The organism is Pedobacter sp. GR22-6, assembly GCF_037402555.1.
GTDB lineage: Bacteria > Bacteroidota > Bacteroidia > Sphingobacteriales > Sphingobacteriaceae > Pedobacter.
In genome coordinates this window covers 230,687-288,357 of the sequence record NZ_JBBEUC010000006.1, presented here as the reverse complement: position 1 = coordinate 288,357, position 57,671 = coordinate 230,687, and the positions used below count along the sequence as shown (strand labels likewise).

Annotated in this window: 59 protein-coding genes (2 of these 59 running past the window's edge); 15 read left to right on the top strand and 44 right to left on the bottom strand. The window is 40.3% G+C overall.

Annotated features, from left to right (window positions below; translation table 11 throughout):
- The 3 genes from WAE59_RS23785 to WAE59_RS23775 all read right to left on the bottom strand — a co-directional run.
- Window positions 1–44: the 5' portion of a hypothetical protein gene (locus tag WAE59_RS23785; RefSeq protein WP_337858498.1), read on the bottom strand. Its footprint begins 754 nt before the window's first position; only the first 44 of its 798 coding nucleotides appear in the window; the start codon lies at window positions 42–44; its stop codon lies off the left edge, out of view.
- 50 nt (window positions 45–94) lie between these two features.
- Window positions 95–427, bottom strand: coding sequence for an SDR family oxidoreductase (locus WAE59_RS23780; RefSeq protein ID WP_337858497.1), 333 nt, complete (start codon window positions 425–427; stop codon window positions 95–97).
- A gap of 193 nt (window positions 428–620) precedes the next feature.
- Entirely contained in the window at window positions 621–710 is a 90-nt protein-coding gene (locus WAE59_RS23775) for a hypothetical protein (protein WP_337858537.1), read from the bottom strand.
- Between the two features lie 485 nt (window positions 711–1,195).
- On the opposite strand from WAE59_RS23775, the gene WAE59_RS23770 reads away from it, so the two are divergent.
- From WAE59_RS23770 to WAE59_RS23760, 3 genes are all read left to right on the top strand, one after another.
- On the top strand, window positions 1,196–1,543 hold the full coding sequence (locus WAE59_RS23770) for a TlpA family protein disulfide reductase (protein WP_337858496.1): 348 nt from the start codon (window positions 1,196–1,198) through the stop codon (window positions 1,541–1,543).
- A 23-nt stretch (window positions 1,544–1,566) separates the two neighbouring features.
- Entirely contained in the window at window positions 1,567–2,253 is a 687-nt protein-coding gene (locus WAE59_RS23765; RefSeq protein ID WP_337858495.1) for a hypothetical protein, read from the top strand.
- Between the two features lie 72 nt (window positions 2,254–2,325).
- Complete coding sequence (locus WAE59_RS23760; protein ID WP_337858494.1) at window positions 2,326–3,507, top strand: GAF domain-containing sensor histidine kinase; 1,182 nt, start codon at window positions 2,326–2,328, stop codon at window positions 3,505–3,507.
- A 61-nt stretch (window positions 3,508–3,568) separates the two neighbouring features.
- On the opposite strand, the gene WAE59_RS23755 is transcribed toward WAE59_RS23760, so the two are convergent.
- The 3 genes from WAE59_RS23755 to WAE59_RS23745 form a co-directional block, all read right to left on the bottom strand.
- Window positions 3,569–3,904 carry a hypothetical protein gene (locus tag WAE59_RS23755; protein WP_337858493.1) on the bottom strand — a complete coding sequence of 112 codons (336 nt, stop codon included), beginning with the start codon at window positions 3,902–3,904 and terminating at the stop codon, window positions 3,569–3,571.
- 254 nt (window positions 3,905–4,158) lie between these two features.
- Window positions 4,159–4,563: a DoxX family protein gene (locus WAE59_RS23750; RefSeq protein WP_337858492.1), complete on the bottom strand. Its 405-nt coding sequence runs from the start codon at window positions 4,561–4,563 to the stop codon at window positions 4,159–4,161.
- Window positions 4,523–5,527 (bottom strand): hypothetical protein, encoded by a 1,005-nt coding sequence (locus tag WAE59_RS23745; RefSeq protein WP_337858491.1) that lies wholly within the window; start codon window positions 5,525–5,527, stop codon window positions 4,523–4,525. Before WAE59_RS23745 ends, WAE59_RS23750 begins: the two co-directional genes overlap by 41 nt.
- Window positions 5,528–5,645: 118 nt before the next feature.
- Between WAE59_RS23745 and WAE59_RS23740 the strand changes: the two genes are divergently transcribed.
- Window positions 5,646–6,731, top strand: a complete 1,086-nt coding sequence (locus WAE59_RS23740) for a hypothetical protein (RefSeq protein ID WP_337858490.1) — start codon at window positions 5,646–5,648, stop codon at window positions 6,729–6,731.
- Here WAE59_RS23740 and WAE59_RS23735 read toward each other — a convergent pair.
- Both WAE59_RS23735 and WAE59_RS23730 read right to left on the bottom strand, forming a co-directional pair.
- Entirely contained in the window at window positions 6,728–7,867 is a 1,140-nt protein-coding gene (locus WAE59_RS23735; RefSeq protein WP_337858489.1) for a PepSY-associated TM helix domain-containing protein, read from the bottom strand. The two genes, WAE59_RS23740 and WAE59_RS23735, sit on opposite strands and share 4 nt — an antisense overlap.
- A gap of 2 nt (window positions 7,868–7,869) precedes the next feature.
- Window positions 7,870–10,269, bottom strand: coding sequence for a TonB-dependent receptor (locus tag WAE59_RS23730; RefSeq protein WP_337858488.1), 2,400 nt, complete (start codon window positions 10,267–10,269; stop codon window positions 7,870–7,872).
- Between the two features lie 169 nt (window positions 10,270–10,438).
- Between WAE59_RS23730 and WAE59_RS23725 the strand changes: the two genes are divergently transcribed.
- Window positions 10,439–11,047 (top strand): DUF4142 domain-containing protein, encoded by a 609-nt coding sequence (locus tag WAE59_RS23725; protein ID WP_337858487.1) that lies wholly within the window; start codon window positions 10,439–10,441, stop codon window positions 11,045–11,047.
- A gap of 88 nt (window positions 11,048–11,135) precedes the next feature.
- Here WAE59_RS23725 and WAE59_RS23720 read toward each other — a convergent pair whose 3' ends face one another.
- Both WAE59_RS23720 and WAE59_RS23715 read right to left on the bottom strand, forming a co-directional pair.
- Window positions 11,136–11,459 carry a nuclear transport factor 2 family protein gene (locus WAE59_RS23720; protein ID WP_337858486.1) on the bottom strand — a complete coding sequence of 108 codons (324 nt, stop codon included), beginning with the start codon at window positions 11,457–11,459 and terminating at the stop codon, window positions 11,136–11,138.
- A 20-nt stretch (window positions 11,460–11,479) separates the two neighbouring features.
- A complete protein-coding gene (locus WAE59_RS23715) occupies window positions 11,480–12,271 on the bottom strand; it encodes an SDR family oxidoreductase (protein ID WP_337858485.1) in 792 nt (263 codons plus the stop codon).
- Window positions 12,272–12,399: 128 nt separating this feature from the next.
- Here WAE59_RS23715 and WAE59_RS23710 point away from each other — a divergent pair, with 128 nt between their 5' ends.
- The gene (locus WAE59_RS23710) at window positions 12,400–12,768 is read left to right on the top strand and encodes a winged helix-turn-helix transcriptional regulator (RefSeq protein WP_337858484.1); all 369 of its coding nucleotides are present in this window, start codon (window positions 12,400–12,402) and stop codon (window positions 12,766–12,768) included.
- 147 nt (window positions 12,769–12,915) lie between these two features.
- Here the strand turns inward: WAE59_RS23710 and WAE59_RS23705 are convergent, their stop codons facing one another.
- The 4 genes from WAE59_RS23705 to WAE59_RS23690 form a co-directional block, all read right to left on the bottom strand.
- Entirely contained in the window at window positions 12,916–13,284 is a 369-nt protein-coding gene (locus tag WAE59_RS23705) for a hypothetical protein (RefSeq protein ID WP_337858483.1), read from the bottom strand.
- Between the two features lie 126 nt (window positions 13,285–13,410).
- Window positions 13,411–14,832 carry a S41 family peptidase gene (locus tag WAE59_RS23700; RefSeq protein ID WP_337858482.1) on the bottom strand — a complete coding sequence of 474 codons (1,422 nt, stop codon included), beginning with the start codon at window positions 14,830–14,832 and terminating at the stop codon, window positions 13,411–13,413.
- A gap of 188 nt (window positions 14,833–15,020) precedes the next feature.
- Window positions 15,021–17,216 carry a S41 family peptidase gene (locus WAE59_RS23695; protein WP_337858481.1) on the bottom strand — a complete coding sequence of 732 codons (2,196 nt, stop codon included), beginning with the start codon at window positions 17,214–17,216 and terminating at the stop codon, window positions 15,021–15,023.
- A gap of 156 nt (window positions 17,217–17,372) precedes the next feature.
- Window positions 17,373–18,086, bottom strand: coding sequence for a DUF3891 family protein (locus WAE59_RS23690; protein ID WP_337858480.1), 714 nt, complete (start codon window positions 18,084–18,086; stop codon window positions 17,373–17,375).
- 216 nt (window positions 18,087–18,302) lie between these two features.
- Here WAE59_RS23690 and WAE59_RS23685 point away from each other — a divergent pair, with 216 nt between their 5' ends.
- From WAE59_RS23685 to WAE59_RS23675, 3 genes are all read left to right on the top strand, one after another.
- On the top strand, window positions 18,303–18,491 hold the full coding sequence (locus tag WAE59_RS23685; protein ID WP_337858479.1) for a hypothetical protein: 189 nt from the start codon (window positions 18,303–18,305) through the stop codon (window positions 18,489–18,491).
- 112 nt (window positions 18,492–18,603) lie between these two features.
- Window positions 18,604–19,170 (top strand): PRC-barrel domain-containing protein, encoded by a 567-nt coding sequence (locus WAE59_RS23680; RefSeq protein ID WP_337858478.1) that lies wholly within the window; start codon window positions 18,604–18,606, stop codon window positions 19,168–19,170.
- Window positions 19,171–19,445: 275 nt separating this feature from the next.
- Window positions 19,446–19,637, top strand: coding sequence for a hypothetical protein (locus WAE59_RS23675; protein WP_337858477.1), 192 nt, complete (start codon window positions 19,446–19,448; stop codon window positions 19,635–19,637).
- Window positions 19,638–19,675: 38 nt separating this feature from the next.
- Here WAE59_RS23675 and WAE59_RS23670 read toward each other — a convergent pair whose 3' ends face one another.
- From WAE59_RS23670 to WAE59_RS23650, 5 genes are all read right to left on the bottom strand, one after another.
- Window positions 19,676–20,167 carry a hypothetical protein gene (locus WAE59_RS23670; protein ID WP_337858476.1) on the bottom strand — a complete coding sequence of 164 codons (492 nt, stop codon included), beginning with the start codon at window positions 20,165–20,167 and terminating at the stop codon, window positions 19,676–19,678.
- Window positions 20,168–20,270: 103 nt separating this feature from the next.
- On the bottom strand, window positions 20,271–21,356 hold the full coding sequence (locus WAE59_RS23665; RefSeq protein ID WP_337858475.1) for a Gfo/Idh/MocA family oxidoreductase: 1,086 nt from the start codon (window positions 21,354–21,356) through the stop codon (window positions 20,271–20,273).
- Between the two features lie 7 nt (window positions 21,357–21,363).
- Window positions 21,364–22,803 carry a Gfo/Idh/MocA family protein gene (locus tag WAE59_RS23660; protein WP_337858474.1) on the bottom strand — a complete coding sequence of 480 codons (1,440 nt, stop codon included), beginning with the start codon at window positions 22,801–22,803 and terminating at the stop codon, window positions 21,364–21,366.
- A gap of 28 nt (window positions 22,804–22,831) precedes the next feature.
- Window positions 22,832–26,290 carry a DUF1080 domain-containing protein gene (locus tag WAE59_RS23655; protein WP_337858473.1) on the bottom strand — a complete coding sequence of 1,153 codons (3,459 nt, stop codon included), beginning with the start codon at window positions 26,288–26,290 and terminating at the stop codon, window positions 22,832–22,834.
- Window positions 26,291–26,312: 22 nt separating this feature from the next.
- Window positions 26,313–27,587: a Gfo/Idh/MocA family oxidoreductase gene (locus WAE59_RS23650; RefSeq protein WP_337858472.1), complete on the bottom strand. Its 1,275-nt coding sequence runs from the start codon at window positions 27,585–27,587 to the stop codon at window positions 26,313–26,315.
- Between the two features lie 201 nt (window positions 27,588–27,788).
- Between WAE59_RS23650 and WAE59_RS23645 the strand changes: the two genes are divergently transcribed.
- A complete protein-coding gene (locus tag WAE59_RS23645) occupies window positions 27,789–29,042 on the top strand; it encodes an ROK family protein (protein ID WP_337858471.1) in 1,254 nt (417 codons plus the stop codon).
- A gap of 21 nt (window positions 29,043–29,063) precedes the next feature.
- Here the strand turns inward: WAE59_RS23645 and WAE59_RS23640 are convergent, their stop codons facing one another.
- Window positions 29,064–30,020, bottom strand: a complete 957-nt coding sequence (locus tag WAE59_RS23640) for an Rpn family recombination-promoting nuclease/putative transposase (RefSeq protein WP_337858470.1) — start codon at window positions 30,018–30,020, stop codon at window positions 29,064–29,066.
- A 278-nt stretch (window positions 30,021–30,298) separates the two neighbouring features.
- Here WAE59_RS23640 and WAE59_RS23635 point away from each other — a divergent pair, with 278 nt between their 5' ends.
- Window positions 30,299–30,991, top strand: coding sequence for a peroxiredoxin family protein (locus tag WAE59_RS23635; RefSeq protein WP_337858469.1), 693 nt, complete (start codon window positions 30,299–30,301; stop codon window positions 30,989–30,991).
- Window positions 30,992–31,271: 280 nt separating this feature from the next.
- Here WAE59_RS23635 and WAE59_RS23630 read toward each other — a convergent pair whose 3' ends face one another.
- The 5 genes from WAE59_RS23630 to WAE59_RS23610 form a co-directional block, all read right to left on the bottom strand.
- Entirely contained in the window at window positions 31,272–31,793 is a 522-nt protein-coding gene (locus tag WAE59_RS23630; RefSeq protein ID WP_337858468.1) for a hypothetical protein, read from the bottom strand.
- 61 nt (window positions 31,794–31,854) lie between these two features.
- Window positions 31,855–32,286 (bottom strand): hypothetical protein, encoded by a 432-nt coding sequence (locus WAE59_RS23625; protein ID WP_337858467.1) that lies wholly within the window; start codon window positions 32,284–32,286, stop codon window positions 31,855–31,857.
- Between the two features lie 494 nt (window positions 32,287–32,780).
- Window positions 32,781–33,413: a DUF6266 family protein gene (locus WAE59_RS23620; RefSeq protein ID WP_337858466.1), complete on the bottom strand. Its 633-nt coding sequence runs from the start codon at window positions 33,411–33,413 to the stop codon at window positions 32,781–32,783.
- A 2-nt stretch (window positions 33,414–33,415) separates the two neighbouring features.
- Window positions 33,416–34,045, bottom strand: a complete 630-nt coding sequence (locus tag WAE59_RS23615; protein WP_337858465.1) for a DUF6266 family protein — start codon at window positions 34,043–34,045, stop codon at window positions 33,416–33,418.
- A gap of 68 nt (window positions 34,046–34,113) precedes the next feature.
- Window positions 34,114–34,749, bottom strand: a complete 636-nt coding sequence (locus WAE59_RS23610; protein ID WP_337858464.1) for a DUF6266 family protein — start codon at window positions 34,747–34,749, stop codon at window positions 34,114–34,116.
- Between the two features lie 1,128 nt (window positions 34,750–35,877).
- Here WAE59_RS23610 and WAE59_RS23605 point away from each other — a divergent pair.
- Entirely contained in the window at window positions 35,878–36,549 is a 672-nt protein-coding gene (locus tag WAE59_RS23605; RefSeq protein ID WP_337858463.1) for a hypothetical protein, read from the top strand.
- Between the two features lie 612 nt (window positions 36,550–37,161).
- On the opposite strand, the gene WAE59_RS23600 is transcribed toward WAE59_RS23605, so the two are convergent.
- From WAE59_RS23600 to WAE59_RS23590, 3 genes are all read right to left on the bottom strand, one after another.
- On the bottom strand, window positions 37,162–37,713 hold the full coding sequence (locus WAE59_RS23600; RefSeq protein ID WP_337858462.1) for a hypothetical protein: 552 nt from the start codon (window positions 37,711–37,713) through the stop codon (window positions 37,162–37,164).
- 806 nt (window positions 37,714–38,519) lie between these two features.
- Window positions 38,520–38,726 (bottom strand): hypothetical protein, encoded by a 207-nt coding sequence (locus tag WAE59_RS23595; RefSeq protein WP_337858461.1) that lies wholly within the window; start codon window positions 38,724–38,726, stop codon window positions 38,520–38,522.
- Window positions 38,727–38,775: 49 nt separating this feature from the next.
- Entirely contained in the window at window positions 38,776–38,943 is a 168-nt protein-coding gene (locus WAE59_RS23590; protein ID WP_337858460.1) for a hypothetical protein, read from the bottom strand.
- A 171-nt stretch (window positions 38,944–39,114) separates the two neighbouring features.
- On the opposite strand from WAE59_RS23590, the gene WAE59_RS23585 reads away from it, so the two are divergent.
- The gene (locus WAE59_RS23585) at window positions 39,115–39,894 is read left to right on the top strand and encodes a hypothetical protein (protein WP_337858459.1); all 780 of its coding nucleotides are present in this window, start codon (window positions 39,115–39,117) and stop codon (window positions 39,892–39,894) included.
- 138 nt (window positions 39,895–40,032) lie between these two features.
- Window positions 40,033–40,659 carry a hypothetical protein gene (locus tag WAE59_RS23580; protein WP_337858458.1) on the top strand — a complete coding sequence of 209 codons (627 nt, stop codon included), beginning with the start codon at window positions 40,033–40,035 and terminating at the stop codon, window positions 40,657–40,659.
- A 29-nt stretch (window positions 40,660–40,688) separates the two neighbouring features.
- Here WAE59_RS23580 and WAE59_RS23575 read toward each other — a convergent pair whose 3' ends face one another.
- From WAE59_RS23575 to WAE59_RS23560, 4 genes are all read right to left on the bottom strand, one after another.
- Window positions 40,689–42,278, bottom strand: a complete 1,590-nt coding sequence (locus WAE59_RS23575) for a HEPN domain-containing protein (protein ID WP_337858457.1) — start codon at window positions 42,276–42,278, stop codon at window positions 40,689–40,691.
- Between the two features lie 9 nt (window positions 42,279–42,287).
- Complete coding sequence (locus WAE59_RS23570; RefSeq protein ID WP_337858456.1) at window positions 42,288–42,941, bottom strand: hypothetical protein; 654 nt, start codon at window positions 42,939–42,941, stop codon at window positions 42,288–42,290.
- A 531-nt stretch (window positions 42,942–43,472) separates the two neighbouring features.
- Window positions 43,473–44,108, bottom strand: coding sequence for a DUF6266 family protein (locus WAE59_RS23565; RefSeq protein ID WP_337858455.1), 636 nt, complete (start codon window positions 44,106–44,108; stop codon window positions 43,473–43,475).
- A 2-nt stretch (window positions 44,109–44,110) separates the two neighbouring features.
- Complete coding sequence (locus WAE59_RS23560; RefSeq protein WP_337858454.1) at window positions 44,111–44,377, bottom strand: hypothetical protein; 267 nt, start codon at window positions 44,375–44,377, stop codon at window positions 44,111–44,113.
- Between the two features lie 88 nt (window positions 44,378–44,465).
- Between WAE59_RS23560 and WAE59_RS23555 the strand changes: the two genes are divergently transcribed.
- A complete protein-coding gene (locus WAE59_RS23555; protein ID WP_337858453.1) occupies window positions 44,466–44,897 on the top strand; it encodes a hypothetical protein in 432 nt (143 codons plus the stop codon).
- Between the two features lie 372 nt (window positions 44,898–45,269).
- Here the strand turns inward: WAE59_RS23555 and WAE59_RS23550 are convergent, their stop codons facing one another.
- The 12 genes from WAE59_RS23550 to WAE59_RS23500 form a co-directional block, all read right to left on the bottom strand.
- Window positions 45,270–46,133, bottom strand: a complete 864-nt coding sequence (locus tag WAE59_RS23550) for a DUF4435 domain-containing protein (protein WP_337858452.1) — start codon at window positions 46,131–46,133, stop codon at window positions 45,270–45,272.
- 1 nt (window position 46,134) lies between these two features.
- Window positions 46,135–47,517, bottom strand: coding sequence for an AAA family ATPase (locus tag WAE59_RS23545; RefSeq protein ID WP_337858451.1), 1,383 nt, complete (start codon window positions 47,515–47,517; stop codon window positions 46,135–46,137).
- 270 nt (window positions 47,518–47,787) lie between these two features.
- Entirely contained in the window at window positions 47,788–49,983 is a 2,196-nt protein-coding gene (locus tag WAE59_RS23540) for a DNA/RNA helicase domain-containing protein (RefSeq protein ID WP_337858450.1), read from the bottom strand.
- The gene (locus WAE59_RS23535; RefSeq protein WP_337858536.1) at window positions 49,980–50,309 is read right to left on the bottom strand and encodes a nucleotide pyrophosphohydrolase; all 330 of its coding nucleotides are present in this window, start codon (window positions 50,307–50,309) and stop codon (window positions 49,980–49,982) included. The genes WAE59_RS23540 and WAE59_RS23535 overlap by 4 nt, the downstream gene beginning before the upstream one ends.
- A gap of 205 nt (window positions 50,310–50,514) precedes the next feature.
- The gene (locus tag WAE59_RS25900; RefSeq protein ID WP_443147269.1) at window positions 50,515–51,129 is read right to left on the bottom strand and encodes an SLATT domain-containing protein; all 615 of its coding nucleotides are present in this window, start codon (window positions 51,127–51,129) and stop codon (window positions 50,515–50,517) included.
- Window positions 51,130–51,252: 123 nt separating this feature from the next.
- Window positions 51,253–52,353: a reverse transcriptase domain-containing protein gene (locus WAE59_RS23530; RefSeq protein ID WP_337858449.1), complete on the bottom strand. Its 1,101-nt coding sequence runs from the start codon at window positions 52,351–52,353 to the stop codon at window positions 51,253–51,255.
- Between the two features lie 15 nt (window positions 52,354–52,368).
- The gene (locus WAE59_RS23525) at window positions 52,369–52,641 is read right to left on the bottom strand and encodes a hypothetical protein (RefSeq protein ID WP_337858448.1); all 273 of its coding nucleotides are present in this window, start codon (window positions 52,639–52,641) and stop codon (window positions 52,369–52,371) included.
- A gap of 245 nt (window positions 52,642–52,886) precedes the next feature.
- Window positions 52,887–53,873 (bottom strand): FRG domain-containing protein, encoded by a 987-nt coding sequence (locus tag WAE59_RS23520; RefSeq protein WP_337858447.1) that lies wholly within the window; start codon window positions 53,871–53,873, stop codon window positions 52,887–52,889.
- 115 nt (window positions 53,874–53,988) lie between these two features.
- A complete protein-coding gene (gene hxsC / locus WAE59_RS23515) occupies window positions 53,989–55,149 on the bottom strand; it encodes a His-Xaa-Ser system radical SAM maturase HxsC (RefSeq protein WP_337858446.1) in 1,161 nt (386 codons plus the stop codon).
- Between the two features lies 1 nt (window position 55,150).
- On the bottom strand, window positions 55,151–56,650 hold the full coding sequence (hxsB, locus tag WAE59_RS23510; RefSeq protein WP_337858445.1) for a His-Xaa-Ser system radical SAM maturase HxsB: 1,500 nt from the start codon (window positions 56,648–56,650) through the stop codon (window positions 55,151–55,153).
- Window positions 56,647–57,015, bottom strand: coding sequence for a His-Xaa-Ser system protein HxsD (hxsD, locus tag WAE59_RS23505; RefSeq protein ID WP_337858444.1), 369 nt, complete (start codon window positions 57,013–57,015; stop codon window positions 56,647–56,649). Before hxsD ends, hxsB begins: the two co-directional genes overlap by 4 nt.
- On the bottom strand, window positions 57,005–57,671 hold the 3' portion of the coding sequence (locus WAE59_RS23500) for a peptidoglycan-binding domain-containing protein (RefSeq protein ID WP_337858443.1). Its footprint extends 71 nt past the window's final position; 667 of the gene's 738 nt are visible here — the last part of the coding sequence; its start codon lies beyond the right edge, outside the window — the gene reads right to left on this strand; the stop codon is at window positions 57,005–57,007. The genes hxsD and WAE59_RS23500 overlap by 11 nt, the downstream gene beginning before the upstream one ends.

Sequence of the window (57,671 nt, the reverse complement as noted above, 5' to 3'; positions counted from 1 at the left end):
CAATGCATAAAAAGACAAGTTAGGGTGATCGCGTTTTTAAACATATAGAAATCATTTTTTATCTAAACTACAATTTAAATACGAGATCTGTGAATCACAATGAATTTACCAAAAGGCCACCATCAATAACCTGTTCAGTTCCGTTTATAAATGAACTTTCATCTGACAAGAGGAAACGTACCAGGTTGGCTACTTCTCCTGGTTCTGCAAATCTGTTCAGTAAGATTTTTTTGCTCAATACATTAGTCAATCCGGCAAGTGCCTCATTATCCATACCAAGTTTACCATATAACGGTGTTCTGACTGGTCCCGGGGAAACCGCATTTACCCTAATTTTTCTTGGCGCCAATTCTGCTGCAAGTATTCTATTGAAAGTAAGAAGAGCTCCTTTTGTCATTCCATAAACACTTGAACCGGAGACTGCCAACGTAGCATTTATTCTTTCTCGTCAAAGCTATCTATAGAATTGAACGAAGCTATACCTGCATTAGCAAAGATGCCATCGATTTCCCAAAATGCTTGCCTACATGTGCTGTTAGGTTAGTTATATCGGCGAGCTTAGCTTGATCTGAAATGATTGCAATAACTCCGATTTCGGAAGACGCTTTATCTAGTGCTTCTTAGTTGCGACCGGTAATGATCACTTCTGCACCATGTTCAATTAATTGCTTAGCAGTTTCATAACCAACACCACTAGCTCCTCCTGTTATCCAATTATCTGATTATTAATTGCATGATAAAGTGTAAGTTATATGTCATTACTATATTCCGTCATTTGCGAAATATGACAAGTCTTTTAGTTACGTAAATGGATTGGGAATAAATGGACATTGTAAATATTTTGAAGGTTAAACGCTGATTGCTTTCATTGAAAATTAATCACGTGATTGAAATCCAGGATAAAATAATTCATATTTTTATTATATTGAGCTGAATGGCTCTTCCGGGCGCTCCATTTAACTCTGACTTGTATGACAAAAACACTAACGCTTTTCTTCCTAATTGGCCTTTTGCCCTTTTTATCTTGCAGCCAATTTAATGAAACGACATTCAAAGACCCTGTTATAAAAGCAGGCAAAGCCAGGATCACAGGAACAATTATTACTCCCGGTGAAACCAACAGGGCCGGAATCGAAGTGACTATTAGCGGCTCCTATCCCATGCCTATTGGAAAAATGGTGAAATCGCAAAGATCTTGTTTCGAAAAAACCAAGAAGTTGCTGAACAAGACAAGTTCATATCACCTGTTGTCTTCAACGACATCTCCCGCGTCGCCGCCGATAAAGTCATCGAAACAATCCTCACTAAACACAAAGGCAAAGTTGTCTTTATCGACTTTTGGGCCACATGGTGTGCATCTTGCCTGGATGCGATGAAGGAATTTAGCCCACTAAAGCAGGAGTTACATGCAAAAGATATAGCTTTTGTTTACCTCAGCAACGAGTCCTCCCCTAAAAAGCTTTGGGAAGAGAAAATCAAAGGAATAGGAAGTGAGCATTACTACCTGAAAGGCCATCAATGGGTAATCCCCAGTCTATTGTAAAACCCGATCAAGAATTTTGTACTATGAAAAAACTTATCCCTATTTTAATTATCGGTTTTGCATTGCAGTCTTGCAAAAACAAAACAACAAAGACAAGCCCGGCAGAAACTCCTGCAAAGGATACTTTGGCACGTACTGCCGACGTAGAACAGCGTATCATTTATCCAAAAACAGGTCGCAAAGCGATTGATTTCCTGCCGAATGCTTACGAAATTCAGTACGAGGCTGAGGGTGACCTGAACGGAGATAGCCTCCCCGATATTGCTGTTGTGCTTAAACACAAAAACTTGAAAACCAGACAGAGACCCGTATTGGTATTGCTGCAAAACGAAGATCAATCCTTTCGCCTTGACAAAGTTTCCGATATAGCAATGCCAATAGAATACAACGAATTCGACTTTAAACTATACGATACGGAAAATATCAGTATTGAAAATGGCGCCTTGAACATCAAGCTATATGGTAAAGATAATGCTTTCGGTACCTTCAGGTATTTTGGAAATGATTTGCTACTTACCGTTATAGAGGTTTACTATAGAGGCGCTGGTGAGCAGGAAGGAATTAAGTATGATTTGGTGACAGGGGAGCGATCCACAACACGAACGGAATTTTTGTCGGGTGAAGACGACCCCAAAGTTACCGAAAGCACCGATCAGGTAAAAAAGGAACGCCGCCTATTTGAAAACACCTCAATTACCGGTTTCTTTTAGAACCTTTTCTGTTGGTGTGACAGCTTTTATTTTATCAACATAAAATCGCATCTTTGACAGATATTTGTTGCCTTGAATAATCTTCCTCCAAACATCATCAGCGACATCCAGGCGATACAGGCCATAGATGTCATTCCAACGGTACTGGATGTCATCTGCCGGACTACAGGTATGGGCTTCGCCGCTGTTGCCAGGGTTACAGAAGACCACTGGGTCACCTGTGCTGTGCTGGATCATATTGATTTCGGACTCGTTCCCGGTTCTGAACTTGAGCTCAAGACTACCATCTGTGATGAAATCAGCCAATCTAAAAAGGCCGTTGTGATTGACCATGTTGCCCAGGATCCGGCATTCCGCGAACACCACACACCTTTGATGTATGGCTTTCAAAGCTATATCTCTATGCCTATTGTTAAAAGAGATGGAACGTTTTTCGGTACACTTTGCGCAATTGACCCAAAGCCTGCAAAACTCAGGAACCCTGCTGTTATAGGTATGTTTGAGTTATATGCAGACCTCATTTCGCTTCATCTCGACCAGCTGGAAGTTTTTGATGAAACGAAAAAGCGCCTCGAAGAGCAAGAACGCATTGCAATACTCAGGGAGCAATTTATCGCGATCTTAGGACATGATTTACGTAATCCAGTAGGAGCAATTAGAAACGTTGCCCAACTGCTGCAGCGTGGTAGAGTGGATCAGGATAGCGTTGAGCGCTTTGCTGGAGTGTTATTGAACTCATCTCATCGAATGAATGGACTGATCGAAAATATTATGGACTTTGCGAGGGGCCGTCTGGGATCAGGAATCGTGATACATAAACAGGAAGAAGAGATTCACTCCATTCTCAATCATGTGGTGGCTGAGCTGAGTATGATCTGGCCAGATAGAAAAATCCACACCAACTTTAATCTGCCTCAAAAATTGCATTGCGATGGAAACCGGATCGCACAGCTGTTTTCCAACCTCCTTAGTAATGCATTAAGTCATGGAGATGAAAAAGAGCCGGTAATCGTCGAGGCTACCCTAGCAAATAACTTTACCCTAAGCATTCAAAATAGCGGAACACCAATACCGCAATCAATGATCGATAACTTATTTGAACCTTTTGCCCGCGGCACCACTGATCAAAATACCGAAGGGCTGGGGCTTGGGCTCTACATATCCTCAGAGATTGCACGTTCCCACAGTGGAAGCATTGTTGTCAACTCGGATCATATCGCTACAGAGTTTAAATTTATTATGCCCGTTTATTAGTTAGATCCCTAGGTCATTTTATCCTTGCCAGCCAAGGCATCATAACCGTCTTTGACGCTCTCTATCCTAGTGCTGCTAGTTTTTCCCGGGCATCTGCGATGGATTCCGAAAGGTAAAACTGCAGGTCATTAAATGTGAGTTGTTTCCCCTCTACTGTACACACCGACTGCATCAGCGCCAGGTGATCACTGATTTCACCCAGGCCGATGTCAAATAAATTATCATACGCCAATGGGTGTAACACATTGAGCCGGCTCAACAGCGAGCGGTAGTCAGACAGAATTCCGATAATCCGATCTGTGTTGAGCAGGCTGTAGTTTTTAAGATCTATTACCTCAATTTGTAGCTGCCCGAGCGCTATGCTTATATCCCTGTTTTCCATACTCCATGAAGCCATATAAGCGACGGCTAAATGTACTGAATATCAAATCATTTGACGAATATATTTGCTGATCTGGTCATTGGTACAGGTTATTGGGCCATTAGCCGGATTTTATCTCGCCAACCAGCTTGGATACAATGCACTCTGGTTTTGCGTTGCAATTTTACTCGTTCTTAGTGCGTATGGATTTAGTCGACTGGGAACACGATCAGGCTGAGAAATTTATGGTAAAAATCCGAGATGACGGAAATTGCCAATTTAGGACAGCGCTATGCTTTCAGCGTAGCACTCGTCAGCTTTTCTCTGGCTATATAGGAAACCACTAGTAACCCCAGCAGGAAGATCGGTGCCAATTGGTTGAACATCGCGTCCCCCTTAAAGTAGTGGGCCAGGAATGCTGAAAAAAAGTTCACGAAAAAACATGCATAAGCCCATTCCTTCACTCTGGCAGGAACGGCTGGGATTGCCAGCGCCAACGCGCCGAGCAATTTGGCAATGCCCAACTCTACGCGGAACCAATCAGGAAAGCCAATGTGCGCATAGCCCGCTACCATCACCGGATTAAAGAGATAATTGAAAAAGGATAATACCATACCCACCGCTACTAAGCCCGTTGATATCCAGTAAATAAAATTACAATTGATTATTTCTTTTATAGTTCTCAGAAAAAACACCACTTAGCACTTGCTCCGAATATTTCCTCACCCATTCTTTATAATAGTATTCAGCATGTAAAGTCTTATTTTTGAGTGTAAATTTTGCAAATGGCTTACCAAGCTGCGGTGTCTCTTTTATTCCGAATGTTTCTTTTGTTCCGTTATCGAATTTGCAGTCCATATCCCTTGCCCATATCATTTCAAATTCGGTATTGCTTATTTTTTTAAGGGGATAAAAATACACACATTGGCCGTGGTATTCAAAGGCCAGCGTGGTTACGCCAATATTGAGCACGACCATTTCATTCCCCCATTTGCCTGTAAGACCCTTTCCCTCTTCAATTTTGCGTTCAAAACTATTATAGTCAAAACCCTCCATATAGTTTATTTTCCATTGCTTGCCCTCTTTAAGGGCTTTGATGTTGTATGGTGTTCCACCACTGCCATCGGCCCAGTTGTAAAACAGACCTCCATTATCTGCCTGCAGGTGCATGATATACAATTTGCTCAAAAAATCATCTCGCTGATCCTGGCAGTTACACCAGGGGTTTGCACCATTGCCAAAAGGAGGCATTTCGCCAATATTCCATTTTAGGCTGCCATCTCTCATCCCGTTATCAATCAGCAAGGCAATTTTATTATAATTTTTAATAAAGCCTTCCGTAAATAAGCCGCTACTCCTCATTTCCCCGAGCTTTTGCTTGTGAAAGTTCATGTCAAGACCGGCATAAACTGTATCAGTTTCAGTCCTTTGTAATGGACTGAAAAAATCATCGTTGTTATCGGTTTCGTTCCATTCATAAAGCTTTTTGGTAAGCTGTAGCAAAGCAATGCTGTCTTGTTCGGTATAGGGCAGAGATTTTTTCAATGCAATTATAGTATCCAGCTGATCCCCCGCTGGGCGCTTAGTTTTATCTTGTTCATTGCAGCTAAAAAGCGTAATGAATACTATGGGAGCTAACCAGTAAAATTTCAATTTCATTTTATGAAAATTAACAATATTTATCGAGTTACATAAGAATTAGTTAAATTATGCCGACTTAGATCATAACAAGTCGATACAAATATTTTATTACATTCGGTTATAAAACGCAGCTCTTATGAATAACGCTCTTCTACCAAAAACAATCCTCAGCTTATTGATCCTCTGCATACCTGGACTAGTACAATCCGTGGCACAAGGAAAAGCCGACCAGCAGCACCTGAGCAACAAAGTCTTTGAACTGCTCAAACTGAAGCATAAGTACGATGCCTTAATGGATACAAAACGTACAAATTCTGAACAAGAACGTAAAGCTGTAGCGCAGTTAGAATTATTTAACAGTGATTATGGTAAGGCAGTTAAAGAAATCAAAACGGATAGCCTGAAATATATTCCCTACCTCGATCAGACGATCAGCAGAGGAGCCGATAGACTTGTCAAGGCCACAGTCAATTATTACATTCAGCCGTTAGTTTCATCCGATATGCCAGATCGCTATGTGATCAGTAAACTCGACTATCTGAAGGCGGTAAGATATAGCCTGTTTGACCGTAAAGCAGACAAGTTGTTACATTTGTATCAGATTCCAGGTATCAAGACGAAGTATCCAATGCCCAAAGCTTACCTTGAGTCCTTAAACGCAATAGATACCTCATGGCTAATCAAAAGGACTATCTCCGATGCGGAATACGAACTGTCGTTCCAAGAAGGCAGGAATAAAATCAATTTGAACTTAAACATTCCTAAAGGCTTCCATGAGGTAGGATATTCCTGGATAAATCAAAGCAAATTTTTACATGTATCGCGAAACCCATTTCGGCATACCATTCAGGATTTCAATAAGTTTCTGGTCAATTCGGATTCCTCAATTCTAATAGGTTTAAAGACTACGCATACCAATCAATTCGATGTTCTAAAAAACTCCATAATCGGTTTTAAATTTTACGTAGATAGCGTTGGAAGCACTTATCATTATTTAGATAAAGATTGGTTGAAGCAATTCAATACGGATTTTGGCGTAGAATATTCGGCTAGAAAAGCTTTGCCTTTCATGGATAGATTTCCAAATCACCGTATCATAAATATTGCAGGTAAAGATTTTGAAACCGTGGTTACGTATTTTTATACGGATAAAATGAAACCAACCATCAAGCAATTCATTAAGGACAATGCCGATATCTTTGAACCAATCAGGAGCAATTAATTGCTCTTCTTCGCCGGTTTGTTATACCACATCAGAAATCCCGTAATAGGCATGGCCGCGCAGACCAGCGAAATCAAAAATGCCAGTATTTTGGTAGGAATCCCGGCGAAAGCCCCGGTGTGAAGGTCATAGTTCATGCTTCTGAATTGTTCCCCTCCTCCAACAGTCCTATCATTGTAATGCATCAGAAGCTTGCCAGTATTACGGTCGTAATAATACCATTCAAAAAGATGAGTACGGTTTCGGGCAAGCCTAACCTGTACATCCAGTGGATCAGTATCTTTTTCCCGGAAACGAATCGAAAAAACATCCGCATCAGCATGTTTGAGCAGCAAAGCTTTAACTACGGCATTGGTAGTGGCAGGTGGATAACTTTCACTTGGACTGGACTTCGGAATGATGCGTTTCTTAACCACTTTTGCCCCATTTGCCAGATATTGCACCGAGTCATCTGCCCAGGTATAGGCAAACACGAGTCCGGTAATGGTGATCAGCAGCGCAGGAATCAGCACATACAGCCCCGAAATATTATGCAGGTCATAGTTGAGCCGCTTCCATCCGGTTCCACGTTTAAATACCAGTCCTCTTCTAAAACCTTTTTTTGTCCATTTCCTCGGAAACCACAGCACGAGCCCAGTCAGCAGCAATATGAAAAAACATGATACAGAAATACCAGTTATCATTGTACCCACCGGATCACCCAGCAGCAAGTTCATGTGCAGATTCAGCACCAGCTGAAAGAACTCATTTTTGGTATCTTCCACATGAACTACCTTCCCGCTGTAGGGATCCACATAGACCCGGTAATAATATTGGTAATAATTCCAGTGTCCTATCGCTCCCTTATTGGTTTTAGAAGCACGGAACACCCAGGTTCGCCCCTTTTGAGGATAAATCTCGCTCCTGGAGATCTTCAGTCCCTGGCCAAGTGCCTTCTGCGCATTCTCCCGTAGTTCGGTGAATTCCAGTATCCTGGCACCGGGAAGAGCTTCTGAATAATATCGGTCATGATAAAAATAGGTCTTAAGTTCGTCCGAAAAAACGTTTATACAGCCAGTCACACTAACCACCAAAACAACCAGACCTGTGATCAGGCCCAGCCATTTATGTAGCCAAAAGAATACCTTACGCAACATCCTTAAAAGTTATAAGATACATTCAAACTCATCGTTGCGCCGTTGCCGCGAACGTATTCCGCATCAATTGCACGGTATTGGCTCACTACAGGAAAATAAGAATTGTTTAGCAGATTCTCTACACCAAGACCAGCCGACCATTTGGTGTTAAAGCGGTAGCCAGCGGAAAGGTTAAACAGACTAACGGCTTTGACATCGCCCTCACTGTTTGCAAACAGCCCATTCGCACGCACATCGAAGCGGTCGCGGCTTCCGGTATAAATCCAGAATAATTTCAGGTCCAAAGCATTTACCGGACGGTAACCCAGATAGGCTGTGGCTTTAGGTGGGGCTATACGTAGCCCATTCATATACACTTTGGTCCCACTAGCCTGTTCAGCTTTACCCTCTACATAAGAATAACTTCCACCCAACGTCCATTGCGGGTTTAGTGTCACATCCGCTGCAATCTCATAGCCCTTTATTTTTTCAGGTTCACGTTGGGCTACCAAAAATCCACCCACATCTACCAGATTTGCACCCAGCTTGGAGGTACTGATATAATAAGATGCCGTCAGGTTCAGTACACCAATTCTGCTACTGAATCCGGCTTCGTAGTTGTTGGTGATGATGGGGTCAGTAGCAATACTTTCCAGGGTGCTGCTTGTTGCTGTTCTTAAGATACGTCCCAGCTCATTGATTGCAAAGCCCTGAGAAAAGCTCACAAAAGGATTGAATATTTCATATTTATTGTACCTCAAACCCGCATTGTAGGTGGTCGACTTGTAAGGAATTTCGCCTCCCGTTACTGCAATACTGCCCTGACCATTCGGCCCCCTGGCGATCGTATTGAAATCCTTGACTTTAACATTCGCGTTTTCGTACCGTATCCCTGCTTTCAGGATGAAGTTGGTCAGTATGTCAAATTTCATTTGCGCATACGGCGCTACGTTGAGCATGTTCATATCAGGTATATATACCCGCCCGTCGGTCAGCACCTGGTTGGTGCGGTCATGCAACAGGTCAAGTCCATAGGTCAGTTCACCATTTCCCAATTCCCCTACTTTCCAGGGTGTATTTAAAGTCAGTCTTACCCCCTTTTTGAAAGACTGGATCTTCGTCTGACCGGGACCATACCAGGCTGTGCCCTGGGCTACATACCTGTTCATGGAAACGAAGCTGTTATAATATGCAGAAACGTCCAGGGAACTGGCCAGTGGAAGCGCCTCGTTATGATATGAGAGGAGTGCATTGTGGTTATATGGCGTACCGGCAGCCTCACCCGGATCATCGCCTTTCTCCCCAACGGAGGGCGTTACGCCATATTTACCTACCACATTTACATAATCACTGCTCTGCACACTTCTAAACAAATTATAAGAGCCAATAAGCTCACTATGCGCGTTTGGCCTATAAGCCAGCTTCACAAAAGTATTGTACAATGAATTTTCACCGAGTCCATCGGGCTGGGCATTCACTTTGCCCTTGGCATCCCTCAGTACTCCAGTATAATTATAAGTGCCATTAACCACGTAAGACAACTTGTTCAAAGTACCGGACAAGGTTTGAGAAACCCGATATCCTTCAGTACCCGATGGCCGGGCCAGATTGCCGTTCAGGCCCATAGTAGTAGTGCCGCTAATGGTTTTGTCGCCGCTTGCTTTTTTTGTAATGAAGTTGATGATACCGCCTGCAGAACCGTTGCCGTAAATGGACGTTGCACCTTTGATTACCTCTACCCTTTCAATTGCAGATGGGTCAAGTGTGCGGATATCACGACTCCCGTTCATTAAGGGGGTCGACTGTGGAATTCCGTCTATCAATACCAATACCTGACGTCCGCGCAGGGTCTGTCCGGCATTGGTTGCCTTATTATTAGAAGTTCCAAGGCCAGGTACGCTATTTCCAAGTATGGCAGCAATAGAGGGATTGACATTTAATTGCTCTTTTACATCACGGGAGTTCAGGATCGTCACTGAAGAGGGAACTTCTTTTAAACTCTCCGGTTTTCTACCGGCGGTTACCACCACTTCAGACAGGTCGTTTCCGCTAAGCAAGATAAAGGATACCTCGGTATCGGAATCAGCAGAGATCACCACGTCTTTAACCAGCGTCTGGTAACCAACGAGACTGGCAGAAACACGATAAGTACCTCCGGCAACACCAGAAATCATAAACTTGCCCAGATTATCCGTGGCACTGCTTTTTCCCCCACTTATAGAAACCGTAGCGTATTTTAGCGGCTGTCCATCGGCATCTAGGACTGTGCCGGATAAGGAACTCTTTAAACTCATTTTGCTTTGCGCAAATGTGACAGTCGGACTTGCGATAATTACCGCTGCCAACACCATAAGGTATATGTTAATGATCAGGTATGAAGAAATTGATTTAGGATGAATTTGTTTTGGTCGATAATGAGTCATCGTTTCTCTTTTATGAATTGTTAGCTATTTGCGCCAAAGTTATCCTTATTTAGATTCATTACAAACATTTCTTCAATCATAATTCCACGATCTCAAATACCTGACTCATTATTCAAATTCGAAACAAAGCCGAGCGATGGATGTTAAAGCATCAATCAAAACTATAGCTATGAAAACACATCAGTACGCTTATCTCGCCATGATCGCAGCCAGCTTAGTAGCTTGCCAGGGCGGGGAAGACAGCAGCAGATCTTTAAAAGATTCCACAAGGCTTGACGAACAGGCGGATTCAGCCAGACGTGATCAAGGAAACGTAGCCCCGAACAATGCAACCAGTGAAAGTGCTGTTGGTGATGACGCCGCTGCATTTATGAAGCAAGCAGCCCTCGGCGGGATGATGGAAGTCGAGCTTGGGAAATTAGCTCAGGAAAAAGCAGCAAATGCACAAGTCAAGGCATTTGCAGCAAAGATGGTCACAGATCACGAAAAGGCAAATGCGGAGTTGAAAACCTTAGCATCGGGTGCTGGTATCATTTTGCCATCAGAATATCCAGTAGAAGTCAAAAGCCATATGGAAGAAATGAAGAAATTAAAAGGTGCAGCTTTCGATCAACATTATATGGATATGATGGTCAATGGCCATGTTAAAACACTGGAGTTGTTTAAGTCGGCGACCACAATCACGGAACGACCTGTTAAAGAATTTGCAGGACGTACGCTTCCTATTCTGGAATCACACCATAAGATGGCGCAGGAAATACAGGCTTCATTAAAATAGGCAACCGAAATGCAACCGCACTAAATGGCCTGAGTAAATGCCTCAGGCCATATCATTGCTTTTCCTGTCTTATTCAACGGCCTCCTACTTATCCTGTAATTTTCAATGAGTTTATCAAGTCATCGGCAATTTCTAAATGATAACTCAATGCAATAGGACTTCCATCAAAATTTCCTGAAATTTCTGCTTTTAAGATGCTTTCCGTTTCTTTTTCTTCAAAGCTTAGGGGCTTCATGGTAGCTTTATATCGTTCATTGGCATCCGCAATCCAATGTTCTATTTCCGTTTTTCCAATGTGCGTTTTACCCTCATCAAAGACTACGGCTGTTTCGGAAAAGCAATTTGCGTAAGCAATGCTATCAAAGCTGTTTTGAGTCTGCACTAGGTCTGCGACTATTTTCGGTAAGTTCATTGTTATTATTTTTAAGGTGATTAAATAGTAGGTACAGTTCCACCGTCTATGACGAATTCCGTTCCTGTTAAATATTTAGCTCTTGGAGAAACTAAGAAGCCTACCAATTCTGCAACTTCTTCGGGCTCTGCCGGTCTTCCGAAAGGTATTCCACCCAGCGCGTCCATCACGCTTTGCTGGGCCTGCTCAACGGAAATATTTGAACCCTTAGCGATTCTGTCCAAAAATCCATTAACCGCTTCCGTTCTGATCCACCCTGGGGAGACAGTGAGCACACGAACACCCTTCGGCGTAACTTCTTTTGATAGACTTTTGCTGTAATTTATCAGTCCTGCTTTTGCAGCCGCATAAGGTAAAGTCGAATCATACAGGGGAAGTTTGCCTTGAATAGAAGCGATGTGAATGATAACGCCACTTTTTTGATCAATCATCAGCGGCAAAAATGCCCTATCCAATCGAACAGGAGCAAGCAAATTGGCCTGCAGGGTCGACTCCCAATCTTCATCACTCAATACAGCAAAACCACCAGCGGGTGTTTCTGAAGAACCAAGGTTATTCACCAAAATATCCAACCTCCCATAGGTTAACAGTACTTCACTGACTACCTTTTGCGTACCTTCCGCTTTACTTAAATCAGCAGGAATGAAATGTAACTTGCTGTTTTCTTTTTCAGCTGGATTTCTTGCGGAGATAATCACCGTTGCACCAGCTTGTAATAGTCTATCTGCAATTGCCCTACCAGCTCCTTTTGTACCGCCTGTTACTAAGGCAATCTTGCCCGATAACTCATTGTTAAAATTAAATTGTTCCATTTTTTAAATTTGTCTTTAGGACAAAATTGGTAGGTAAAAACAGTTTGCACAAGTACGGCATTACGATTCATATAGGGATAAATTTTTCCCCTATTGCGCGATTTGGAACATTGATGTAACTTTATAAAATGTACGAAAGAAAGATCCAGCCGAACCTGAATTGTGGTCTTGACCTGATTGGCGAGGTAATTTATGGCAAATGGAAAATCCGTTTGCTATGGTTCATCAATGAAGGGCACAAGCGTCCTAGCGAATTGCAGCGCAAAATCCCCGATGCCTCACGGCGGGTTTTGAATATTCAGTTGAATGAATTAGAAAAACACGACCTGGTCACAAGAAAAATCTATCCCGTTGTACCACCAAAAGTAGAATACAGCCTTACTGAATTCGGTAAAACGTTAATCCCGGTGATTGCTGTATTAGGGCAATGGGGCGATGAGCACGAAGACCATTTGCGGGATGTGATTTTGAAACAAGTTGTAAGTTCAGATTTGTAAGAAACACATCAGTAATGAAGACTTCCCAACTACGATAAGAATCTATGAAGATGGAACCTTTGCATTTAGTATATTCCTATTGGAAATAATCGAGACATAAGTGACCTGCCCATATACGCTATTCAATGCGATGAATCTCAGCGGATATTAGTAACTTGTTGATGAAAACTTTATAAGAAAAGGCTCCAGCCTGTCAAACTCTTCTTTAGCTAGCTTATCCTCCACATGCATAATCACCACCCCATTCGCGGCTCGGGAACCATAAATGGTGGCGGCTCTTATCTCCTTTTCAACCGCAATCGATTTAATTGTTTTTGGATTTACCAAACTGTCCACTAAGCGACTTTCGATGACGTAATATTTGTGTTTAAAAACCAGTAAGCACAATGGTCCGGGGGGAATTATTTGGGCTTGGCTTGGAATCATTCCCCTACGAACAGTATCCTTCTGCGCGAAAACTGCGGTGCTGCACAACGAGACAAGGAGCAAAATATAAATAATCCTAAAAGACTTCATAAACATTAATATTTCCTAAATCGTAAATATAGTTTATCTGCATCCATCACACCACTCGTATCGCCACAATTCATGTTTTCTTAACACTAAGATAATGTTGCCGGCTGTCGTCAAAGGCTTGCTGAATTATAACTGTTTACCTAACTTGTTTTTCTCAATATCCTTCATCACCCAATCCATTTCCAAATCCTTACCAGCCAGATAATCTTCAATCTGGTAATTAATCAGCACATCTGGCATAACGCCCCTGCCGTCGATATTTGTGATGTCACCAAAATAAGCGGGGATATTCCCATACTTCAGCAGCAACTGACTATGAGGTAGGGTTACGCTTTTATGTACACCTGCTGTCCATATGTTTTTACTGCCGCCAGTCTCTTCCCCTACCAGGGTTACGTTTTTCTGTCCTTTCAAATTCGATGCAAGCAAGCCGCTGGCCGAAAAAGAGCCCCCGTCGATCAATAGATATACTTTGCCTTTGAATGTGAAGGAATAAGGATAGACCATCTGGTATTCTGACATTGATATTTTGTCGATCCAGGCTTTTATTTTCGGGTTGTCGTACAGCCTTTTCTGGTGTTTGATCTCGTCGGGCAGTCTGAATATATACTTTGGAGTATCGAATAGGTGACTCAGTATCCTTGCTGCCCAAAATATTTCCCCGCCGGTATTTCCCCTGAGATCAATGATGAGTGTTTTTAAGTGACGCCTTTCTATATCATCAAAGATGTACTGATAGCCCACAAAATTGGGCGGATTATAAAAAGTGCGGAGTTTGAGATAGGCAATATTACTGTCAGCAGTTAACTTTTTATATTCTGTAGTAGGCGGTGGCGTTCCACCAATGCTGTCAAAGCCCTTTTCAAGACGGGGCTCTAATTTAATTTCCCTGAGACTACCAGATGACTGGAGCGAAATGTTCAGTGGTACTTTTTCCGGAAACAAAAATCGGTAACGCTCTGCGAACAGGCCGGCATTATTCATCAAAAATCTCTTGTAGGTAGTATTGTAGCCATCACCGGTGATATAACTATTCAAGGTATCTATCAACTTCGCGATAGGCACGTTGTTGATGCTCAGGATCTCGCTGCCTCTTCCAATTGTGGAGTCGGCAGATAAATTCTTCGTAATGAAGAGCCGTTTTCCATTAACATAGTAGCCGAACTGATAAATGGGGTGCTGCAATGATGGTTTTTTCAAAAAGACAATGTCCTGCGGAGTAAATTTGGAATAATCTATCTCTACTGTCAGGTGCCCATCCCCTATACTGCTGATCACCCGTTGTAATTTGATATACAGCGCAATCGGGGTTATCGGCTTGTCTAATGTTTTTCTTAAACTGTCAAATTTAAAGTCAAGTGTTTTTTTTGAGATGTAGAGATATAAATTCGGATGTTCTTTTTCCAGTGTGCTTTGTACGAGATCAATGTCTTTTTTAAGATCAGATGGCTGATACAGTTGTTTCGACATATGATCCAGATACTGCGCGTTTAAACCGGTTGTGGCACCAAAAAATAGTGCAAGAAATACCAGAGCTGAAAATTTCATATCGCCAAGATAAATCAAACAGATGCAATTTTAAAACTGTAGTAAATATATTGCATGCCAACCGAACTATTTCGCTAATTTTAACTAACATTAAACTGCTCCAGCTCACGTAATGTATTTCTGCCAGTTAAAGCCTGCGGTCAATGACTACCTCCAATTCTGGCGATTTCGAAAGTATAAAGCTTGTATCAATTCTGCCCAGCCAGTCTAATAGCCTCTTCCAGGATTTCATCTTTACCTTTCTGTATGCCCAGAATGGTATTATTGACCAGCACATCAGGTACTACACCATTTAGATGATGTTTACTTCCATCAGGATTTTTGACTAGCATACCAGAATAAAAAAAACGATATCCGCCAGGCATGGATACTAAATTGATATTTCCATTGCTACCTGAGCTTGGCTGACCGACAATAGTCGCCACCTTAAATTGTTTATAGGCAGATAAGAAGCTTTCTGCAGCACTTTGAGCAGTAGCATCAGATAGGACAAATATTTTTGCTTTTACACGAGGCAGAGCGGGCACGATAGTATAAGAGCCGGTAGTATAGGATACATCTTTATAATCTGGATATAAAATTTGAGGTGTAAACATCCCGCTATTTGCATTCAGCTTTTTATACGTCAAATGCGACAAGAATGTTTCCGCATCTTCGTTCAAATAACCACGCAGATCAACAATTACCGATCTTGCTTTCAAAATTTCAGCCATGTGGGCCTCAGTGGTCGTTTTGTTTAAATTGATGTAGAAGATATCATCTGAAATCCAATCACTCATGCTTCTGTTATTTCTATCGGAACCAGAAATATACTCATTGTAAGCATAGGTGCGAGGAATACTCAGGGAATAATTCTGGCCTCCACTTTTTAAAGTCAAAGGACAAACTTCCCCTCGCTTACCCCTAGTGAGGCTTAAAATGCTCTTTGCCCGTTTCCATTGAACCGAACCAGAATAAAGCGAATCATTGGATCTTAACACGTCAAAGGGGTTTTTGTGCGCTATTTGAATGACTTCGTCTCCTGCTTTAACGGTTTTAGTCAAGCCAGAGTCAAGTACTTTTTTCACGACTACTTTTCCTTCTGCAATATCAAAAAGCAATGGCAAAGAAGCGATATCTTCATCAGTGTCACCGTGTAAATCCACGAACATGTGACCATCATTGAGGGAATTCGCAATCCACTTCAACGTTCTTAAAAAATCTTGATCTGTTTTGTCAGAGAATACCCTATGAATTCCTGCATTCCAAATTTCATCTGCGTTCATTGAAGCATCTCCCCAATAGGGATAAGAATGTTTCAGTGCATTATATAAAATTACAAAATCGGCTAATCTAATAGACAAATCTGAGCCACTGATGCTGAATTCTCCATGTTCATCTTTTGGCCACGATTCGTAAGCAAGGTTTATGAGTTTAGCAACGTTACCTTCTCCTACCTCAGGATACGTATGCTTTTCATCTCCATACAAAACTAAAGGAACCATGCATTGTATTCCCGGGACTAAGCTTTGCAGTACATAATCACCAATCTTAAGTTCCCTGTCGAAAATCTTTTCATTGCCTTGATGTTTAAAAAAACGAATTATCCTACTGTCCACCTTCGAATCTAATTGACTCAGTGAAACCATATTTTCAACTAAGGGAACAAGGGTTTCTCTTCCATTATCAATGAGCCGTAGCTCGATTTTATTAACATCCAGGGATCCAGCAGCGCCTAAATTGGGTTCTATGGCAAACGTAAATAAGTCCAGCTTAGGATCAAAAACACCATTGAAAACATACTTTTTTTCGTTCTCTGAAACGGAGGATTCTTCTACAAAATTGAGTTTATCTAAATACGGCTTTGAAACTAAATCCTTAATGTTTGATTTTACATGAATACTTAAGCTAAATTTTTTGCCTTTATGTAGGCTAACATCAATTGGTGATGTTAAAGCAAATGCACTTTGCTTGATTCTCGTCTCAGATATAGGAGTAATTCTGTTTATTCGAACGCTGCTGTAAATATTGTCGAAATAGGGCAGTTTTAAACCTACGTGCCGCCAATAAACAGGTACGTACCCAATCAAGCTCTGAGGCCTTATATCGGAAAGGTCAAACTTTAGATTTTTACTCGTAGAAATTTTGATTGTTGGTGCAACAGGAAGAAATAGCTCATTTAAAGTGGATACTAGTTCATGATCATCCTTAACCTGAAGCATTTTTTGACTTCCATAGACAGCAAAACTTTGCCATTCAAGTTTCGATGCCTCATCTGAAGGATGGAAATACTGGACATACCCGTATAATTTGCTGAATGCGCTCAAATTGCGTATTTGCTGTCGAGTTTGCGTGAATCCAGTTAAGGAAGCAATGATTAGGCATAGCGTAAATAATAACCTCATTTGCGGATGATTTATTAAGCAGTTAAATATAAATATTGATTGCGTATAAAATCCGGTTTTAACCAACATTAACATCTCTATTTACAAATGGATTAATGTCCCGAAGCGATACGGTCAGAGCCGACATCACCAATGTACCAAATGGCAAGCATATAGCTAAGATTTTGAAATGGTCAAATACTGGGTCATGGCGTTAGCCTTCTGAAATTCCTTTTTGAATTCGTCCGAACTGTTGAAGCTCAATTGTGTAATGAGCCTGACTTCATAACTAACCGGAAAAGAGGCGACCTCGAATGGCCAGGGTGCTACGATCAGCTTATCCCCGGAAGCAAACATTTCATATGGCTCGCCTTCAGGCCCATTACTGATCTGGATCTTACGCTGCTCTGGCTGTATCAGTTGCTGGCAGATGAGCAATGAAAATGCATCGCAGAATTCCAGCAGCTCGTAGGCTTTACTGATTTCGCCTTTAGTCGTATTCGCAATCTGGAGCCAATCCTTCTCCCTATTTGCCAGTTTGACAAAAAATGGTTTGGCTTTGGGCTCCGAACCATGAACAAATTGGATATGCCGAGAAATTAGTAGCGCAATAAAAGCACTTTTCGTTTCTGCCATCGCGATGAGTGCTTCGCTCCTCTTTGCTTCAAATTCCGTTTGCTTAAAGTTTACCGGACCGCCATTTTCATTGATCAACTCCTCATTTTCCAGCTCATTATATACGTCATCGTGTTCCGCAGTAGCGATCAGTGTATCCATCCACCTACCCGGCTGTTTATCCTTCTTCCACCGGGCGCAAATTTGAGCAGCAAGCAGTCCATGCGAACGCTGGGTAATGACCTGCCAACCATTTTCTGTATAATTTACGATCATAACGTTTTTTCAGGCTAAAACCTTTCGGTAGTTATTTCAAATGATTCCATATCAACAACAACCTGGTCCGGCATAGGTTTTAAGTGTTCCAAGTTATAAGTTGAGCGCTTTTTGGCGAACATGGAGCTTTGACTTGACCATTTGCGGAAAACAAATCCAGTTAGCGACTGTTCAGTTTACGGTTTATAAGAGCCAATTCAATTAAACGAGAAAACAATGGCACATTTAGAAGTACAACCAAAGCCTTCAAGACCCTGGTGGGTTTGGCTGCTGATCGTCTTGCTGGTAATTTTGCTGGCAGGAATCCTGCTCAGGAAATTCAGTTCAGAAGAAAAAACAAGTACAGTTCTTTCCAGAGCTGCCAATTCCAGTGGAATGCTGCTGGCAAAAACAGTCCCGGACTAAAATAGTCGCCTCTAATGACACAAAATCCAGAAGACAGCAAAACCGCAATGTGTCCATTGTTGTCTTTCTGAAACAATAACCAGCATTTTTTGAACAATTAAATGAGATCCTCATGGAACAAAATACATACAGATACCTGCGAGAACTGACTGGAAGTAATTTCCAGATTGTAGACGACGAGCCCAACATTATTGGCTGGGAGGTAAAAAACGAAAATGGAACCTATATCGGTGAAGTGGAAGAATTGTTATTTGACCCTAACACAAATGCGGTTCGTTACCTTATCGTAGACTTGGATGATAATGGAATGAACCTGGATAACAAGTCTGTCATGATCCCATTGGGCATTGCTCATTTGCATACAAGTGACGATGAGGTCGTCCTACCTGGCCTGCACGCTGACCAGTACAATGCGCTCCCTGCATATGAAAAGGATCAGATTGGTCCCGAACTCGAGGTGCAGATCCGAGCAATTATCGGAAGCCCCGCCGCCTTAAGGATGGAGGAAACAATTGTGGAGTTTGATCAAAACCATTTTTACAACCACCATCATTTTGACAAAGGCAGGTTTTATCAGCGAGGGGGGCTTCAGGAAAACCATATGACCGGAAAGTCTCCCGATGAGCAGGAAACCATCCATGAACTGGTCGAAAAATCCAAATATCGGCGGGAGCCTTAATGCCTTAGGATATATCCCTTTTAAGTGTCATATGCCGGCATCACTACCATCTAAGAAAACAATGGGCCGCTCCTATCGCGGCCCATGGCTTCCATGATATCTCTCGCTCATCCAAGTTATTAAACAGAACTGAGGTACTAAAAGCGCGTAAATCGCGCTGCACCTGCAGGAATTACCTGAATTTCAACTTCTCTGGCTGTTCTCTTATGGTGACTATGTTTAAAACCCTTTAAAACCATTCGTACTTCCGGATGTTTATCGTTAAAACATTCATTATGGAAAATCGAGACGCAGAACAACTGAAAAATCAGGAGGATGTTACTCCTTCCGAAGCATTGGAAAAATTAGTAATTGAAAAGGACACTGAACATGCGCCTAAAACTACTGGCACCGGTGCAAACAATCCGGTACAGAGATCAGAAAGTTTAATTATCAAAAAAGAAGAGGATCAAGAGGACAGCGAATAGCTATTTCTTCTAAGCCTTCTTAGCCAGATTCTGCTGCTTTAATTTATATTTGGCCCATTCAATTTATTTTGAAGGCTTTTTAAAACTGCATTATTCCCGAGGTCCGCTGACTCATTTTCCAATTTGTACAACATACGAGCTGGCGTAACCATGTCTTTGGAAGCCTCCTTATAAATCTGTACATTAAATGTCAAATGATTGCTATCTGACTTATAATGCAAAATGAATTTCTCAGGGTCGGTCATTAGCGTATCGCTATCATAAACATACCCATCTTTTATCAGTTGAGAAGAAATATGTGTCGTTAGAACCTTGCTCAATCCTTCATCGATTCCAAATTTCTGTTGTGGACGATTATAAATTCTCACGAGGCACAATAGACCACCAAGGCCGATCACGACCAATATAAAGATGTAATATATGGAAGGGAAAAATAGACTGTACAGTGTGGGTCTTTTCTCTACTGTTGATGAACCAGTTGCTTTCAGCTTTTTATTTGGGAGGCTATATGTGGAGCGTTGATTTGTCATATTCTAATATAAGCAAAATAAGTCGCATTCAAAACATTGCCATCCTCTAAGCTCCAAGATTAACCCATTTAAAAACTCATTTGAGTAGCTAAGCCTATAAACATTAACTCAACGTCACTGTTTCGCCAGTTTTTACGGATTCATCACATGCAAAAGCAATCCTTAGACTATTTACAGCATCTAGTGTAGCATCGCTTAAATCAATATCTTCGGTAATCGCTTTTAGGAAATAACGTTGCTCACGATTACAAAGTTCCTGATGATCGGGCTCATCGGTAAGATCTATCCATTCATCTGCTTTACTAAACTCATCGTCGATATTTAAATCTGCATAGTGCACTTTTATCGATTCCGTTTTCGTATGCGCATCTATGTTATCAGAATTACCGGCTGCCCCGGCTTTTTTTGCCATGATGGATACCGAACCCTTTGGACCAAAAACATCTTTAATGAAAAAGGCATTATCACTTACCATAGGGCCCCAACCAGCTTCATACCAACCGATCGAACCATCTTCAAAACGGATTTGTAACTGTCCGTAATTGTAATTCCATTCTGGGATTTCCTCAGTAAGCTTTGCGCCAATGGCACTCACTTTTAAGGGCTTTGACCGTGTCATTTGACACATGATATCTATATAATGTACCGCACAATCTACAATTGGACTTAAACTTTTCATCAAATTACGATGTACTGTCCATTTCGGCCCATGGCTTTGCTGATTGAGGTTCATGCGCATAACCAAAGGTTTTCCCATTTGCTGTGCCAATTCGGTAAATTTTTCCCAGGAGGGATGGTACCGAAGAATGTAGCCGACCAATAATTTTTTATTGGCTTTTTTAGCTGCTTCTGCTACTTTTATGGCACCTTCTACACTATCCGCCAATGGTTTTTCTATAAACACATGGCAGCCGCTTTCGAAAGCTTTTATGGCGTAAGCCTCATGCGTATCCGGATAAGTGGAAATGCAAACGGCATCCGGTTTGGTGATGGAAAGTGCTTCGTAAAAATCGCTGTACAGCTCATATTGCCCACCCAACTTTTTATTGAGAACTTCCTTGCTTTTTCCAGTGGAAACCAATCCACATATCTCAAAACCTGGTAAGGTGTGATAAGCTGTGGCATGGGAAGCTCCCATATTGCCGCATCCTACTACCAATACCCTTAAATTCTTATTTTCTGTCAACATATAATATTTAGACGCCTAAAGTCCAGCCTTTGCGATATTCGCGTTTCACAAATTGATTTACTTCATCAAAATTGGTAACCCTCATGTTTACCTTATCCCAGAGCATTTTAATATCTCTACCTGGGTAACTGATTTTACCATTTGCATCCTTGCGCTGTACATCTATCCCTCTGATCGCTAAATTGGCAATCAACAGCGTTTCTGTCAATGGTCCGGCAGTCTCAAATGGAGAACTCAGTGCGATCTTACCATACCCTGCAATGGCAGCTTCAGCAAATTGGGTATAATGTCCTTCTTCCTGGTTCAGCACACGTGGAATAGTGATTTTAGTTTTGTCTGATTCGTTGCGGGACAAGGGCAGTAGCTTTGGATTTGCACCATAGGTTTCGCAAATCATTTTGCCTTTTGTACCAATAAAGAGCACACCATTATCACCAAATCTTTCATTTGGGCCTAATTCTTCCGGACGTTCCGGTTTAATGCCACCATCCATCCAGTGCAATTGAACCTCTCCCCTGGTTTTCTCCGTTTTTGCAAAAGTTAAAATAACGTGACTTGATGGCGGACAGCTTTCTGGTGAATAAGCACGTCTAAACTCATCTACATAAACGCTACCTACGCTACACTCTACACTGATAGGTGTATCTAAACCTAAAATCCTAAATGGCGGTTCTACCAGGTGACAGCCCATATCGCCAATGGCACCTGTACCATAATCCCACCATCCCCTCCAGTTAAAGGGCACCAATTTACTGATGTAATCTTTGTATGGAGCACTGCCTAACCACAAATCCCAATCGAGTTCTTTTGGTATTTCGTCTTTTCTTGTTGGCCAGGAAATTCCCTGAGGCCATACTGGTCTGTCGGTCCAACAATACACAGTATGTACCTTACCAATCTTACCTGCATCATACCATTCCTGTAACCTTCTCACACCATCGCCAGATGCACCTTGATTGCCCATTTGCGTGACTACTTTATAACGGCTTGCGGCTTCGCTGAGCATCCTGGCCTCGTAGATATCGTGTGTTAAAGGTTTTTGTACATAGACATGTTTACCCAATTGCATGGCTGCCATGGCAATCTGTGCATGGGTATGGTCTGGCGTAGAAACCGTTACGGCATCAATATTTTTGCCTTCCTTATCTAATAATTCGCGATAATCTTTATAATATTTTGCCTTCGGAAACTTTTTTAGGGAATTAGTAGCTCTTCTATCGTCTACATCACATAAAAAAGCAACATCTGTCTTACCACCTCTAACGATACTTGCAATATCGCTTTCTCCCTTGCCGCCCGCACCTATTCCTGCCAATTGTAACCTATCGCTTGGCGCCAGAAATCCTGGCCCACCCAACACATGGCGGGGTACAATCATAAATCCAGCTGCCGCAAGAGCTGCTGTTTTAATAAAGTCTCTTCTCAAATTTGCCTTATCTTCCTTCATTTTTTTGAATTTAGCATACCAATTTAAATTATTTATTTTTACCTGTAGCTTTCCTCTCTGTATCTTTTTTGCTTAAATCTTTAATCCTGATGTTTCTGAACTGAACAGGAGAACCGTGGCCAAGGAAACCAATATGTCCGCTTTCGCGAGATAATCCTGGGTGTTCCTGGTGATCTGGAGTGCCGTTTTTCCTAAACGGCTCAATATCTCCATCTAAAATTACGGTTCCATTTAAGATCACCTTAATCTTTGTTCCTTTAACAATCACTTCTTCATAGTTCCATTCCCCAACTGGCTTTAAAAACCCTCTTTTTGCAGGGATTGTACCATAAACAGAGCCATGGTATTGGTATGCTTTCAGGTCCTTATAGATTGGTGCGTCATTATCCAGGATCTGCAACTCCATGCCTACATAGGCAGCATCTCCTTCCAATGGTGCCCTTATTCCCAAACCATTATTTGCACCAGGCGTTAACTGAAATTCGAAACGGTAAATAAAATCGCTAAATTCCTCTTTGGTAAATAAGTTACCACCAGATCCTTTACCTGGTTTTGGCCTAATGGCAATGTTTCCATCCTCAATCACGTAATCGGTAGTGTTACCTGTCCAATGATGCATATTGGTTCCATCAAACAATATCTTATAACCCTCTTTTTTCTCTTCTGCACTGAGCTCAAATGGTTTTGGACGAGGGATTTCTTTAATATAGATATCACGATAAGCCACTGGCGATCCATGTGCTTGCAATTCAATTTGCTCTTCTGCAAAAATTGGCAGGCCTCTGTCCCAATAGTTTTCTAAAATTACATTGTCAGTAACCAGTTGCCCATTCAAATACACGGTTACACGGTCACCTTTCATTAGTATCCTGAATGTGTTCCACTCATCTAGTTTATTATCGGCTACCTTAAGCGGCTTGCTTTCATTGATCTGGTTGTTATACAAACCGCCTGATCCTACTTGAGCGCCTACCTTGGTACGGGAAAGATCCCAGATTTGTACTTGTGGCGTTCCACGTAGATAGATCCCGGCATCACCCTCTCCTTTTTTATCGTCGATGATTTTCCAATCTACCAACATTTCAAAATCGCCATATTTTTTAACGGTAGCCAGGTTATTCCCATGACCTTGAAACTGAAGTTCGCCATTGATCACTTTCCAGCTTTGTTGCGCCTCGGTATCTGCTTTTGCCTGTGCAGCTGCCAGGGTTTTTTCGTCCATTTTCGATCTCTTGATTGGATCAGCTACTAAGCCCTTCCAACCCTTTAGGTCTTTGCCATTAAACACTTGCACAAAACCTTCACCCGCTTTCATTTCCGAAATATATTTACGCATAGCCTCTTTCTGATAGCTTGCATCGCCCCCGGTAATTACAGCAATTGTTTTATTCAAAAGGCCCTTTACAATATTGCCATCGTAAGTCCCGGCCAGGGTAATGTTCATTACTGCATTTGCAGCTGCCTGTTGTAAGTTTACATTGTCTAAATACTGACCAGCAAATACAATTGCATTAAAACACTTGGCTTGCTCTGTATCTTTAAGGATTTGTTGTTGCTGTTTTGAAGTTTTAGCAATGGCCATCGCATTGCGCAATAACAATAAACGCTGATCAGCAGGATATTTTGCACTTCTTACCAGGCTCAGAAAGCCTTCAATCGCCTGGTCCAAAAGATCTGAATTGGTAGTGGAGCGGGCAATACCCATTAACACTTCGACTGAGCCTGCATCAGACCAGGAAGAAAGCGCTTCAATGGCAGTCTTCTTAGTCGCATCATCTCCGCTTGCATAAGCATCTGCTACAGCTTCTAACGATTTCAGACCACCTAAAGCCGCCAAAACTTTGTAAAATAGAGATTTCTTTTCTGCCGCAGCGCTGTTCATCTGCTGAAGAACAGCATCAATTTGCGGCTCATTATCTGCCGTTCCTTTCAATGAAGCAATAAGGGCATCTTGTACAGCTGTAAGTTCGCCACCATCTGCCGTTTTATTTAAGAGTTCAAATAACTGTGCCCGATTTTCCGCTACTGCGATATGCTTCAGGGATAGAAAAGCTGCTTTTCTTACCGCTGCATCCTTATTGGCTAATTGCGCATAAATAGCAGCGGTTTGATTTGATGCTGCACGCGCAGCTAAGATATTGATAAAGGCAACTTGTACTTCAGGCTTAGCCTTTAAGATATAATCTCCAACTTGGGTAGACACATTTTCGCCTTTTATCCTTAAGATACCATTAGCAATCGCTGCAATATCAGCTGCACTGCCTTTGCTCATCAATTTCAATAGCTCAGCTAAAACCTCCTCCTGTCCGAGTTTTACAGCGGCATTAATAGCGGCAATTTTTACTTCTTGATCATCACTTTTCACTAATTTCATTACCGCAGGCAATGCAGATTTTGCTTTGCTATTGCCCAGCATGTCCAAAATTGCAACCTGGGTTGGAGCATCCACCTTTTTTAGCAGATTTGCCCATGCTGCACTATTGCCCTCATTGATACCATCTGCAGCAAACTTAACCGCTGCCGCTCTAAACTCAAATTGTTTATCGGCTATGGCATCCAATAGCACTTGCTGATTGCTTTGTGTTTCAGAGAGTAGCTTTAAAGCAGCAATGCGCTGGTTTACCTGGTCATCAGCCACTGCTTTTTCTAAAATTGTTTTAGCAATGGTTTCTACTCCAGTTTTATCTTGAGCTACGGTTTTTTGCGCATATACCAATAAAGCGGCAATTGCATTGCTTTGGTCATATTTATAACCGGCCTGTTCTGCGGCTTTTAACAAGATTTCTTTAGCAGATGCATCGCCGATATTGGCTAAAGCAGACAAACTTACCTTCGTCAATTCTTTATCTGGCCCATTAGCAAAAGGGGCAATTGCTAATGCTGCAGTTTTAGAATTGCTATGTCCCAGCGCTTCTACAATGGCAATTTTAGCTTTTCCATTTGCCTTACTTAAGCCATCAATCAATGCCTGTGTAGCAGAAGCAGAACCAATTTTAGCTAATGCCCTTGATGCCTCATCTGCTAATTGTTCATCGGCAAGGTAATTTGCCAAACAAGGTATCGCAGTATCATCGCCCACTAAATCAAACTGACTGATGATGAATGCCTTACTTTCTTGATGAGCTAATTTAGTTAATGCTGTGCAGTAGGACTTAATGGCCATCTTCCTGAAATCCTGGTTGCCATTTTTGGTCGCATAGGCGGTGAAGCCTCCTACTGCATACTCAATTAGTGCATTGTTTCCTTTTTCGGAAGCTGTTAAACCAGTGATCAGGCTTACATATCCTTCTTCGCCTAAATCAGCCACTTCTTTCATGTTACGCTCCAATTGTTGAGCATTTCTGGCTGGCAATTGTGCCAATAAATCGGCAATACGAGTGGTTGTAGTTCTTTCGTCTTTTCTATCCTGAGCTAAGGTTTTCAGCGTAAATAATGCATTAGAAAGCATTACCATGATCAACAACGCTAATAGTATTTTTTTATTCATGAAGATTTGTATTTGGAACGTTTTAAATAGAATATGGTGCACGCATTACTGGATTGATTAACTTGTTGGCCGCTTCATCATCTACGAACACTTGCTTTACAGGGTCGAATTTTAAAGATCTTCCCAACCTAAGTGCAGCCAAACCAATATTGATAATATTACATGAACGGTGGCCATTTTCTTCATTTAAGGCAAACTTTTTCCTTGTCCTCACTGATTCTGAAAACTCCACAATCTCCGGATCCGGTTCTGGAAATTGCGCCAGTTTACGTTCCAGATCAGGAATATCAGATTTAAAGCCCGGGTACAGTTTCCCTTTTGGGCCTTCTATATAAGGAACATTGGTATCTTTACCTTCGCCATCCAAAATAATCTGACAACCATCCGCATAAGTATAAGTTATTCTGCGCCAAGTCCCTACAGCATCGCTGTGCTGTTGTGCTGCATCAATTTCTACAGAAATAGGATTGGTATCATCCTTACCTAAAAAATACTGTATCGGATCTATGTAATGTTGCCCCATGTCACTTAAACCTCCGCCATCATAATCCCAATACCCTCTAAACGTTTGGTGAACACGATGTGCATTGTATGGTTTATATGGCGCAGGGCCCAACCAAGCCTCATAATCTAACTCTGCCGGTACTGGCTGAGGCTCCAGATGATCTTCCCCTACCCAGAAAAATTTCCAATCGTAGCCAGTATGTTTACTTACGGTTACTTTTAATGGCCAACCCAACAGACCGCTGTCTACCAATTTTTTAATTGGTTTTACCGTGGTGCCCATTCCGTAAAAAGTATCCTTAAATCTAAACCAGGTATTTAACCTGAACATCCTGCCATGTTGTTTTACCGCTTCTACTACCCTTTTCCCTTCACCAATTGTATGAGTCATCGGTTTTTCACACCAAATATCTTTCCCGGCATTCGCGGCATCAACAGCCATGATACCATGCCAGTGCGGCGGTGTAGCAATGTGCACAATATCTACTTCGGGCAATTGTATCAGCTCTCTATAATCACTAAATGTTTTTACCCCTTTGTCTAGCATAGCTGCTGCTTGTTTAAGGTGGTTCTTGTCTACGTCGCAAATGGCAACAACCTGAGTACCTTCATAGCCGAAATGGCCTCTCCCCATACCTCCAACGCCTATGACAGCTTTGGTCAATTTATCACTTGGTGCCAGGTAGCCTTGTCCGCCCAATACAAATCTTGGGACAATGGTAAATGCTGCAGCAGCAATTGCAGATTTCTTAATAAAGTCGCGTCTGGTGTGTTGTTCTTCTTGAGCTTTCATTTAGTTATTGGTTGGTTTCAAAGCACATTAAGTTGCCGGAAACATACTGGTTTTAGATTCGGTTAAGTTTTAAAATACAATTAATATTAACAAGAAACCGCGACAAAGGCAAAACATAATTGAATTTTTTGTCAAAAAAAATTACTTTAATAAAATATTTATAAAAGTTTAATATATTTATATAACAATATAATTAATGAAATGCACCTTAATCCATTTAGTAAGCTAATAGAGGCCGGTAACGAAAAGCAACTTATTCAAGAATATAAGGTCATCAAGCACCTCTTTAATTTGGGCGCTTCTTCAGTTTCTGCAATTTGTGAAGTCATGGAACTCAGCACGCCAAGCGTCTTAAAGCTGCTTAACGGATTAATTGACAAGGCCTGGGTAGAAAAGAATGGTTATGGCCTATCCATTGGGGGACGAAAGCCTGATCTCTATCGGTTAATGGGGAAAAAAATGCTGATTCTCTGCATCGACATTCAGTTATTTTATACCAGGATAGCCATTATAGATAATGACTACGATTTTGTAACGGATGTAAAGACCATTCAGGTCTCCATTTCTAAAAACAGGGTCGATTTTTTTAATATTTTACAGGCAAACCTTCAGGATTTTTTAACCTCAGCGGGTATTCAACAACAGCAATTGATTGGTTGCAGTGTGGGTATGCCAGGTTTAATTGATACCAAAAAAGGAGAGAGTTATAGTTATTTCTTGAGTGACGGCGAAAACATTTCCTTAACTGCGGCCCTCGAAAAAATGCTGGATATGCCTGTAGTGATCCAAAACGATGTAAATGGCTCATCAATAGCAGAATTTACACATGGCATGGCCAGGGACAAGAAAAATGTACTGGTATTGCTGATGGACTGGGGGGTTGGTCTTGGCATTATCATGGACGGCAAACTAAGAGAGGGCACCTGTGGCTTTTCGGGAGAATTGGGTCATATTCCCTTTGTTGAAAACGGGAGCTTATGTTATTGTGGTAAACATGGCTGTTTAGAAACGGTCGCTTCTGGCAATGCCCTGTCAGAAATGGCAAAAGAAGGGATTTTAGCAGGCAAAAACTCGATGTTAAATAAACTTACCAAGGAAGAACTAGAAAGGATTGAGCCAGCCGTCATTATTCAAGCGGCTAATAAAGGGGATCAATATGCAATACAGTTATTATCAAATGTAGGCGCCCATATGGGAAAAGGAATATCCATTCTCATCCAGCTCTTCAACCCTGAATTGATCATTCTAAGCGGCAAAATTGCCGAGGCAAAGCAATACATCACCCTGCCGATGCAACAAGCCATCAACGTGTATTGCATGACCCAAATCCGGGAAAAAACAACAATCGTATCTTCCGAACTTGGAGAAAACTCAAGATTACTCGGATACGCTGCCATGGGGATTGATCACTTTTTAGATGCTTACATTAAAAAATTAAGAGCCAATAATAGGTAAAGCATATTCCCCCACATCGCATCACAACGCCTGAATTTGTTCTTTAGACAGCCTAGTAACTTCAGTAACCTCAGCTATGCTCAAACCTCTATCTCTTAAGTTTTTAGCTATTTCAAGTGCTTTACTTAAAGCACCTTGTTTAAGACCTTGTTCAAGACCTGCTTCAAGGCCCTGTTCCTTCCCTTTTTCCATTGCAAAATCAAGGACATTCTGATTGTCCCATTCTTCTTGTTGTGCTGTTCTGTACATTTCTAATTCCTCCTTTGTAAATTTGGCGCATCTCGCCGATTCAAAAAACACCCTCATTTCTTCAGCAAATGCCGGTTCTTTAGTCATCGTAGATGCGTTTTTTAAACTATAAATCCATTTATCCAAACCTGTTTTGAGCTCAGATTCAGATTTGTCAAATTTTTTCAGTTCAATATAAACGAAATGAAGCTTATCATAAAAAACCGTCGCCTTCCGAGTATCAAACAAGGCAACGTCGTGCAGATATAGCCCTTTATCAGTACCAGGTAGACAGAATTCTTCAAGCAGGGAAATTACATAGACGGGCTTTAGCTCGTAGTTCCATTTCTTTCCTTTTGGTGCCTGGTCACTGATCAATCTGCTGGCATAGAATAGGGAACGATCCTTAAAGTGCGTCTGCTGTGTCCTCTGCAATTCCACCAGAAAAGAAATCCCATTTTCATCGACACAAACAAAGTCCAACACAGCCCCTCTCTTATCCTTTATCTCTCCTGGATACTCATTCTTACCATAAGCAATAGAGACAATTTCTCTTTTACCTTTCAGGACTTCGTTTAGGAAAGCCCTAGCCACCTCTTTATTCGCCTCACTTGCAAAAATCCGCTTAAAAGCCCAATCTACTAAGGGGTCAATAAAAGGATTTCTCTCTCCAACCGAATACACGACAACGGATTCGGCAAGGTTGGTGTCAACTGGTATATCTTCTAATATATCCTGGTATCTTTTCATTCGTTCAACCTAACTAACAAGGCGAAACAAATATATCAACAACAACTAAAACAACCAAGTATTTCTCCTTAATTAATATTCTGTAATAATATTAATAATTTTGGTGAACGATACAATATTTTGGATGATTAATGTAGTACAGTTCAAAAAAACAATGCACATTCTGGAACCAAAAAAATTAATCAAGAAATCAGAATCAGACTTTGTTCTTTGTAACCTCTGTAATAAACGTATGTTTATTCACTTTTCTTAGCTACATTTAGGATACAAAAATTACTATGAAACGCCTAGCCCTCTCCCTCCTATTATTCAGTACGACAGTAGCACAATCCCAGGTGATTGAAACTGCGAAAAGAATTGGCTTTTATGACACCGATAATAAAAAGATTACGATGGAGACATTCAATCTGATTATGAAGAAGAACCATGAAAGCATGTTTGTTAGGAGAAAAGATCATGGTTCCGATTCCGTCTCTTTTACGTTGACAAAGTACACCTTGTCTCAAATCAAAGAAGATTCTCTTGCTGCTGTGAAACGTGATAATGATTTACAAAATTTAATCAATTCCAAGCTACCGCCAATTGTTCTGAAAACTGTTTCTGGCGATTCCATCTCAATAGCGAGCATTAAAGGCATCAAGGTCCTTCACTTCTGGTTCACGGCTTGCCAACCTTGTTTGGATGAGATCCCTGCCATGAATCGATTGATCAAAAAATACAGTAAATTAAACGTAAATTTCATTGGTCTCACATATGAAAGTAGTGATCAAGTCAAAAAGTTTATGTTAAAAAACAAATTTGATTTACCCACATATGTTGATGCAGCCCAAACAATTGAAAAGCTCAAGATAACTTCCTATCCAACGACTATGTTGACTGATGAATACAATAAGATATTATTCATTGATAATAAAGGTATCTCGGCTACACGAGCTCTCGAATTATATCTCAGTCAATTAGTAATAAGATAGACGATCGGTAGAGCATCAGCACCCCGTTTTACTGGCCAATGGCATGGTGATCAGTTTCGTCATTAGAGGATTGATGTATTAATATTCATCTTACATATATCAGCAGAGCGGCTAAGGCAAAGGAAGGGAAAAGAAAACTCTGATCGGCTAATTCAATTTTATCTTTTGAGGCGGTGCGATGTAGATGCTATCTTCCTTGGCAGGCAAGCTGAAATATTTGTGGACATCATGGAAGGGGTGAAATGGCTTATTCATATCTTTATAAATTGTGGTTCTCTCGTCAGTATTCCTTATCCCTGATCACCATAAAATACTCCTTACCCCTACGCTCCATTACAGCCGTATACTCTGGAAATTCCTCACTGAGTGAGCGCTGCATGATCACCCAGAAATTATCCTGTTGCTGATACGGCACTGCCAGTTTATAGCAATAGAGCTTTTCCAGTTTCTCTGGCTGGCGCAGATCCAGTATGATCCTATCCTGCACAGCCTCCCGTTCCGAAGAATCATGGGGCGGTTCCAACCTCAGCGCCAGGGCATACAAATCCTTCAGTTTATAGTTTCGCACGGTAATCGATTTGCCTTTCAGAAACTCATCATTGCTGATGCGATAGCCGGTCTTGTAACCCGACTTATAGCCCGTAAAAGCATACTTAAATACCTGCGTATTCGCAGAAGTATGCGCTTCTTTTATACTCTTAGCCCCTTTTTTCTTCTCCGTAGGGCAATCTTTCTGCGCTTGACCGTAGCAAAAATTTAGGCAAAGCGCGGCCATTACGACCATTTTCATCGTTTTTTTCATTTCAGTAAGTTTTAATTATTTACACGCTTCCGTTATTGAGCGCTTGGCGAACCATCTCTTGCTACAAGAACCTCCTCACATCAAACTCCGCAGTCCAATACTTCTCCCCGGTCCCATTTGCATAGGCCACATAATGCCCTATACCCTGCTTCGTGATCAGGAACTGATGTCCTTCCAGTTTATTCAATGGCGCTGCAAAAGACTCCAGATCCCCGGGATCCAGGACAACAATCCCATGATCTTCTCCAGCAGATAATAACCCTTCCTCCAGGACATGCAGCTCTGGAAGATGGAAGTACCCTATAGGACTTTCCCAATAGCTCACCCAGTTGTGGTCTTTATCCGTGTCAAATTCCGCTATAGAATGGAAGCGAGTGGCGGTTCGCTCCTTCCATTCCGGGCTGAGCGAGATGATCGCGAAATTTACAGGGTCATCAGTATGGCTTTGCGCCCTGATGAGTAGATGTGTGCTGATTTTAGATGGTGCTTTCATGCGTATCTGATTTTGTTCAACCTTTTTGGCAAAATAGACCAATCAATAAAGCTATACGATACGGAATCAGAAAGTGGGTTTTTGCAGATCGCGCGATAGTCATAGCAACCAAGACTATCCAAACCCTGTTAAACGCAAAAAGCGTGAAACCCCACTTACCGTCTTGGAGGTCGTAGGAGACCTGGAAACGAATAAGCAAGGCCCACGCTTTTAACGGCGTGAGCACTTTCCACTTATCCTCTCATTTCCTTTTGAAATTTCCTACGTTTCCAAGACGAGACTCTTAAGTGCTAAATGCTCCAAATATTTTGAAGATTTTGCAAATGTATAATATTAGCTTTTACATATCTATTTTGTTTTGGTCAAACTTATACAATTAACCTAAAAGAACCAATAGTTCCACAAAATTAATACTATTGAATTAAAATGCAGAATATTTATAATTAAACCAATATTTTGAATGTTATCTCTAGGTTTCCCTAATCGTTTTGATTTCAGGCATTAATGCTCCCCAAATACACACTGTCACTCACCGCCTTCCTGTTTACTGCCACAAAAGAAATATACAACTCCATATCCCCTGCCAACCCTTGCGGTAGCGGCAATACCAGCGAACCACTGATCCTTACCGCAGTACCAATCTCAAAAACCGCCTTTGCCAGTCCCGGAAAATAGGCAAGCACCATCACCTCATCGCTGGGCAGGGAAAGCGGCACACTGGGATCGTAAGCCCAGCTGAAATGCAGTCTATCTAAAAGCAAAACCACACTGGCATTCAGCGGCGGTGCCAATACACCTTGCGATACCAAAACCTTCGCATAATCCATCTCTAAAGAAGGATACACGCCCTTCAGACTATACCTCAACAAATACGACACCGCCGCGTTCTGCGGGAAAATGTTCCTTTCCTGCGCCTGCAGCGCATAACCTACATTGATAAAGGGAATGATCGGCTTCAGAAAAGCATTCACTACCGACATCCGCTGCCAACTGGCCAACTGACCTACAGAGTGTGAAGTGCTGCGACCGATGCGCCGTACCACCTGTCTGCCCATCAGTTTATAAAACACCAAATTGCCCATTCTGCCACGATAGTTGCCAAATGGACCAAAATCTACACTGCTCATGGTTACACAATTACATAACTCGCATACATCGTATCACTCTGTCCCTTGCCCTCGGAAGCAGTGTAGCTCATGTACCCATGCAGCCTATGTCCGGCAAGGCCTGGTGGCAAAGCAAAGAAATACATTCCCTCGTGTCTTCTGGCGGCATCACGCTTCACATAGAAAAGCTGCGCATCATCGTCATAGACCAGGAAGGTACCCAGATCCATCTGATCAGCCTGCGTACCAGAATTCCAACTGAAGACCAGCTCGCCCCCTTCATCCATCATGATCACCGTACAAAAGTTCGTAGCTACCGTTCCCTTGCTATAGCACAACTTCGAACAATCGATGTAAGGCTCTGTCCCAATATACGTTATGGCACGACTCAGGTTATAACCCACAGCCGAATTAAAGGGCGATTGATATTTTTTGTACTTGTGGAAGCCAACTGCGATCAGCGCCCTGAGTGGCGACAAAAAACTCACCATCATTGGCAGTGCCCGCACCTGAGGGGGCAATGATTCCCTATTCATCCTGCCACGTTTGCGGTGCAGTGCCGTGATCACAGACTGTCCATTTACTTTGCGCCCTACTAGGGCACCGGCCTTGCCGCGGAAACCGCCAAACAAGCCATCATCTAAAATTCCCATAACATCATTTGATTTTGAGTGAAAGAAAAGACCGGCAGCACAGCTGGCCACCGGTCTGTAAGGAAAGGTCAACCAGCAGGCACCTGACCGAGGTAAGCACTGTCGCTCACCACCTTACCGTCAGCAGAAACCGCGCTGATCCAGCAAGCCACCATGTCGCCGGAAAAATCGGCAGGCAAGAGCAGTGTGTAAGTGAGTGCGGAGCGAGGCACTACCTGTAGCTGCCCTACGAAAGTGTCCCTCATCGGATTGTACACCAGCACCGAGATCCGGTCAGTTGCCGCACCGCCACCCATGCCCACATCGGCCAGCCATTCAAATTTCACGGCAGATGTAGCAGTAGACACCTCCGGGATGTAAGGCATATCCAGATGCCCCTTGCTGATGGTGATTTTACTGTAGTCGATGGCGAAAGGAAACACCTTAGCTACTGCATCATAATTTTCCTTGAAGGCATAGTTGAAAGCCGATTGCTTCTCCTTCTTCACGTGTTTAAATCCCACCTGCAGAAAACTGTTGATCGGCCTGGTAAAGTCGATCAAGTTCCTGAAGATGCTGCGCACATCCAGTTGGGGCTGGCTGGGCGGCTTAGTAGACGGATACGGCACGCCCGTAATCACGTTCTGTCCATTTACGCGGTGCCCCACGAGCGGTCCAGCCTTTCCCTGGAAACCGCCAAAGGCGCCTAAATGTTGAATTCCCATAATCATAAGAATTTATTGTGAAACCATTAGTTAATTGTGAACCAAAACTAATGGTGACCTTTGTAAAATCCTAATGATGTGTCACATATGATCTCAATTGATCGCTTTTGATCACATTTGATCGCTTTTATTTCCATGATAGTTGCCGAGTAATTGATCTATGACATCATTAATATCCAAACTATAGTAGGTACAATATTGACGTAAAGTCACCTCTCCATATGGATGTATGCGATATTTTCTTCGAACTTTAGACAGTCTCCTCCGCGCAGTCGCAGGCCCTACATGGGCAATGGCAATCACCATTTTGGCGTTGACGAATAATGGGCAGGTTTTCATAATACTTAGGGTTTGGTTTATTCTTCATACCCAAAAATAATGAAGGATGTTCCTTCTAAAAATGAAACTATTTTAAGAAATGTGGACTGCCACATCTGGCTTTTTTTCAGCACATAATTCTCCACCTCGTCATTGCAACGCATGATACTTCACCATTTAATTGCGAGGTCGATACTTTCTTCAATTCGTCATTACAACGCATGAAACTTCACTATTTCATTGCGAGGTCGATACTTCTCCAATTCGTCATTACAACGCATGAAACTTCACTATTTCATTGCGAGGTCGATACTTCTCCAATTCGTCATTGCGAGGAACGAAGCAATCTTATACATAATCCAAAACGGCATAATGCTATTATAAGATTTATTATCTTAGTGATAAACGAACGATTCAAGCTCCAATGACTCCAATTGTCGAATACTTCGCCGAAATAATTATAGAAGGCATATTTCGTAATACCTGGAATATTCTGAAGGCAATCTATCGATTCGTATTTCTTCCTTGGCCTCCTAAAAAACTACCTAAGAAAAAGAAGATCAGGTTTAGACTGAAGCCATACCCTACCACTTTCAAATAGAAGAATGGATTAGAGTCCCGAAATATACGGATGACGATCTATTAATAATGTACACTATTTGATTTGGGTAACAATCATCAACACATGGTAGCTCAGCACACCAAATGACCTCTAGCCTAAAACGCTTAACTAAAGTACACCCTCATGGTCGGAAAATTGATTAGATTTGAAGTAGTCAAATTACATTAGCTTAATAAAAGCCCTCTCTCATGTTTGGATTATTTAAAAGAAAAGTAAAAGAATCAGAGGCCGTTCAAAACCACGACCGGGAATACGAATTTACTTGGCATGAGCTGGGGGAGCATAATCCTTTTAATACACGGATTCTTGACATTAGAAATTTCACGCAACATATGCTTGCTTTCACCGAGGATAAATCTGTGGCTGAAACATTCAATCAGCAAAGGCATAGCATCGGACAAGAATTGATCGGTATAAAGATGCCCGAAAGTAAAGCCATTAATGTTATGCTAGTTTATCCTCATGACGGTTCCAAAATCGAAGGTGCTGCTTACAAAGCAAAATGTATGGAGGACAAATGGGATATTTATGGATGGGACAACACGATTTATTTTACCAGAAGTTGGACAGGAGAAGTTGTCTACAGGGCATTTATTAATATTACTGATACTAATTTTGCAATCCAAAAAATAGAATATATCCCGGATCAGTACAATGCGGATGATCAATCACTTGTGGTAAATAACGTCCACTTTCTAATTAAGACCCTTGCCTTTGGTAGCATTTATCCGCATAAAGTTCCCGCCAATTTAATAAACCAAAAAGACATAGCACTATATTCATTTAACCAATTCGGCCATAATTGTTGGTACGCAACCTATAATGACATTCTGGATGTCACAGTGAATACTAAATCATAACCTGTGGATAGGTGTCATTATTTATTATCTTCCTTATTTATTTCAGTGTATTTTTTATATTTTCATCTGATAATGCTAATAGTAGACCTTTTTATCCAGCGTAACCATAATTGGAAACATTAGAAGCGAATTAGGTCTGAGATGGTATTTACTGTCCGCATCTACATATAACATCCTTATCTTTTCGGCCATTAAGTGCGAATCAATCTGTTTTTTACCTTTTTTGGAGTCAAGGATCACAACTAAAATAGGTACCTGTAATACTATAGACTTCTTTTTGCCCCTCAGAGTTGAAAAATCGAATTGCATTAGATCGTTAATCCCCTTTATTCGATTCGAGACCGTACTGTCATTACTAACTATGGATGTGAATCTATTTTTTTTGTCCACGGTCAAAACCAACTTACAGGTATACATTGCTGAGGAATCAGGAAACTGAGAAAAATCCAGTTTGCCAGGAGCAAACCGACTAAACTTGGGCATTTCATCATCCGCATGTTGTGCTTTTGAAACTTCTGAATAACAGGACAAAAGAATTATGAAAATTAAAATTAATCTATGGCTCATGGCGTGACATCTATATTATACAGTCAAGTTCGATGGGATTGATAGTTACTGTTCCTGGCCTAAAGGTCTTAGTACATCTTTATACCTTAAATTATTGGTCCTGATCTCAATGCGAAATCGCCTACGGTATTGCCCGAACATACCTTTAGATATAAGAATCCGCAAATCTGGCTTAGTCCAGGAAAAAATATCATATTCAGAGAGTGGTATTGGATTCTCCTCATCGAAATTTTCTGATTTACCTAATAAACTAAATAACCGCTCTATGGCAGGTAAGTCGAGGTAAGCAGTAAGGAAAATCGAAAATTTATCTTTGTCAACAGTATAAGCGTATATGTCATCGGCAGGCAAACCAAGAAATGTATACTTAACAGAGTCATTAGGAATCTTGCTGGTAATCCTGTGATATTTATACGGATGCTCATCAACGGGTCCAAGTTCCAATTTATACGATTCCGAACGATCCGAAATGAGTTTCCATATCTTCTCTTTATTGAAAAGAACATCCTTCAATTCATACGTGTTCGAATGTTGGTCTTGTGCCAGCGCCATATTACAAAAAACAATAAATACAATGGAAATCCTAATTCTTATCATGGATCCTAACATCCTTTATTTCCAAAGCTGATCAATCCAGGCTTCCTGTCGAATAACTTTCTGACTAAAAAGAGCAATACCGTTCCGAAAAAACCTATAGCCAGTGGCCCCATCAGATAGCCAAAATATGGGCGCCTTTTTTGATAAAACGGTAGGGCATGATAGCATCTATAGATTAGCCGCGACTGACCCTACAATTAGCAGAAAGAACTATAGAATCCTCTAAGCCTTCTTAGCCAAATTCTGCTGTTTTAACTTATAGATCAACAATGGGATATGAATTGCCATGCCGCATAAAAAAATCTTTAGCAGGCCATTGTTTCCTGAAGTAAAAAACTCGTAGAATCCCCAAATTGCGAAAATTTGAAGTGCGATCAGAGAGCGGAATGCGCGAATTGATAAGAGAGTTGATAGTTTCATATTAGTATTCGTTAATTCAGATGAATATTTAAAAAGAGAATCCCAAGATATTATAACAGGATTAACTAAAGAAAATAATTTGTATAATCATAATTATCATCCAGATATAACAAATTGTTGCATATGGCTTGCTCTTAAAAAAGTTATACCATTTTATTTTTTCCATGATACTAATTTATCAAAAAATCCGCAATTATCAAAATATTTAGGCGACTCCATCTTTTAGATATCAATCTCAGTTAATACCCCCTATCTCTTTTACCAGGGTCTGCCAGTCGTACTACTCTCCTACTACTTTCCTACTACTATCCTACCACTCTGTACCAGAGGCAATGCAAGGATTCTGGTAACATGATCCTTGCAAAAGCCTGATCCATAAGAAGCGGTTATAAAGCAGATACCTCCTCCCGAAGCTGCCCTACCTTTTCCATCCATTCGTTACACCTCCTGAGCAACGCACACTGATCCGTAGTATCTACACAAGCCAGCATCCTATACCGCAGGTTCCTGTCCGCATCCAGCAAAGCCTCAAACAACACCCTGTCTTCCTGCCTGCTAACCGGAAATACCTCATCTATCAGTGGATCTATCATTCTACATAAAGCGAATAGATGCTTCAAAGAAAGCTGATTTGGGCGATACTCAATGCTGTGTATTGCAGATCACCAATAAATAATAATGAACTTCAACCCGATCTTCCTCGCTGGCAGCGCACATGCCCGATCTGTAGTCTACTTTTGCGTGCCGCGCCAGTTTATAAATTCGCAGCACTGGAACCAAGTCAGCGATTTTGGCAGAGATCTGTTTCATGATTGAAATATCTTTAAAATGAGATGAAAAAAATAATTTACAAACGTATCAAGTGGCACAAATTTGGATTAGCATTTTCAGTAATAATTACAACCATAAAATTGAACAAACATAATTGGTGATACTGCCGACCACAATTAAATTTGACTACACCAGTTCTACTAAATTAAAATGAAAAAGCTAATCACACTCCTTTTGTCAGCATTTATGAGTTTTACAGTTTATTCGCAAGAAAAGGTAACACTTAAGCGTGCCTTAAAAATTTATGACATGCTTGAAGTAAGCTTGGAGATTGAAAACAAGCCCAATGATAATTTTCATTTGGTAAAAATAGATACGCTTACCGTTATTGACGGCAAAAAACAAAGCCTAAAACACAACATTTTTCAGAATAAATTTAGAAAAGCCAATGTTCTGGCGAGGTATGAAATTGACGAAAACAAGCCATACAAATCTTTGGAAATCAAAGGTGTAATCAACTATTTCAAACCATCGAAAGATGATGGCTCTTATTTTGATTTAGGCAAAACTAAAGGTTTACAGAAAAACACCAATCTCATCAGCAAGAGCGTAACTAGCAAAAACCCAGACCTATTTTTCGGCATTGTTGATGCTGCAACTATTGACAAAGTGTTTCCAAATTTTGAATATAGAAATAGTGAGACGGATGAACCCAAAAAAATTGATTTTAAATCTTTCGATCTTATTTATGCTTTAAAGGCAGATAAAAATCGAGATTTTGCAGTTGCCGTAAACGGAGATCTTGAACCAGGATTTAACACTTTGACTTTAACCGACAAAAAGACCAGAATGGTGTACAAGCTGGTTAAGTTACAACAAAACATGACATTGGTCGAAAGGGAATCAATTCGCATAGAATTGATGATTGAAAATGAAGCTGCTGTAAGAAAGATTCCTTTCGATTTTAAAAATGTGCAGCCTAAAGGTTAATCATCAACTTGTTCGACAAAGACGGCAAGCCCCTTGGCAGTAAAATATCAATCTCTACGGTAATCGAAAAATACATTCGGCTGGAAAAGGAGAAATGAAAGCCATACTAAGGGATCTCTCACCTAAAATCTATCTCAAATGAAAAACTACACTATTCTTACTCTTCTGCTTTTCTGGACGGCTATATTATCAGCCCAAACCGTAGAACGGAAAGATAAAGAAACCATACAACAGTTTTCAGAGCGACTGAAACCTAAAAATTCTAGCGTAACACACGAGGTTTTAGAAACAAAGTGGAATGCACACAACGTAATTATTGCGCTGTACGACCAAACCTACGTACTCCCTGTTGAAAATGACCCGGAGCAACAAACCAACCATAAAATAATCGGTTCGATATACATCCAGCTCGAGAAGAACACCTACCGCAAAACAAATTTTGGCACTATAGATACCGAAGGCGGCAATCCCCACATCGAATCGGTTTTCTTCGCTAATGCCGACAAAGACATGACCAAGGAATTAGTCATCATCGCATCGTGGGAACAGCGGCATTACGATTTTAACGGTACACTTTACGGCACCTTCGTTTTCGACTACGATTTAAAAAGTACAAAAACCGATTGGAAATTCTTGGATAAAATCAGCAGCAAACTAGATGGTGGATGTGATTGCTACGAACGCGACGGAACCAATCGAAAAGCCAGATTTAAAACCGCAGGAGCCGTAAGAAAAGAATTAGCCAGATTGGGCTATAAACAATAACTCGTCAAAATGATCTGAAAGTTACGCTCCTACTCCTCCTCCCGTAGCTGCCCTACCTTTTCCATCCACTCGTTACACCTCCTGAGCAACACACACTGATCCGTCGTATCTACACAAGCCAGCATCTTATACCTCAGGTTCCTGTCCGCATCCAGCAAAACTTCAAACAACTTCCCATCCTCCTGCCTGCTAACTGGAAACACCTCATCTATCAGTGGATCTATCATTCTACACAAAGCGAAAAGATGCTTCAAAGAAAGCTGATTTGGGCGATACTCAATGCTGTGCTCTATATATATCAGGCAAAGCTGTAACATTGCCTGGCTCAGCATATTGGCCATTACGATGCCATTCTCTTCCTCAGTCACATTAGCTGCCGCTTCCATCAGCGCCTTTGCCCTGTTGTAGCGGTTGTACCATAACTGCGCATTGGCCAACATCATTTTACTTGTATCCAATTCTGGGACAGGCAAATCGAAGGAATCAGCGCCGTAGATCATTTCTCCCTCGCGTAGTATTTCATGGAAAAAGACTTGATGATCATGTAATGCATCTTGTAAATCTTTCAGACTATGCATCAGCAAGGTCACTGTGGCATTTATGTTTTTATCCTGATTGATAAGTCCCTGCACATTGAATACATCTGGGCAACATGGGGTATCGCAGATCACCAATAGATAGTAATGAACTTCAACCGGATCTTCCTCGCTGGCAGCGCACATGCCCGATCTGTGATCAACTTTTGCGTGCCGCGCCAGTTTATAAATTCGCAGGACCGGAACCAACCTGCAAATCTCACTGATAATCTGATCAATAGCTACCTTCTGTTCAACGCCAGGTTCTTCTTCCTTTTCCACTTCCTTCGTAAAGGAGGCCAGCATCTTTTCGTATTGCGCCAAAACCAGTGTCTTCAGTAAATCTGCTTTGGCCGATAACTGTTGTAACTGCTCCTGGTCGATCTCATAATCCAATTCATAACGCACCGAGCGATACGCCTCATCCAAAAGCGTCAGCAAAGCCATTTCCGCTTCATCTTGTTCATCAAACAGGGAGGCCAATTCAGCGCTGTAGCCCTTCAAGAGCTTCTGGTGGTTGAGGATGGAATGTGTAGTCTTATCCTTGCCGATGACCAGCAACTCTACTGTGCGGTAACTGAGCTCCACAACCTGATGAAGCATGAAGGCGGCCAGCGTAAGGTTTCCCTGATCCATGTAGAATTGAAAACCATCTCCAAAGCCCGTTATTTTCTTCCATTCCTTTTCAAAATTGCGCTTAGCTTTTTTGAGCACCGCATTGGCTGTGATATCCGGGGAAAGCAAGTCAGCACTTCCCTCCGACTGGTACAGCAAATTTTCCTCTTGACAAATGGCAAAGAAAACCACGCTCCCATACTGTAATGCGCGTTTGATGTCCGGGACCGTAAATATAGAGAAGGTATATTCAGGATGATCTGCCATGACCATACCAATCAATGGCCTGGCTTCCGTGGCATGTATTTTACTGGATCTGGGCAACACAATGGTCAGTTCCTTGCGCTGCTCTGGAGAAGCGCTGAAATCATTCTTGAGGTAGATGCGTTCTATAGGGAATAGTTGAGCTAGTTTATTGATGAATTCCATTTGATTAGTTTAAGGTTTTGTCTTATAGATAGTTTGGCCGTTTACCTGATGTACCCGGATCTCCTGAGCATGGATACGCGCATAGATGCTGACCCTTAGAATCTTTAGGAAAAGCGGTTGCCAGGATTTGCAGATTAGCCCGCTCAATTGCTGATACAGAAAAAGCGCAGTACATCCATGCTCAAAACATCCTTGCGCTTTCAATTGGGCCAGATGCTCTTCAACAAATGCCCTGATCATGGCATCCTGAGTCATATCACGATCAAGCTCTTCTACAATGGTAATCGGCTTGTCTTCTCCTTTGATCTTCCAGGGATGGATAAAATCATAGACACGCTGCGCATCAGTTTCTAAAACTGTGCCCCTAATCATTCGCTTGTCGTTGGAGATGTCTATGTCGTTGGCCCTTGCCTGAAATATTGGGGTAGTCGGTGCCAGCTTTTTAAAAACAGCAGCCATAACCTCATGATCCTGGTAACTCATTTTTACATGAGCACCAAAATGCTCATAATCGGCCACGTCATTGGGGATTCTGCCCAATAGAAATGCAAGATCGGGTCTGGTAAAGCCATTCATGACACGCTGCTTCGTAAAAACATAACGTTCTATAAACTCATGCTGATTCAGCATGCCGGAGATTTTAAGGTTTTGTTGATTTGCCATTTACTCATTTTTCTGCTAGTTGGAAAATGAGTCCCGAATGGATTTAAAGCTGATTTCATTAAAGCTACCGCTGCAATAAATACAGGGCTACAAAAAACGAAGATGCAAGTAGCGGAGCTCTAAAAACCGCAGTATCAGGTTTCTCACGACCTTGCCACACGGGTTTACAATAGAGCCCATGACCGCTACTTGCACCTTCAAAAGTACAATAAATATAGTCATGGGCATTAATCTATTGTCTCGGTGGCTAGTTGTGAGAATTTGATACTCGAGACTCTTGAATTAATACCTCATTAAGAAGTAATGATATGTTGTTGTATTTCTTTATTTCATTGGCTGTTCATCTATATTATTGTTTACAATTCTGTTTCTAATGTTCATGTAGCAAACATATATAAGATAACTGAAACAACCAAGTATTTCTCTATAATTAATATTTTGTTGTAATTTTAAGAATATTGGTTGATTTACCAGTATTTTGAAATAAAAGCCACAAGTGTATCCTCCAAAATTATGAGACAAAATGTATAGCTATATACGGACAAGACAACCCAAATACACACTGTCACTCACCGCCTTCCTGTTTACCGCCACAAAAGAAATATACAACTCCATATTCCCTGCCAAACCTTGCGGTAGCGGTAATACCAGCGAACCACTGATCCTTACCGCAGTACCAATTTCAAAAACCGCCTTTGCCAGTCCCGGAAAATAGGCCATCACCATCACCTCGTCGCTGGGCAGTGAAAGCGGCACACTAGGATCATAAGCCCAGTTGAAATGCAGTCCCTCCGAAAGCAAAACCACACTAGCATTCAGCGGCGGTGCCAATACACCTTGCGATACCAGAACCTTTTCATAATCCATCTCCAAAGAAGGATACACGCCCTTCAGACTATACCTCAACAAATACGACACCGCCGCGTTCTGCGGGAAAATGTTTCTTTCCCGCGCCTGCACCGCATAACCTATATTGATAAAGGGAATGATAGGCTTCAGAAAAGCATTCACCAAAGACATCCGCTGCCAACTGGCCAACTGAGCTACAGAGTGTGAAGTACTGCGGCCGATGCGCCGTACCACCTGTCTGCCCATCAGTTTATAAAACACCAAATTGCCCATTCTGCCACGATAGTTGCCAAATGGGCCAAAATCTACACTACTCATGGTTACACAATTACATAACTCGCATACATCGTATCACTCTGCCCCTTGCCCTGGGAGGCAGCGTAGCTCATGTACCCATGGAGCCTATGGCCGGCAAGGCCTGGCGGCAAAGTAAAAAAGTACATTCCCTCGTGTCTTCTGGCGGCATCACGCTTCACATAGAAAAGCTGAGCATCATCGTCATAAATCAGGAAGGTGCCCAGATCCATCTGATCAGCCTGCGTACCAGAATTCCAACTGAAGACCAGCTCGCCCCCTTCATCCATCATGATCACTGTACAAAAGTTCGTAGCTACCGTTCCCTTGCTATAGCACAACTTCGAACAATCGATGTAAGGCTCTGTCCCAATATACGTTATGGCACGACTCAGGTCAATTGCATTGCTATATAGCTGCTCTCCACCCGTTGTTAAAACACGCTACATAAAAGACGTTTACATTTTTGATTATTCGAAGTATTCAGACAAAGGCTTCTTCTTTTCAGAATCCAATTCAGTAAATTTCAACTATGTACCAATCGGATCAGTAAATGCATATAATGAGTCTGGATATGAAATTATTTCTGCTATCAAAGAACACAAGAATAACGACGATGTGCTCATGACGGCAGAAAGCTTTCATACATCTACACGAGGTTACGGCAGTAAATTGATTTTAGCAGATAGGTCAGAACTTCTTGATGAGGTATATAAAGAAGCGGTAAATAAAGGTGCCAATGGCGTAATCAATTTGAAGTTTGTTTTCACCACAAAAAGTATATCAATTAGCGGGATGGCGATAAAGAGGTAGTTTAGTTGGTTTTGGATCACTATGTAACACACTCGCAACGAATACCACTTGACGTTACCTTCTATGTTTAATCTTTTGTTGCTTTGCAAGCTTAACTACAGCAGAAATTGTTTAAATATTTTAGTTGTCAATGTGTTACAGAAGTAACACATTGAAGTAGACGTGCAGATCGGAAAACTGTTAGATCCTAGAACTTTGCACAAGTTTCTCTGCTAATGTAAATATGGTTATGTTCAAAAGTCAAATATCTTACAGTATCCGAGCCAGACAACCTAAATTCTAAATCTCGACGATTATTTCCAGTTTAACAAACGCCTCAAATCTCCCTTGCTTATGTAAAGGAGATTTTTTTCAATCTAGCTTGATTAATTTTTAATTCAAAAATTGATCAACTTTATCCCGAAGAAAATGGAGCGATTCCAATCCTGAATTTTTACCCAATCTGTAGGCAAAACTCTCATCCGTAGTCTTATCGCTGATACCGAATTTGCCATTTAATTTAAATTTAAGAATGCTTAGCAGCATTTTACCAGGGAAGTTTTTAATAAAATTATCCATGGTAAAACATGCTTGACATAGTGCCAAATTATCAGAAAAGTTTTCGTCAGGATATTTCTGCTCAAATTCTTGCTTAACTAGCATTATATAATCGGGAATCCAACTCTGTCTAAATGTCCAAGATTCATGACCAAAATTAATATCTCTATTCAAATTAATAGAGTAATATGTCGCCTTCAGTCTAAACCTTGATATTATAAGATAGCAGCCCGCCAAAATTGATAGACTTTCTGAACACATTTTTAAAAGCTGAGCCAAATTTAATTCTTTCTTAATTTCACTTTTTTTTGATTTAGCCTTTTCCTCCTTTACATATTCAATCAATGAATCTTCCTCCATGAGATAGTTTTCAATTGAATATCTTTCTAAATAGATTAAGTTAGGAAGATGTTCTTTAGTATCATTTAAGTGGTCAAAATCGAGGTCAACTATGTAGATGTCCTTTTTACTCCCCGAATTTTCCCTTGCTGCTTTTTTTACAACGTCTTTCCTACCGATTCCAAATATTTTTGTCAATTGTATCATTGGAAATATTTTTCTAAGAATATTTAAATAAAAATCTTCTTTTGTTTCGTCTTCCACAAAAAAATTCAATTCATTAAATTGATCGTATAAAATACCAGCATTGTATCTTGCTCTTTCAGACCTCGTTGGAATCTCATTTAATATAATTTCCATGCTATTTATATGGATTGAAAATTCGACAGTTTTTTCTGTAGTTGCCAATAATTTCAGGCGAATGAGTTGCTATAATCAGTTGGCAATCTTTTCTCTTTAATCTCTTAACCGCAGTTAAAAAAAACTCTTGCCACTTAATGTGAAGAGAGAGTTCTGGTTCATCAATTAAGAATATCTTTTCCTCCTTATATCTGACATAAGTTAATAATATCAAAATCTGCCGCTCTCCAGAAGACAGTGAAACTATATCTTGATCTTCTAAAATCAAATTATTGGATTTGTCAATTACATTGTATTTTAATCGATTCGTTTTCTTATCGAAATAAATTCTTTTTGCAGAATCGATAAAAAATTCATTAACTACATACAGAAATTCATCCAAAGGTTCAGTTTCACTTCTAGTTTTTATTTCAAATTCGCTAAACGCGTTTACCAAGGTGTCAATTTTAGCAAATTGTGCAATGTTAACTATGTATGTCAAGTCGTCATCCTTCTTTTCACGAAGTTTAAGTAAGTCTTTTAGTTTTCCGAAATAGTTATCAATTCGACTATCTGTCAAATAACTAAAGTTGTCCTCAACCAGACTGCTGTCGCTATCAAGTACACGATTATTATCTCTTAAAAAATCTAGTATTTGATTATGAAGTTTTTCAAGCTGTTTAATCGTTGGTGGAGGTTGATTTATTAGACTTAATATTTGAGCATTTGAATAAACGTCATCAAAAGCGGCTAATACAATTGTTTCGTTTAGTTTTCTATTTAATTCCAGCAATTTGTTATTTCTCCGAGAAAATTGCTGAATTAACAATTCAGAAACAATGTCTATTGGAGTTTCTGAATGTATAGATTTTTCGGGTCGCAGTTTTATCCTGATCGTTTCATCGAACGAAATACCTTTTTGCTGATCGGTATAAAGCGTTCTATCTAAACCTATCACAATCGGCCTAGGTAAGTTTTTCCGTATAAAGTTCCACGTGGGTAGTTCTTCTTCATCCGGTTTTAAATTCCTAGATGAGATATATTGCTCATATTTTTTCTCAGGATTATTGAGCATGGACTTAGTACTGATTTCTAATTTTGCTGTCAAGGGCGGAAACGTTTTATCAGCGGTGATATTTATCAACTTTAATTCTAACAATTTTGAAGTTTGTGTAGCTGAAAGTACATATTCGAATTTCCTGGCTTCAAACTTCAATTCTATCAGTTCAAAGCATTCAGAAGCCAATCGTCCAATGTCCAAACGCAGAAGCCAATTTATCGCATTTAGCACACTAGTTTTCCCTGATCCATTGATCCCTACAAGCAATATTAAATCATCATCCAAAGTAAAGTCATGAGATATATATCCATGGAGTTTTTGGATTCTTACATTTTTTAGTTTCATCGTTAATTCATTTACGGATTAATACACAATACATTCGCTAATCTTATACTTTCACTACCTAGCATTTATTTTCCAATAAGTTATACGACCAAAGACCAGCACTAAGTTGCTAATACGCCTGGATTGGTATCTCTCTAATACATATGACATTTGGTGTTTTTCATAATAAAACTTTATTCGAGTATATTAAATTGAGCACGCTAAACAATGAATAAATGAAAAAGTCTAAGGTCAGCTAATTTTTAATACAATGTCTTATATGTTACGTTGTCAAATAAGTACTTGATCGAAAATCCCCATAACCTTGAACGAAGTTAATTCATTTTCAGTTAACTCTATTGCATTATAATCGGCCGAGTATGATAGCGGTCTGAGATTAATAGCTTTATGGGTCCATTCTTCATTGTTATTTTTTTTCTCACTATGGTATTCTTTTACAGTATACCCAGACCCAAAATCGGCGTCATGAATATTTGTGCTTTGCACTAAGACGATTTTACCTTCCCTACTACCACCCGGATCTTCTCTAAAGAGACAATACGCACCATTGGGAATCTTTTTATTCATAGACTCCCCCACTACCTTGCAAACAAAGTATCCAGGTTTCACAGAGATAGTCATAGGTAACTCTATCCAATTCAAATCAGAATGCCCCTGTAGATCACTGAAATCCCCGGCAGCAACCGATATATCAATTAATGGCACACAGTTTACATATGGCTTTATTTCTTCATCTTTCAGAATCCTAAAAGGCAACTTTGGTTGATGTGAAACAATATGATTTTTCAGATACTCTCGTAAATCTTCATTACATGCGTAGATGAAAGTGCCACGGATTCCACGATACATTATCGTCTTATAAATGTTGATGATGTACCCCTTTAAATCCTCAGCATTGGCACCAGCCTTTCCATTCCTGTCGAAATATAACTTAGGATCTACCTCAATCCTATTTAGTGCCTTATTGTAGCTTATTTCTCTTCCAAAAATAACGCCGGTATAATTCAAATCATACCCCTGAGTGGTGTGAATACATCCGATTTCATTGAAAGCATTTGGAGAATTGATCCAGTCTTCATCCGTTTGATTCCATTGAAACTTCATATCCTCTATTTCAATATCAATGGCGTCCCGATTTTCAATGGGTTTTGATGCCCAAGGCCAAGCATAACCAGCTACTAGTCTACAGAGACCATATTTTTCTTCTTTCTTACTAAGTTCTTTATAAAGCTCTTTCAGCGAATCGAACACATACAACTCATAATCCGAAGACTCAAATTTTTCTGTAGTCTTACGGCTTACGTGCAACAATTGATCAACAAATTCAATATAGTTCTTCCCGCCCTTGACGCGCATCTGCGACTTCAGTTCAAGTCTTAAGGTACTTTCGTCATCAATTAACAGACGGAAGTTTTCAGCCTTCACGTCCGAAGGCTTTACTGATTGATCAGCGTCATAGAAGAAAATCTGGTTCTTACTATTTGCTAAAATCCAATCTAACTCTGTTCCATTATCATCTAAACCTAACTTCTGGTTGTTTTTTTGGAACGCTCCCATCCAACTGATGTTTTTGAACTGACGAAGACGATGTGCTTCATCCACAATCAGCAAATCGTATTTCTCCTTCTTGAAGGTTCCTGAAGGATTGATAATCATAGATGATTTCAAACCAGGGATTTTACTGAATACATTTTCTAGTGTCTCCCTCAGTGAAGTCATGGCAATCACCAATCCGATCTTTGCATTGGGATATCGTTTTTGGAATGCCAGTATGTAACGAATCTCCTTTAGCTCATCTTCATTATACTCGTCCAAATCATCGCTTTGTATTTTTGAGCATAATAGCTTAATGATATATGTAGCTAAAACCGTCTTACCGGTTCCAGCACCACCTTGAACAAAGATTCTTTGAGACTTGCCTTCGGTAAGTCCTTCTAATATCTCGATTACCGAATTGTATTGATCTTCGTTTAGTGCCTTATATGGCGAGAACTTGAATAACTCTGAGTTCTCAATGTCGTGCAGTGATTTTGACACGACCTTCTTAGCCATCAGCTTGGTCCAAATTTCTTTAAAGAGATTTCTGTACAAATCCTGCTGGTAGTAGTTGTGGTTAATCAACCCAAAGTTTCCATTCTCCAACTCATATGTCCCCTCAGCAGTAATGTATTGGATCAAATTAGATTCAATATCTAAAGTCGCTGACTTGTTAAACTTATCACTACCGATAATGGAGATCTTATTGAAAATCGTGCTCTTTTTGGGATTAGTTAAGTGATTTCTAACCCGGCTAGCGGCATTAGTTGACTCGCCGACATAAGCAATTTTCTTCTGATCATTTTGCAGGAAGTACAATAATGGCCATTGATTTTTAACCCAAGTATTTTGATCAATCGTGCTTAGCGCCTGCTTGCTAAAATCATATTGCTCGGAAACTTCAACTGAGAGGTCAAATGATAAACTCATAGATCAGTATACTTCGTTGCTGTTCCCTTAGCTTTATCTACAGGATATTTTTCTGCATTTTTCTTGATCTTATCCAAGAGTATTTCATTGATATCCAGATCATACTTTTCTGCAAGCAATATAGCATAGGCAAAGACATCGGCCAGTTCTTCTTTAATTTTTTCAGGATTAGCTTCCTCTGGCTTTTTCCACAGAAAAAGCTCATTTAATTCTGCGGCTTCAATGGATAATGCAAGTGCCAAATCCTTAGGGTTGTGGAATTGCTCCCAGTCCCGCTCGTTCCGGAAATTGAGTAGCGCTTGTTGTAGATCTTTCCAGTCAGTCATAGTCTTCAAAACTTGAGTAAATTAAGAAAAATATTGTATATCATCCGATAAGTGAGGATGTGAGGTGAAAATTTGTCGCTTATGTTTGGGAGTGATGTGAACTCCGGATTTTCCGCAAGATAATCATAATTACTGCGATACCTATGGTCTTAACTGTGTCATTGACCATTATTCGGCTCGAAACTAATTTTAACAACATGTAATATTAAACGTCTGTTACTAATAAAATATATAACGCAATCAATAACGGAGGCACAAAAATGCACACCATGTATTTGAGGGTAACCTGAATAAAACTCAAGATTACGACACTGATCTTAAAGAATTTTGGGTTCTTTATGTCAGGAAATTCGGATACATTATTAGCTTTAAAGACTGCTAAATCTATTCCCTTATGGTTACCTTCATACTTTGATATTACTAAATTATACTCAACAATGAGATCATTTATTTGGCTAGAAGTTGGCTCTATTGCGCTAAATTTTAGAATAGAAACCTTATCGTAGATTAGACTCAATTCCTTTCCACAATCGTGAAACCTCATCGCTTTCGATGTAAACTCTTTTGAAGACACAAATTGCCCTACGCCCAGCATCAGTATGGATAGTATTATCGTAAATATCGTCGTTTCATCAGAAGGAAAATATTTACGAAAATTGGGTATTAGTGGTAATAGATTAACTGCAAGGACGTATACATTTAGTATCAATAAGGTAAAACTAGACAACGATGCATGTTGTTCATATCTTCCATGAGCGTTAAATCGACAACCTTTTGTCATCCAAATTTTTTTATACCAAATGTTAACTGTTGACTCCATATAAACTATAATAAGGGGTGCTTGAAAAATAAAGAGAATGTCCCAACTAAGGGAATTAAACCATAAAGGATTATATTAGATATACTTAAAAAACTAAGTCCCGTAGAACGGAAGCACCCCAACTCAAATATAGCTGTATCCGACATCTTTTTCCAATTTTCTGAGCTGATTTTGTTTAAATCTTTCATAATACATTTTGATGGTTGCAGCATCATAATGAACAGCTGGATTTAACACTCCTCTATGAATCAAAAATTTGGCTTTTTTAACCGTTGAATCATGATTGTTGTAATTCAAAATATATTTCGTTGAAGCATTGTATTTTATTTCGTGGTAGGTTCTAACCAATTTTTTCAGATTAGGAGCAGGCTTGTGATCAAAGGCAGATATCGATAAAAAAAATGATTCTATGATCTTATCCAATTTAAAAAGCAAATTTTTATCTGTTATTTCAGAAAAGAAAAATAACCAACCGAATCTTCTATTATCGTTTATTGCTCCCGTAATTCTCTCGTTTAGAGCATTGATAAATACCTCTTTAAACATATCATCATCATCACCAAGCCATGCAGGACGCTTGCTCTTATTATTGAAGCCTAACTTGAAATGAGTGAAAAGAGCAGCAATAGATGAAATGAATTTCTGAATATTTGCTGCAGATACACTAATCTTTCCTCCGATATTATACCCGAGATAATTTATTCCGTCGGCTAAATGACCATTGTGGGTTTTGGATTTATTTGTTTCTAGGTTTAATACTTTGAGGTGCCTCACTATGCTTGTTTCACTTGCAGATGGAAGCTTGCCTTCAGACAAAATCAACATGTCATCAACGAATCTTAAATAAAGATATTTCCTCTTAGATAGAGATAAATCAAGATCGAAAAGATATATGTTGGCCAAAACATTTGATATGGACAATCCTTGAGGGATACCAAATTCATTAACATATTGGATTCTATTCGTGGGTGAAATATTTATAGGTACCGTTGGACTATTTAAAGCTTTCGATAGCATGGAGTTAAATATCTCATTTTTTACACGCCCGTCAATTTTTTTTGTTAGGATATCCCTATTGATGTTGTCATAAAACTCTTTAATATCAGCTTGATAATACTGAACATTCTTACTTTTCGCAATATATTTTTTAATTTGACTGATGTATAGGTTTGGCAGCTTTTTGTTAATGCTATCTGGAAAAAATTCATGTAAGATCTCCTTCATAATTTTAAGTACTATTCAATCTCTAATTGTAGGAATAGATATTACCCGAGGATACTTTTTTTGACCTTTTAACTTTAACTTTTCAAGATATGGGGAGAATTTATAAGTACCATTTAAAACCTTAGTCTTAATTATTTTGAATTGTATCTCTTTTTGTTTCTCAAAAACATCCTCACCAATTTTATCAATCCCCTTGCTAGACTTATTCTTTAATCCAAAATAGACTTGCCTTATATTTGGGAGGTAAAAACGGCTTTTGATATACTTGTCTAAATCAGTACTTCTCATTATGTAGGGTCATTATGGGTAAAATTGTTTTACCTGTTCTGCAATTGGAATTACAAAGAGATCGAGAATTGGTAGTCTGGCTTATCAAGATAGGCACATACTGCTGCCGATGGATTCTCCCTTCAAAGAAAAAAGGATTTTCAAACATTCGTTTATATTTGGTTTGGTATGTTAAAGTAAACAGTCATGGTTAAGAAGCGTTAAAAAGTTAAACTGTATCAATAAGATACTGTTAGATAATACCATTATAGCCCTTTAAAATTTTTAAAGGCGCTCAGCGCGATAAATTCTTCTTGCGGATATATAAAATCCCGTGTTATACCTTTGTAGGAAAGTCGATTCAAGATGTATTCGCCAAAGGACTTGTGAATATCCCAGCAGTGTATTTTCTTTAAACTAAAAGTTCTATTGAAACTTGTAAATTTCCCGTCATTAAAATAATCCTCTAATGGATGCTCAGAGTCAGAGTTGAACACAAATAGCCCTTCTTGGTTTATGATATTTAAATTGTGTTGGTTGTAAACCAACTGAAAACCTGGACGGCTTGGAATTGTAAATCGTGTGCCCCTATCCTGATATCCTGGAAGGTAAAACAATCTTAATTCTTCAAGTCTAGAATAATTAAGATTTTCTAAATTATTTAAAACCTCGCTATCATCAACATCAATATTACCATGTTTGGATAATAGTTCCTCGATGTTTTTTGTATTAGACTCCAGATGGTTCAGAATAGAAATCAAGTCAGACTGATTTGTATCTATCGCATAAATCGAAAAATAATTATCAATATCTTCAGAAGCATAATGGCTCATTCCATCCATGCAGAAAAACAAACCGCATTCAAAATTATATGAGAAGTCCAGCAAAGGAGTTGGAGAGCCGTAATGCTGCAAAAAGCTCAGAATGGAAAAATCATAAGCATTATGCCCGAAAGCATTAAAGAATTTAACCAGTAAATTGCTTTGAAATGCTTTTGCATAGTCAATTTCCTGTTGGATAAATTCTTGATAGGACTTCCCTAGTTTTTCTAATTCTTGTCCTGTCCATGCTCTTTGACCAGAATTATATAATTTAAACTTTGCGTTATTTACGCCTCTGAATATGTACCTTTTCGAGTCATCCTTCATACTCCATGTTTCAAGCAGTTCATCGAGTTCTTCTTTTGAATTTATTATCTTGTGATTGAAATGATGAGATTTTTCTTCTAGATTAGAATAAACAGGTGTATTCATTGTTGTTAAAAATTTAGTTATTTATATCAAAAGTAATTCTGCGAAGCCTAAATAAAAAGTAGTTTTGGAGGCTTGTTTTGAATTCTTATTTTATTTAGATCTTGTACTGTAGATTTCACTTAATACTCCCCTCAAAAAAATGATTGGTTATTGCTTTTATAAATTCACTATGCTTTTTCTGCCCAGAAGCAAACAAACCTCCACACTCATCAACTACCCCGCAAGTCTTACACTCATCCAAATACACGTTTTTCCAATCAGAAATCGACTTCCTGGTATATTGCCATAGTTCCTCCGGTAGCAAACATAGCTGTGAATTGTAAATGGACACATTCATATCCTTATCAGAAAGAAAAGTAACAGCCTCCCCTAGTTCCTCCATGTAATCCACAGGATCTACCCATAGCTTATCAATGTTAAATGGTGTATAACCTTGATGCTCCAAGCCCATGAAGGTAATGTGCTCAACAAAGGGCAGGTTCTTGTAAATGTATTGAGCCAATTTCTTAAGCCGAGGTATAGACTGCTTCTGCAATACTACTCTGATCTCCAGGCGCACGTTGTTGGCTGCCAAATTATACAGACCTTGTACCGTTTGGTTAAAGGCATCCTTTGCCTGAACGATGAAGTCATGTGTTTTATAGTCATCAGAGTACAATGGGATACCCAACATCAGCTGGTTATATTTCATGGCTCCAAGCCTGTCGGCCAGATTTTTCCAGGCAAAAGACCTTCCATTTGTAAGGCAGTGAACATCCGTGTTAGGCAGTTCTGATTGTATCTTTGCCAACAACTCATAAAATAAATTGCCAAGTAGAGTTGGCTCACCCCCCGTTATCCCCAATTCTAAGCAGTCTTTTGGAATGAGCGGAATCAACTTTTGATGTAAGTTGTGTAGGTAATAAATGTCTTCTCTATCCCTTGGTGGCTGGGAACACATCAAACAATTGCTATTACACCTTTCAGTAGCCAATAGGAAGTTCTGGTGAGAATTTACTCGATATAAAGTATTGATCACGCCATCTGTATTAGCTACGATAATGTCGCCCTCAGCAAGATGATCTAGGCTTTGAACACTATGAATAAAGGGATTGGCAAAACTAACCGTTCCGAGAGCTAAGTTTGTCAGCACCAAATCGAAACGCCCCTTATTTTCTATAAAGTAGTTATCGCAAATCAAAGCTTGATTCGGCATTGCAGAGTTCTGATCTCGAGTTACTTTGAGTACTAACGGCTCTGTGATGTTTAAAGGTTTTCCTTTTGTCTTCAACAACATATCAATTCCCCCTTACCCAATTGTTAAATACTTTCAATATACGTGGATCAGAATCCATCAGCTCAAAAAGGTGCTTAATGATCGCCATGTTTTTCTGACAAAAAACATTGGTTGGCCTATGCCCATACATGTCGCCCTGAGTGGAATGACATAATACTGGATCCGCACCGCAGTAACTCTGGAAAGCACAGTCAGAACACCCCGGCAATGATTCGTTTATGCCTGCTTCGGTTATGGCTATAGCTTTGTCACTGTAAAATATATCGTTATAAGAACTGGTATCCAGATTGCCTAACTGGAAGGTAAAATCTTTCATTTCAGCTAACATCCTTGCTTCATCGGAAGCATAAATCTTGCCGTCGTAGTTGAATACAATCACGTTATTGATCATACCTGCTGGCGACTGTAGGTCAACATAGCCTACGGGAAAAGGAGTCAGTATCTTCTTCAGCAATATTGTTGCATAGTCTTCCCTAAAGGAACGACCGTTGAGGTTATATTCTATAATCCGATCTAAACCCTTCTTGTAAAATTCCAGAAACCGCTCAGTATTGTATTTGTTCTTTTTAGCATTCTTTGTGGCAAAGCCGAAAGGACTAATAGGTCTTAAGAAAATACTGCCAAAGTTCAGGTTGTAATATTCGTCGACAATCTCATTTGGATAGTCTAATGAAAGCGTAGAGGTGGTAAGCAATGCAGAAACGCCGTCCTCCCCTAATACTTCTCTGGTCAGATCAATCCCTCTCCTGGCCAATTGGTAGCTATCATTCCCCTTCTTATGTCTGTTTTTGTTGTGTATAAATTCAGGTCCATCAAGAGAAGTAGAGATGAGTATTTCATGCTCTTTACAAAAAGCAAGCATCTCCAAAGTTACCGGAGCAAGATTAGTACATATGACAAAAGTAATCTCTTTGTCAAAGCGGACAGCTATTTCTTTTGCTTGAATAACAGCATATTTAATATTCTCGAAAGCAAGTAAAGCTTCACCTCCCTGAAATTCCATGGTCACATGCGGATTGGGAGATTGCATCATCAACGCTATTCCCTTGTCTATATGTGAACGGGACATATCAAACGCACTCTTATCTTCACTTACCCGCGATACCTGGCAGTAGTGACAGGTATGCTCGCAACGTAATGAGATCACAAATATGTGTAGTGCTGTAAAATGGTCTAGGAAAGATTTCTTAGTCCTATACCTTGTAGCAATTACATCTATAAGAACGGGAATCCGCTCTTTTGAAATAAAGAAATTAGCAATCAGATCGGCATATAATTCTTCGTCGCTACTATTGAGTTGTTTAAGAATGATACGTTCTGCAGTGCCTTTACTGACGATAAGGAAATCCCCAACCTCATTTACCAGAACCTCTTTTTCCTCATTCAAAGAAATGAACCGAAAAGGTAATAGAAAATAATCAGCATAGTTATGCTCATAATAATCGAAATCATTAAACTTTCGACTTTTCTTAGCGATGTTCAGTTCTGCTACGGCAATCATATCAATGCAGGATTAAAACCGACAGGATCAGAAACTTCTGTTTTCGGCATTTCAGCCTCCATCTCGTAGTTTGCGAATGCTTTTGCTACTATCAGTTCTCTGATTGTTTGAGTTTCCTTATTGACGATTTCACGAAGTTTAAAATCGATCAAGTTTTGCTTTACACGTTCAATCACCATCGCAAAATCACAATCCGTATTTGTTTTGGGAGACATGGTCACTTGATAAATACTTTCGCCATCAGAATTAATGTCTACATCAAAATCACCAGTGTACCAATAGAAGCATTTGTGAATGGTTTCTATTGAATAAATTGCTTTATCAATCGAAAACATACATACTTGATCTGTCAATTTATAATTCATCAACTTTATCTTTTAGGATAGCGTATGTTTTCTGACCCACTTTACCGTCAGGTTTCAGCTCATTTTCCCGTTGGAATTTTTTGACAGCAGCATCTGTCTGGTCACCGAAATAACCCGTTGTAGGTGTGCTGTAGCCAGCTGCAACTAATAAGTTTTGAAGGTATTCCACATCTATACCCTCGCAGGTTTTGTATAAAACACGGTAGTAATAATTTAAGATTTCCAGTGTACCTATGGCAACTTTATCTGTTCCAACGTATCGACTGTTGTTTCTTATGTTCGTTTTTATCGCCGTTGATCGTTTTGCTGTTGTTGATGGATAACTAGTAGTTTTGGACGTAGTACCCGATGAAGACGATGGTGTATAAGAAGAAGCTGGAGGACTTACGGTCCGCACCGGAGTTGGCGGTGGCGTGTAACTTGAAGAAGACGAATAATGAGATGAGTGAGATGAATGCGAGGAATGTGACCGGTGTGAGCTGTGAGAACTATGCGACCGGTGCATGAACAACATACTCTTCTCGGGATTGCTGTTCAATCTCAATGTGAACTGAGGTTTTAACTCCTTTTTAAAACTGACCTCAATATTTGAATGGTCGGGGGTAGGTGGAGTATTAATTTCAACTGCTTGCGCTTCAGTGCCTATTAGCGCACTT

Excerpts from the sequence above, each read along its gene's own strand:
- WAE59_RS23605 (WP_337858463.1), top strand. The coding sequence starts at position 35,878 with ATGTTTGGATTATTTAAAAGAAAAGTAAAAGAATCAGAGGCCGTTCAA.
- WAE59_RS23625 (WP_337858467.1), bottom strand. The coding sequence starts at position 32,286 with ATGAAAGCACCATCTAAAATCAGCACACATCTACTCATCAGGGCGCAA.
- WAE59_RS23740 (WP_337858490.1), top strand. The coding sequence starts at position 5,646 with ATGAATAACGCTCTTCTACCAAAAACAATCCTCAGCTTATTGATCCTC.
- WAE59_RS23700 (WP_337858482.1), bottom strand. The coding sequence starts at position 14,832 with ATGAAATTTTCAGCTCTGGTATTTCTTGCACTATTTTTTGGTGCCACA.
- WAE59_RS23530 (WP_337858449.1), bottom strand. The coding sequence starts at position 52,353 with ATGAAGGAGATCTTACATGAATTTTTTCCAGATAGCATTAACAAAAAG.
- WAE59_RS23540 (WP_337858450.1), bottom strand. The coding sequence starts at position 49,983 with ATGAGTTTATCATTTGACCTCTCAGTTGAAGTTTCCGAGCAATATGAT.
- WAE59_RS23585 (WP_337858459.1), top strand. The coding sequence starts at position 39,115 with ATGAAAAAGCTAATCACACTCCTTTTGTCAGCATTTATGAGTTTTACA.
- WAE59_RS23660 (WP_337858474.1), bottom strand. The coding sequence starts at position 22,803 with ATGAAGGAAGATAAGGCAAATTTGAGAAGAGACTTTATTAAAACAGCA.
- WAE59_RS23600 (WP_337858462.1), bottom strand. The coding sequence starts at position 37,713 with ATGATAAGAATTAGGATTTCCATTGTATTTATTGTTTTTTGTAATATG.
- WAE59_RS23685 (WP_337858479.1), top strand. The coding sequence starts at position 18,303 with ATGGCACATTTAGAAGTACAACCAAAGCCTTCAAGACCCTGGTGGGTT.
- hxsC (WP_337858446.1), bottom strand. The coding sequence starts at position 55,149 with ATGTTGTTGAAGACAAAAGGAAAACCTTTAAACATCACAGAGCCGTTA.
- hxsD (WP_337858444.1), bottom strand. The coding sequence starts at position 57,015 with ATGAATTATAAATTGACAGATCAAGTATGTATGTTTTCGATTGATAAA.
- WAE59_RS23720 (WP_337858486.1), bottom strand. The coding sequence starts at position 11,459 with ATGAACTTACCGAAAATAGTCGCAGACCTAGTGCAGACTCAAAACAGC.
- hxsB (WP_337858445.1), bottom strand. The coding sequence starts at position 56,650 with ATGATTGCCGTAGCAGAACTGAACATCGCTAAGAAAAGTCGAAAGTTT.
- WAE59_RS23755 (WP_337858493.1), bottom strand. The coding sequence starts at position 3,904 with ATGGCTTCATGGAGTATGGAAAACAGGGATATAAGCATAGCGCTCGGG.
- WAE59_RS23730 (WP_337858488.1), bottom strand. The coding sequence starts at position 10,269 with ATGACTCATTATCGACCAAAACAAATTCATCCTAAATCAATTTCTTCA.
- WAE59_RS23610 (WP_337858464.1), bottom strand. The coding sequence starts at position 34,749 with ATGGGAATTCAACATTTAGGCGCCTTTGGCGGTTTCCAGGGAAAGGCT.
- WAE59_RS23655 (WP_337858473.1), bottom strand. The coding sequence starts at position 26,290 with ATGAATAAAAAAATACTATTAGCGTTGTTGATCATGGTAATGCTTTCT.
- WAE59_RS23635 (WP_337858469.1), top strand. The coding sequence starts at position 30,299 with ATGAAACGCCTAGCCCTCTCCCTCCTATTATTCAGTACGACAGTAGCA.
- WAE59_RS23725 (WP_337858487.1), top strand. The coding sequence starts at position 10,439 with ATGAAAACACATCAGTACGCTTATCTCGCCATGATCGCAGCCAGCTTA.
- WAE59_RS23650 (WP_337858472.1), bottom strand. The coding sequence starts at position 27,587 with ATGAAAGCTCAAGAAGAACAACACACCAGACGCGACTTTATTAAGAAA.
- WAE59_RS23595 (WP_337858461.1), bottom strand. The coding sequence starts at position 38,726 with ATGATAGATCCACTGATAGATGAGGTATTTCCGGTTAGCAGGCAGGAA.
- WAE59_RS23550 (WP_337858452.1), bottom strand. The coding sequence starts at position 46,133 with ATGGAAATTATATTAAATGAGATTCCAACGAGGTCTGAAAGAGCAAGA.
- WAE59_RS23630 (WP_337858468.1), bottom strand. The coding sequence starts at position 31,793 with ATGAAAAAAACGATGAAAATGGTCGTAATGGCCGCGCTTTGCCTAAAT.
- WAE59_RS23590 (WP_337858460.1), bottom strand. The coding sequence starts at position 38,943 with ATGAAACAGATCTCTGCCAAAATCGCTGACTTGGTTCCAGTGCTGCGA.
- WAE59_RS23765 (WP_337858495.1), top strand. The coding sequence starts at position 1,567 with ATGAAAAAACTTATCCCTATTTTAATTATCGGTTTTGCATTGCAGTCT.
- WAE59_RS23565 (WP_337858455.1), bottom strand. The coding sequence starts at position 44,108 with ATGAGTAGTGTAGATTTTGGCCCATTTGGCAACTATCGTGGCAGAATG.
- WAE59_RS23545 (WP_337858451.1), bottom strand. The coding sequence starts at position 47,517 with ATGAAACTAAAAAATGTAAGAATCCAAAAACTCCATGGATATATATCT.
- WAE59_RS23705 (WP_337858483.1), bottom strand. The coding sequence starts at position 13,284 with ATGAAGTCTTTTAGGATTATTTATATTTTGCTCCTTGTCTCGTTGTGC.
- WAE59_RS23695 (WP_337858481.1), bottom strand. The coding sequence starts at position 17,216 with ATGAGGTTATTATTTACGCTATGCCTAATCATTGCTTCCTTAACTGGA.
- WAE59_RS23620 (WP_337858466.1), bottom strand. The coding sequence starts at position 33,413 with ATGAGCAGTGTAGATTTTGGTCCATTTGGCAACTATCGTGGCAGAATG.
- WAE59_RS23575 (WP_337858457.1), bottom strand. The coding sequence starts at position 42,278 with ATGGAATTCATCAATAAACTAGCTCAACTATTCCCTATAGAACGCATC.
- WAE59_RS25900 (WP_443147269.1), bottom strand. The coding sequence starts at position 51,129 with ATGGAGTCAACAGTTAACATTTGGTATAAAAAAATTTGGATGACAAAA.
- WAE59_RS23615 (WP_337858465.1), bottom strand. The coding sequence starts at position 34,045 with ATGGGAATTTTAGATGATGGCTTGTTTGGCGGTTTCCGCGGCAAGGCC.
- WAE59_RS23645 (WP_337858471.1), top strand. The coding sequence starts at position 27,789 with ATGCACCTTAATCCATTTAGTAAGCTAATAGAGGCCGGTAACGAAAAG.
- WAE59_RS23570 (WP_337858456.1), bottom strand. The coding sequence starts at position 42,941 with ATGGCAAATCAACAAAACCTTAAAATCTCCGGCATGCTGAATCAGCAT.
- WAE59_RS23680 (WP_337858478.1), top strand. The coding sequence starts at position 18,604 with ATGGAACAAAATACATACAGATACCTGCGAGAACTGACTGGAAGTAAT.
- WAE59_RS23560 (WP_337858454.1), bottom strand. The coding sequence starts at position 44,377 with ATGATGGATGAAGGGGGCGAGCTGGTCTTCAGTTGGAATTCTGGTACG.
- WAE59_RS23735 (WP_337858489.1), bottom strand. The coding sequence starts at position 7,867 with ATGTTGCGTAAGGTATTCTTTTGGCTACATAAATGGCTGGGCCTGATC.
- WAE59_RS23525 (WP_337858448.1), bottom strand. The coding sequence starts at position 52,641 with ATGAGAAGTACTGATTTAGACAAGTATATCAAAAGCCGTTTTTACCTC.
- WAE59_RS23675 (WP_337858477.1), top strand. The coding sequence starts at position 19,446 with ATGGAAAATCGAGACGCAGAACAACTGAAAAATCAGGAGGATGTTACT.
- WAE59_RS23535 (WP_337858536.1), bottom strand. The coding sequence starts at position 50,309 with ATGACTGACTGGAAAGATCTACAACAAGCGCTACTCAATTTCCGGAAC.
- WAE59_RS23665 (WP_337858475.1), bottom strand. The coding sequence starts at position 21,356 with ATGTTGACAGAAAATAAGAATTTAAGGGTATTGGTAGTAGGATGCGGC.
- WAE59_RS23520 (WP_337858447.1), bottom strand. The coding sequence starts at position 53,873 with ATGAATACACCTGTTTATTCTAATCTAGAAGAAAAATCTCATCATTTC.
- WAE59_RS23555 (WP_337858453.1), top strand. The coding sequence starts at position 44,466 with ATGGCACGACTCAGGTCAATTGCATTGCTATATAGCTGCTCTCCACCC.
- WAE59_RS23715 (WP_337858485.1), bottom strand. The coding sequence starts at position 12,271 with ATGGAACAATTTAATTTTAACAATGAGTTATCGGGCAAGATTGCCTTA.
- WAE59_RS23670 (WP_337858476.1), bottom strand. The coding sequence starts at position 20,167 with ATGACAAATCAACGCTCCACATATAGCCTCCCAAATAAAAAGCTGAAA.
- WAE59_RS23640 (WP_337858470.1), bottom strand. The coding sequence starts at position 30,020 with ATGAAAAGATACCAGGATATATTAGAAGATATACCAGTTGACACCAAC.
- WAE59_RS23690 (WP_337858480.1), bottom strand. The coding sequence starts at position 18,086 with ATGATCGTAAATTATACAGAAAATGGTTGGCAGGTCATTACCCAGCGT.
- WAE59_RS23580 (WP_337858458.1), top strand. The coding sequence starts at position 40,033 with ATGAAAAACTACACTATTCTTACTCTTCTGCTTTTCTGGACGGCTATA.
- WAE59_RS23710 (WP_337858484.1), top strand. The coding sequence starts at position 12,400 with ATGTACGAAAGAAAGATCCAGCCGAACCTGAATTGTGGTCTTGACCTG.
- WAE59_RS23745 (WP_337858491.1), bottom strand. The coding sequence starts at position 5,527 with ATGAAATTGAAATTTTACTGGTTAGCTCCCATAGTATTCATTACGCTT.